Annotated in this window: 38 protein-coding genes (2 of these 38 running past the window's edge); 31 read left to right on the top strand and 7 right to left on the bottom strand. The window is 59.7% G+C overall.

The genetic code is table 11. The features are described from left to right. The 14 genes from WG78_RS01715 to WG78_RS01780 all read left to right on the top strand — a co-directional run. On the top strand, positions 1–389 hold the end of the coding sequence (locus tag WG78_RS01715; RefSeq protein ID WP_083458695.1) for a chitinase N-terminal domain-containing protein. The gene continues 874 nt to the left of window position 1, outside the view; only the last 389 of its 1,263 coding nucleotides appear in the window; its start codon lies off the left edge, out of view; its stop codon occupies positions 387–389. A gap of 264 nt (positions 390–653) precedes the next feature. Further along, entirely contained in the window at positions 654–1,319 is a 666-nt protein-coding gene (locus WG78_RS01720; RefSeq protein ID WP_161805049.1) for a GspMb/PilO family protein, read from the top strand. 2 nt (positions 1,320–1,321) lie between these two features. Beyond that, a complete protein-coding gene (locus tag WG78_RS01725; RefSeq protein ID WP_053936048.1) occupies positions 1,322–1,855 on the top strand; it encodes a hypothetical protein in 534 nt (177 codons plus the stop codon). A gap of 43 nt (positions 1,856–1,898) precedes the next feature. Then, a complete protein-coding gene (locus tag WG78_RS01730) occupies positions 1,899–4,187 on the top strand; it encodes a secretin GspD/PilQ domain-containing protein (RefSeq protein WP_161805050.1) in 2,289 nt (762 codons plus the stop codon). Beyond that, the gene (locus WG78_RS01735; RefSeq protein ID WP_053936050.1) at positions 4,184–4,663 is read left to right on the top strand and encodes a type II secretion system protein; all 480 of its coding nucleotides are present in this window, start codon (positions 4,184–4,186) and stop codon (positions 4,661–4,663) included. Before WG78_RS01730 ends, WG78_RS01735 begins: the two co-directional genes overlap by 4 nt. Then, positions 4,657–5,043, top strand: coding sequence for a type IV pilin protein (locus WG78_RS01740; RefSeq protein WP_053936051.1), 387 nt, complete (start codon positions 4,657–4,659; stop codon positions 5,041–5,043). The genes WG78_RS01735 and WG78_RS01740 overlap by 7 nt, the downstream gene beginning before the upstream one ends. Further along, on the top strand, positions 5,030–5,500 hold the full coding sequence (locus tag WG78_RS01745) for a type II secretion system protein (RefSeq protein WP_053936052.1): 471 nt from the start codon (positions 5,030–5,032) through the stop codon (positions 5,498–5,500). The genes WG78_RS01740 and WG78_RS01745 overlap by 14 nt, the downstream gene beginning before the upstream one ends. Next, positions 5,497–6,708 (top strand): type II secretion system F family protein, encoded by a 1,212-nt coding sequence (locus WG78_RS01750; RefSeq protein WP_053936053.1) that lies wholly within the window; start codon positions 5,497–5,499, stop codon positions 6,706–6,708. The genes WG78_RS01745 and WG78_RS01750 overlap by 4 nt, the downstream gene beginning before the upstream one ends. 102 nt (positions 6,709–6,810) lie before the next feature. After that, a complete protein-coding gene (locus WG78_RS01755) occupies positions 6,811–8,373 on the top strand; it encodes a GspE/PulE family protein (RefSeq protein WP_161805051.1) in 1,563 nt (520 codons plus the stop codon). Beyond that, positions 8,354–9,157, top strand: a complete 804-nt coding sequence (locus WG78_RS01760) for a hypothetical protein (protein WP_053936055.1) — start codon at positions 8,354–8,356, stop codon at positions 9,155–9,157. The genes WG78_RS01755 and WG78_RS01760 overlap by 20 nt, the downstream gene beginning before the upstream one ends. Position 9,158: 1 nt before the next feature. After that, positions 9,159–9,662: a hypothetical protein gene (locus tag WG78_RS01765; protein ID WP_053936056.1), complete on the top strand. Its 504-nt coding sequence runs from the start codon at positions 9,159–9,161 to the stop codon at positions 9,660–9,662. Positions 9,663–9,947: 285 nt separating this feature from the next. After that, positions 9,948–14,843, top strand: a complete 4,896-nt coding sequence (locus tag WG78_RS01770; protein WP_083458698.1) for an Ig-like domain repeat protein — start codon at positions 9,948–9,950, stop codon at positions 14,841–14,843. Positions 14,844–14,980: 137 nt separating this feature from the next. After that, complete coding sequence (locus WG78_RS01775; protein ID WP_053936058.1) at positions 14,981–18,829, top strand: RHS repeat-associated core domain-containing protein; 3,849 nt, start codon at positions 14,981–14,983, stop codon at positions 18,827–18,829. Continuing rightward, positions 18,826–19,212, top strand: a complete 387-nt coding sequence (locus WG78_RS01780) for a UCP019853 family protein (protein ID WP_053936059.1) — start codon at positions 18,826–18,828, stop codon at positions 19,210–19,212. Before WG78_RS01775 ends, WG78_RS01780 begins: the two co-directional genes overlap by 4 nt. 812 nt (positions 19,213–20,024) lie before the next feature. Here the strand turns inward: WG78_RS01780 and WG78_RS01785 are convergent. Both WG78_RS01785 and WG78_RS01790 read right to left on the bottom strand, forming a co-directional pair. Beyond that, positions 20,025–20,564 (bottom strand): metal-dependent hydrolase, encoded by a 540-nt coding sequence (locus WG78_RS01785; protein WP_053936184.1) that lies wholly within the window; start codon positions 20,562–20,564, stop codon positions 20,025–20,027. A 183-nt stretch (positions 20,565–20,747) separates the two neighbouring features. Continuing rightward, on the bottom strand, positions 20,748–22,106 hold the full coding sequence (locus WG78_RS01790; RefSeq protein WP_053936060.1) for a DUF2252 domain-containing protein: 1,359 nt from the start codon (positions 22,104–22,106) through the stop codon (positions 20,748–20,750). A 197-nt stretch (positions 22,107–22,303) separates the two neighbouring features. Here WG78_RS01790 and WG78_RS01795 point away from each other — a divergent pair, with 197 nt between their 5' ends. The 10 genes from WG78_RS01795 to WG78_RS01840 all read left to right on the top strand — a co-directional run bounded on the left by WG78_RS01795 (position 22,304) and on the right by WG78_RS01840 (position 36,673). Further along, on the top strand, positions 22,304–24,709 hold the full coding sequence (locus tag WG78_RS01795) for a multiheme c-type cytochrome (RefSeq protein WP_201782322.1): 2,406 nt from the start codon (positions 22,304–22,306) through the stop codon (positions 24,707–24,709). A gap of 65 nt (positions 24,710–24,774) precedes the next feature. Then, the gene (locus WG78_RS01800; protein WP_053936061.1) at positions 24,775–25,779 is read left to right on the top strand and encodes an HAD family hydrolase; all 1,005 of its coding nucleotides are present in this window, start codon (positions 24,775–24,777) and stop codon (positions 25,777–25,779) included. 35 nt (positions 25,780–25,814) lie between these two features. Further along, entirely contained in the window at positions 25,815–28,361 is a 2,547-nt protein-coding gene (locus WG78_RS01805) for a fused MFS/spermidine synthase (protein ID WP_053936062.1), read from the top strand. A gap of 169 nt (positions 28,362–28,530) precedes the next feature. Beyond that, complete coding sequence (locus WG78_RS01810; RefSeq protein WP_053936063.1) at positions 28,531–30,144, top strand: arylsulfatase; 1,614 nt, start codon at positions 28,531–28,533, stop codon at positions 30,142–30,144. A gap of 86 nt (positions 30,145–30,230) precedes the next feature. After that, positions 30,231–31,208, top strand: coding sequence for an AAA family ATPase (locus WG78_RS01815; protein ID WP_053936186.1), 978 nt, complete (start codon positions 30,231–30,233; stop codon positions 31,206–31,208). Positions 31,209–31,215: 7 nt separating this feature from the next. Next, positions 31,216–32,196 carry a DUF58 domain-containing protein gene (locus WG78_RS01820; protein WP_053936064.1) on the top strand — a complete coding sequence of 327 codons (981 nt, stop codon included), beginning with the start codon at positions 31,216–31,218 and terminating at the stop codon, positions 32,194–32,196. Continuing rightward, on the top strand, positions 32,193–32,723 hold the full coding sequence (locus WG78_RS01825; RefSeq protein ID WP_053936065.1) for a DUF4381 domain-containing protein: 531 nt from the start codon (positions 32,193–32,195) through the stop codon (positions 32,721–32,723). The genes WG78_RS01820 and WG78_RS01825 overlap by 4 nt, the downstream gene beginning before the upstream one ends. Then, entirely contained in the window at positions 32,710–33,744 is a 1,035-nt protein-coding gene (locus tag WG78_RS01830) for a vWA domain-containing protein (RefSeq protein ID WP_053936066.1), read from the top strand. The genes WG78_RS01825 and WG78_RS01830 overlap by 14 nt, the downstream gene beginning before the upstream one ends. Continuing rightward, positions 33,744–35,381: a VWA domain-containing protein gene (locus WG78_RS01835; RefSeq protein ID WP_053936187.1), complete on the top strand. Its 1,638-nt coding sequence runs from the start codon at positions 33,744–33,746 to the stop codon at positions 35,379–35,381. Before WG78_RS01830 ends, WG78_RS01835 begins: the two co-directional genes overlap by 1 nt. Further along, entirely contained in the window at positions 35,378–36,673 is a 1,296-nt protein-coding gene (locus WG78_RS01840) for a BatD family protein (RefSeq protein WP_053936067.1), read from the top strand. The genes WG78_RS01835 and WG78_RS01840 overlap by 4 nt, the downstream gene beginning before the upstream one ends. Positions 36,674–36,769: 96 nt before the next feature. Here WG78_RS01840 and WG78_RS01845 read toward each other — a convergent pair whose 3' ends face one another. Next, positions 36,770–37,171, bottom strand: a complete 402-nt coding sequence (locus tag WG78_RS01845) for a winged helix-turn-helix transcriptional regulator (protein WP_053936068.1) — start codon at positions 37,169–37,171, stop codon at positions 36,770–36,772. A gap of 99 nt (positions 37,172–37,270) precedes the next feature. Between WG78_RS01845 and WG78_RS01850 the strand changes: the two genes are divergently transcribed. Further along, positions 37,271–38,197 carry an NmrA/HSCARG family protein gene (locus tag WG78_RS01850; protein WP_053936069.1) on the top strand — a complete coding sequence of 309 codons (927 nt, stop codon included), beginning with the start codon at positions 37,271–37,273 and terminating at the stop codon, positions 38,195–38,197. 254 nt (positions 38,198–38,451) lie between these two features. Here the strand turns inward: WG78_RS01850 and WG78_RS01855 are convergent, their stop codons facing one another. Beyond that, positions 38,452–43,185, bottom strand: coding sequence for an NAD-glutamate dehydrogenase (locus WG78_RS01855; RefSeq protein ID WP_161805052.1), 4,734 nt, complete (start codon positions 43,183–43,185; stop codon positions 38,452–38,454). 353 nt (positions 43,186–43,538) lie between these two features. On the opposite strand from WG78_RS01855, the gene WG78_RS01860 reads away from it, so the two are divergent. The 3 genes from WG78_RS01860 (at position 43,539) to WG78_RS01870 (ending at position 50,395) form a co-directional block, all read left to right on the top strand. Continuing rightward, positions 43,539–45,908, top strand: coding sequence for a DUF1631 family protein (locus WG78_RS01860; protein WP_053936071.1), 2,370 nt, complete (start codon positions 43,539–43,541; stop codon positions 45,906–45,908). A 147-nt stretch (positions 45,909–46,055) separates the two neighbouring features. Next, positions 46,056–47,972, top strand: a complete 1,917-nt coding sequence (locus tag WG78_RS01865) for an ATP-binding cassette domain-containing protein (RefSeq protein ID WP_053936188.1) — start codon at positions 46,056–46,058, stop codon at positions 47,970–47,972. A gap of 323 nt (positions 47,973–48,295) precedes the next feature. Beyond that, positions 48,296–50,395 (top strand): DUF6600 domain-containing protein, encoded by a 2,100-nt coding sequence (locus tag WG78_RS01870; protein ID WP_152969018.1) that lies wholly within the window; start codon positions 48,296–48,298, stop codon positions 50,393–50,395. Between the two features lie 38 nt (positions 50,396–50,433). Here WG78_RS01870 and WG78_RS01875 read toward each other — a convergent pair whose 3' ends face one another. Together WG78_RS01875 and adhE are read right to left on the bottom strand one after the other, a co-directional pair. After that, on the bottom strand, positions 50,434–51,375 hold the full coding sequence (locus WG78_RS01875; protein WP_201782324.1) for a DMT family transporter: 942 nt from the start codon (positions 51,373–51,375) through the stop codon (positions 50,434–50,436). A 59-nt stretch (positions 51,376–51,434) separates the two neighbouring features. Next, positions 51,435–54,101: a bifunctional acetaldehyde-CoA/alcohol dehydrogenase gene (adhE, locus tag WG78_RS01880; RefSeq protein WP_053936073.1), complete on the bottom strand. Its 2,667-nt coding sequence runs from the start codon at positions 54,099–54,101 to the stop codon at positions 51,435–51,437. Between the two features lie 312 nt (positions 54,102–54,413). On the opposite strand from adhE, the gene WG78_RS01885 reads away from it, so the two are divergent. Further along, the gene (locus WG78_RS01885; RefSeq protein WP_053936190.1) at positions 54,414–54,899 is read left to right on the top strand and encodes a GNAT family N-acetyltransferase; all 486 of its coding nucleotides are present in this window, start codon (positions 54,414–54,416) and stop codon (positions 54,897–54,899) included. Positions 54,900–54,947: 48 nt separating this feature from the next. On the opposite strand, the gene WG78_RS01890 is transcribed toward WG78_RS01885, so the two are convergent. Further along, on the bottom strand, positions 54,948–56,606 hold the full coding sequence (locus tag WG78_RS01890; protein WP_053936074.1) for a hypothetical protein: 1,659 nt from the start codon (positions 56,604–56,606) through the stop codon (positions 54,948–54,950). Positions 56,607–56,850: 244 nt separating this feature from the next. Between WG78_RS01890 and WG78_RS01895 the strand changes: the two genes are divergently transcribed. Together WG78_RS01895 and WG78_RS21960 are read left to right on the top strand one after the other, a co-directional pair. Then, positions 56,851–57,438 carry a TMEM175 family protein gene (locus WG78_RS01895; protein ID WP_053936075.1) on the top strand — a complete coding sequence of 196 codons (588 nt, stop codon included), beginning with the start codon at positions 56,851–56,853 and terminating at the stop codon, positions 57,436–57,438. A gap of 147 nt (positions 57,439–57,585) precedes the next feature. After that, positions 57,586–57,671 carry the beginning of a DUF3761 domain-containing protein gene (locus tag WG78_RS21960; RefSeq protein WP_083458701.1) on the top strand. It continues 211 nt past the right edge of the window, so the window shows 86 of its 297 coding nt (coding positions 1–86); its start codon is at positions 57,586–57,588; its stop codon lies off the right edge, out of view.

The following is a 57,671-nucleotide window of genomic DNA, read 5'->3' on the forward strand; positions in this document are numbered from 1 at the left end:
AGGCCTATCCGCTGGAAGTGATGCTGGCCGGCGTCGATGCCGCCGCGCTGCCCAAGCTGGCGCTGCTGGGCAAAGTGGCCGATTCGTGGGTGGTGATGTGGTCCGTGCCCATGCTGGCCGCCGCCAAACAACCGCTGCGCTGGCGCTGGATCGACGCCGACAGCGGCCAGGCTATTGGCGCCGACCAGACCAAAGCGCGCGAATGCGAATCCGGCGCGGACGAACTGGTGCAAAAAACCTCGCAGACACGCAGCTATTGCGGACAAACCCGCCTACTGGCGGCGCAAGCGCCGGTGCGGCTGGGCGTGGAGGTGTGCTGGGCGACGGAACGGGCTTGCCGACGGAGTGAGCCGCTGGAGCTGGTGGGGGCGGCGCGGGCGGGGCGCTAATCGAGCAGCCACTCAATTTCGGCCTGCTGCAAAGGGCGAAAAGTTTTCTTACTGTATCTCCCTGTTACTTTCACACAACGCTAAAGGCTTCCACGTCTCGTAATGTTTGTCGCAAAACGCCCGTTTAGGCAATATCCGAGCGCGGCTTGTCTGACAAAACATGACATTGATGGGCGACGCAGCTTCAGGGATGCCTTAGCGGCAAATAATAATCAGTAGTGGGCTATGCCTTGCGCAGCTTGCTATCCAGTCATTGGCGACGCAGTGCAGTCTTTTGTTTTTAAAGGGGTGGTCTTAAACGCTGAGTGGCTTGCTCAGCGTTTTGGCACATATCGGCGCATTGCAGGCATGCATCCGCTTTACCTGATCTGGATGGCCAGCCTCGTTATTGCCTTGGTCACCAGCTTGGCCGGTGTATGGCTGGCCCGCACCAAATGGTTGGAGCTGCAGCACGACCGACAGCTGTATGCGCGGCTATTGCAAATCCCCCATGTCAAACCCTCCCCGTTATATGCGTCGGCCACGCCAACTTTTCTGAATGAATTGCCCACTCGTTTCGGCGAAGAAAAATTTATCGCCAGCCTTAACGAAGTAGCCCTCAAGCAAAAAGCACAGCTTATTGAAGTCTCCGTCCAGCGGACGCCAGCATCGGAAAATCGTTTGCCCCGTGTAGAACTGGATGCGCGATTGCGGGGGACCTATCCCGCGATCAAAGCGGTACTGGCGACCGCGCTGCAGGCCTATCCCGGCCTGGCGATTGAACACCTCTCCATGCGCAACGCCGGGCTGGCGTCATCAGCCGGCACCATGGCCGTTGGCGCTACCGGGCCAGCGGCAACAACCGGCCTGGCGGGCACATTGCAACAAGAAGCTTCAGTGCATCTGTCGCAATGGTTGCGCCCGACTGATGCCGCGTCCGGGGTGCAGTAGGCATGCGCAAGAGCCTGCTTTGGAGCCTCATCCTGACGATCGGTGCGAGCGTCTGGACGCTATGGTCGGCCGACCGCGCTTCCGAAGGCCTGGTTGCTCCGGTTCGGCGGACGCTAAAGGCGACGGAACCGCAAGTACTGTTTGCCCACGAAGCGCCGCAAGCATCGGCCGTCGCACTGGCTTGGCCCGCACATTGGGCCGCGCCCGAGATCGCCAGCGCGGTGCGTAATCCATTTGATCCGGTGGCGGAGCCAACACCAAAGCCAACCCGCGCTCCGATCGTGACCGTAACGGGAGCGCCGCCCCCACCTCCGGCGATTCCTGCGGTGGCTTATCGCCTGGTAGGCAAGATGATGGGCGCAGACGGTCGGCCGGTGCTGTATCTGCAGCGTGACAATCAAATGGTTGAAGCGCGCATGGGCGACACCCTTTCGGATGGATACACCGTGGAGTCGGTGGGCGCATCGTCAGTGACGTTAATCCACACCCCTTCTGGCACGCATGCCACGCTTGATTTACCCGAGGTTCGGGATTAGCGCCATGAACTCATACAAAAAAAGGCTAGCACCGCAGATGGCGATGCAATTTTCCCAGCGATGGGTTTCCTGGCTGGTGCTACTGGCGTCCGCATTTGCGCTAGGCGCATGCTCGATTCAGCACTACCGTGACAAGTCGTCAGATCTGATTCTGGCTGGCCATTACGAAGAAGCGAACAAGGTGATGCAGGATGCGGTTGCCGATCACCCCGAGAGCGGTGAGCTGAAAGGCGCGCTTCTGCAGAATCGGCAGAAGTCGCTCGATCAGTTGGTGGCCAATGCACAAATGGCGCAAGCACAGGGCAACTTCGACGAAGCCGCGACGTATTTGCAGCGCGCAGAGGCGTTTGACCCGCAAACGGGTCGCGTCATGGCGTTGGAGCATGATCTGGCGGTGGCCAAACGCCAAGGCGCCGCGCTCAAACTGGCACAAGAGGCGGCTGAAAAACACCGCTATCCGGCAGCGCTCGATATCGTGAACGATGCGCTGAAAGAGAACGCGCATAACGCGCCATTGCTTGCATTGCAGCAACAGCTACAGGCTAGCCAGCGCGCGGCGCAACGTGCCGCGGGGCGCGCCGGGCTGGGCGATGGTAAGCCGATTTCGCTCGATTTTCGTGATGCGAGTTTGCGCAGCGTGCTGGATGTGATGGCGCATTTCAGCGGCATCAACTTCATCCTCGATAAAGACATTCGCCCCGATACGCACGTGAGCGTTTATCTGAAGAATGCCCGTTTTGAAGACGCACTTGATTTGATCACCAGTTCCAATCAACTGGCGAAAAAAGTGCTGGACGAGAAAACCGTCGTCATCTATCCCAACACGCCAGACAAACAGCGCGAGAATCAGGAGCAGGTAGTGCGCGTGTTCTACCTCGCCAGTGGTGACGCCAAGGGCGCGGCTGCCTTGATCAAATCGATGCTGAAGGTCAAAGACCCGTATGTGGACGAGCGTCGCAATATGCTTTCATTGCGCGATTCGCCCGAGAACATCGAGCTGGCGGCGCGGTTGATCTCGCTGTATGACCAGCCCGATGCAGAAGTGCTGCTTGAGGCAGAAGTTATTGAAGTGAGCGCTACGCGCCTTACTCAATTGGGCATTACCTATCCGAGCAGCGTAACGCTGAGTCCGCTCACACCAGGTGGTGCGTCCCAACTTACGCTGGGCAATATCGGCAGCATGGGTAAATCGGATATTGGCGTGTCACTGCCCAATCTACTGATCAGCCTTAAGCGTCAGGTGGGCGACGTCAATATCCTGGCTTCGCCCAGGATACGCGCCCGCAGCGGCGAGAAGGGCAAGATCATGATCGGCGACAAGGTGCCGGTGATTACCACGACCACGGGCAGCAACGGTTTTGCTTCAGAGTCGGTCAACTATCAGGACGTTGGTTTGAGCCTGAACGTCGAGCCGACCGTCTATGCCGACGATGATGTCGCCATCAAGGTGGAGATGGAAGTCAGCACACTGGGCCAGCAAGTCACCACCTCATCGGGGAGCGTGGCTTATCAGATCAGCACTCGCAATGCGTCGACGCTATTGCGGCTGCGAGATGGGGAGACCCAATTGCTGGGTGGCTTGATCAGTAATCAGGATTCGTCGAGTTCCGATCGCGTTCCAGGTTTGGGTGATTTGCCAATGCTGGGCCGACTGTTTCGTAATCAGACGGATAACGGCACCAAAACCGAGCTGGTGCTGGCGATTACACCGCATATCTTGCGTAATATCCGCCGTCCCGATGCGGCCGAATCTGAGCTCTGGGTGGGTACTGAAGCCAACCAGCGGCCACGCGCATACGGTGGCCGGGTGATGCCAGCTGATGACGCCACGCCTCCTGCCCCGGCAAAGCCAGGCCCTTCGACCACTCCCGCCGCCGGCGCACCCGATCCGGCACAAGTACCTGCAGCAGCTGCTGTTGCACCCGTGTTTACCTGGCAGGTTCCAGCTTCGGTTAAAGCGGGCGAAGAATTCCAGGCCACGCTGATGCTGGAGAACAAAACACCAGTGCGTGGCGTGCCGCTACGCATCGTTCTGCCCAAGGACAAAGTGGCTTTCGTTGATGTCAGTGAGGGTGATTACTTCAAGATTGGTGGCACCAAAACGGCGTTTACCAACAAATACGATAAAGACCAGTCCGTTCTGAGTATCGGGGTGCTGCGTATGCCAGCTGACGGCGTGACTGGTAAGGGCGGGGTCGTAACTTTGCGTTTGAAAGCATTGGCGGCGGGCCCGGCGGAAGTGTCCATGGTCGGGGCAGAGCCGGTGGGCAGCGATGGTCCAATCGCACCCGTAACAACGCCTGCGACATTCAAGCTGGACGTGCAGTCATGATAGCTGCGGCGCGCCGTACAAATGGTGGCGGGTATACCTTGATCGAGATGCTGGTGGTGCTAGCCATTCTCGGGATCCTCGCCGCCGCAAGCTGGCCGCTGGCCGAGCTGAATGGCCAGCGCGTGAGAGAACAGCAGCTGGATCGCGCGCTTTGGCAGATTCGTGGTGCGCTGGATCAATACAAGCATCTGGTTGACTTGGGTGAAATCAAAGCGCCCACCGAAAGCGGCTATCCGCCCGATCTGGCCGCGCTCGCCAACGGCATCACGGGTCTTAAAAGTGGCACTACCATTTTTTTGCTGCGACGAGTTCCCCGTGATCCGTTTGCCGATGGTGCGCTGCCCGCAGACCAGACTTGGGGTTTGCGCGCCTATAACTCGCCTGGCGATAAGCCCGAAGCAGGTAAGGACGTTTACGACGTGTATTCGCAGTCTTCAGGCACCGGGCTCAACGGCGTGCCGTTGCGGCAATGGTGAAGCAAGCGATGCGTCGAAATACGGGCTTTACCTTAATCGAGTTGCTGGTGGTGTTGGCAATCATGGGGATGCTGCTGTCGATTGTCGCGCCCAATTACATCCGGCACATCGATCAGGCCCGTGAGACCGCGTTACGTGAAGATCTGTTTGCGGTTCGCGAGGGCATCGACAAGTTTTACAGCGACCAGGCACGCTACCCCAAAACGCTGGACGAATTGATCAGCGCGCGTTACATCCGCGGTTATCCGGTCGACCCGGTCACAGGGCGTTCGGACAGCTGGGTTTTGGTACCTGCTAAAACTCAAAGCGGCGGCATTCTGGATATCAAAAGTGGCGCAGAGGGTACTGCTGCGGATGGAACGCGCTATGCCGACTGGTAAACGCACGACGGCTACGGGTTTCACCTATATCTGGGCGCTGATGGTGCTGGTTTTGCTGTCGGTGGCACTGTCTGTCGTCGGCCCGATCTGGTCGGCACAGGTGCGGCGTGAGCGCGAACAGGCGCTGATTAGAACCGGGTTTTTATATGCGGCCGCGATCGAAAACTATTACAACCAATCGCCGGGTTCACTTAAGCAGTACCCGAGTGATTTAACTCAGCTGCTACGAGACGGGCGCTACGTCAGCACCATGCGTTATCTGCGCGCGCTATACGCTGACCCGGTGAGTGGTCGGGCATTTGTCCCGATCAAAAATGCCCAAGGCGCCGTCGTCGGCGTCGCGAGCGCAAGTCCGGCTGCACCGCTGGCCGCTGCGGGTTGGACTGATGGCCAGCATGCTTTGCCCCCCGCAGCCCACTATGCCGACTGGCAATTTCTGGCGCAGGTGAAGCCATGAGTGAGAACAGCTTGATGCGCTTTAAAGTGCGCTGGATTAGCACGCTGACCGCATCGATCGAAGAGCGCGAACGCGAGGCTGTGTCGGCCCAGTCCTTGCGCGAGCAGATTGTGAACGAAGGCGGGCAAGTGCTGTCGTTGGCGGTGCTCAAGCAACCGCGGGCGTCGGCTGCGTCACCCGGCAAGCGGTTTGATGTTGGTGCATGGTGCCGCGAAATGGCAACGTTGGTGCGCGCGGGCATGACGGTAGTGGAGGCGATCGAAACATTGCAACTGCAAGCCGGTGCTGGTGGCTTGGGCCAGGTCCAGCAAGCGGTGTTGAATCGCCTGCAACAGGGTCGATCCCTGTCGCAAGCCATGGACGACAGTAAGGCGTTTCCGCAGGTTTTGATCGCCAGCGTGATTGCGAGCGAACGCACGGGCCGGCTGGTTGAAGCGCTCGATGATTTTATCCAGTACGAGCAGCAGCTGCGGCAACTGCGCAAACAGACGCTGTCTGCCGCAATTTACCCGCTGATGGTAATCGGCATTGGCGGCGGGATCGTGCTGTTTCTGCTGTTTTACGTGCTTCCACGTTTTGCAGGCGTCTATGACACCTTTCAGGGGGATGTCAGCGCCATGACCCGCCTTATGCTGGGCTTAAGCAAGCTGGTTACGACTCATCTGCCCATGGTGATCCTCGGGCTGGTGGGTTTGACCATGGCTGTGGCGTACGCGGCCAGTAGCGGCCGCTGGCAAACTGCGGCGCTGGCCTTGGCTCGCGCTGTGCCGATCTCGCGCCGTGCACTGGATGATTTCAATAAGTCAAAGTTGTACCAGGCTTTGGCGCTGACCCTGAAGGGCGGTTACCCATTGATGGACGCATTGACGGTCTGCGAAACCTTGGGCTTTGGTGCGGCAATGACCGCAGACCTGACCCAAGCCAAGGCCGCGATCGCCCGTGGGCAGAGCGCGTCGGTCGCTTTTGGCGATAGCAAGCTGGCTGATCCGGTTGGCGTGCGCTTGTTGCGGGTGGGTGAGCGCACCGGCCAGTTTGTATTGGTACTACAAGCCTTGGCGGACCGGCATGCCGACGCGTTTAGCACTTTTATCCAGCGCGCCACTTTATTGATTGAACCGATTTTGCTGCTGCTGGTGGCACTGATCGTCGGCAGCATCGTGGTGATGATGTATATGCCGATTTTTGATATTGCCAGCGGTATTCATTGAGATGCTGATTTAGCCATGACAGCCAAAGTTTCTGATTCAGCCATAACCTGGTCGCAACGCATTGCTGCAGCGCGTGCGGAGAGTCGTTCGGGCGGTGGCACAGTGCTTGACGCTTTGCTTCGCCACTGGCCCGACCGGCCCGAAGCCTTGAGCGCAGCGCTGCAAACGCACGCTGGTGTGCTCTGCGTTGACGAGGCCCAGCCATGGTCGCTGCATCCGCAACTGCGTGATCTGGCTGTGGCGCGTACGTCGCGTGCGGTGCCCGTGATCGGCCTGGACAGCAGTGTGGTAATCGTGGCGGCTGACCCTTGGGATGACCGCGCGATCAAAGCGGTGCAACGTCACATCGGCGCGGCTGCACCCGCGTTGGCGGTGACGGAGGAGTTGCTACAGCGCTTGCTTGAAATGAGCGCTTCCAGCTCCGTGTCGGGTACAGGCGCCAGCCTACGTGCCGACGCCGCTGGGCGCCCCGCTGACCACTCTGTCGGCGGGCCAGTAGTGTCGTTTGTCGAGGCCGCAATTGCACGGGCAGTTCAGGCAGGTGCCAGCGATATCCATTTCGAATGCGATCGCAATGGACTCACTGTCAAGCATCGTCTGGACGGGGTCATGCAACGTTTTGCGCGCATGGACGGCCATGGCGCCGCGCAGGAAGTCATCTCGCGCATCAAAGTGCTGGGCCAGCTCGACATTACCGAGCGCCGACTGCCGCAAGACGGGCGCTTTCGCTATGAAAGCAAAGATACCGCGATGGATTTGCGGGTCTCCATCATGCCCAGTATTCATGGCGAAGACGCCGTGTTGCGCCTGCTGGATAAAGCCCAGTTCAAAGCAGCCGCTACGGGCATTTCTATGGAGTCGCTAGGGTTTGATGCGGGGCGTTCTCGCTTGATACGCACCATGGCGCGCGAGCCCAACGGCATGATGCTGGTGACGGGCCCCACTGGCAGCGGCAAGACCACCACGCTGTATGCCGTGCTCTCCGAAATCAACACTGGTCTGGAAAAGATCATCACGATTGAAGACCCGGTCGAGTACGAGCTGGAAGGCGTGCTGCAGATTCCAGTTAACGAGCGCAAAGGCCTGACGTTTGCCAAAGGCCTGCGTTCTATTTTGCGGCACGACCCGGATCAGATTCTGGTAGGTGAGATCCGTGATGCGGAAACCGCCGAGATCGCAGTGCAGGCCTCGCTAACAGGTCACCAGGTGTTTACCACGGTGCACGCTAACAACGTCGCCGACATCATGGGGCGCTTCAAGCATTTTGGTATCGATATGTTTGGTTTTACCTCGGCGCTGAATGGTGTGATCGTCCAGCGCCTGGTGCGCCACCTGTGCCCGCTTTGCGCGCGACAAGAGCCCATTGATGAAGCGCAGCGGGCGATCTTCGAGCGCGCTGAAATCAATCCACCCGATACCGTACCTGTCGCGGTGGGCTGCGATGCCTGCCACGGCTATGGCTATACGGGGCGTTTTGTGCTGACCGAAGTGCATCAGATTAATGACGATTTTCGTGATCTGGTGATGAGCAACGCTTCGCTGTCTGCTTTAAAACAGCATTTTCGGGCTCAGCAGGTCATGCCCTTGGCGGTGGCGGGTTTGTATCGCGTATTGGCTGGCGAAACCACTCTGGAGGAACTGCAACGTGTGGTTGGCGCGCTCTAAACAGCTGGAAATTTATCTGGGCCAGACGCTGGTCGGCATACGCTGCCCCGAAGCGAGCGAGGCGCAATGGTGGCCGCTGGCGCTTGCAGCGGATGGTTTGACGGAACTGATCGCGCGCGCTGCCATCCTGCGGCCCGCAGGCGCACAAGCGCGTATCTGGCTAAGCGCTGCACTGGCGCGCCCCTTCGTGCTGCCTGCGGATCGAGGGGCAAGCAACGCGATGGAATTGCAAGCGCTGGCGAATCTGATAGGGGGTGATCTAATGTCGCCGCCTGCGGTCCCCAAGGTCTGGAGCTCGGGGCGGACGGGGAGGGCAGATCAGCTGGCGGCGGTGATGGATCGGCATTTATTTGATGCGCTGATCGCGCGCTTTGCTGAGGTGGGCGTAACACTTGGCGCCATCAGTCCTTGGTGGGAGGCCGCGCTGCAAGCCGACCCCGAAACGCCTCAGAGAGCAAAGAAACGCGAGTGGCTAAGGCCGGCCCCAGGGGCGATTGAAAACGCGACGCCCAAAATCTGGGCGTTGCACGAACCGGACGGGTTTACCTTGCTGGCCTATCGGAGCGGGCAGCCTTGTTTTGCCCAAACTGAAGAAGTATTACCGCACGATCCCGATTGGCAACTTTATCAGCGACGCGTGCTGATGGCCGAAGGCTGGTCCTCGGCGCAATTGCGCTCTGTACGGTTATCGCCAGCATTGGATGCCCCGTTTGATTCGGAATCACAAATAGTATCGATGATGATTGGCGCCATTAGTTTGGCGCCGATTGTGGAAAACGTTTGACATGGCAATTAATTTCATCGCTGCCAAAACGCCAAAGCCGGTTTCCTGGTATTTGCTTGCCGCAATAATTTTACTCGCTGCTCTATTGTGGTGCGCCATTTACGTATTTGCACTGAAGGTGCAAAAGATACGCGCTGATTTTCAATATGTTCAAACGGTCCAGAAGACAGGCTCGCGCGCTATGCCTGCACCAGCGCTGTCTGCTTCGATGGTGGCGTTAGCGCCCGATGCTTTGCAGGCGTGGCAGGTGGGGCGTTTCTTCACTGCATCCGCGCTGACCCAGTTGGAAAAAGTGGCAAAGCTGGGCGTTCAGGTACAAACGCTGGACGTCAGCGAAGACCAGCATCGCGTGGATATCTCTTTGACGGCGAAGGACTATTCGGCGCTGGCAGATTTTGTTGGTGCTTTAAATCACCAAGACAAAATGCAGGGGTGGCGTCTGTTAAAAGCGACCGGTACCGGGCAAAGCGATGGCATGATTCACGCGACGATACAGCATGAATAACGGAGTGCCTCGTCGACTAATCTCTCGGAGGATGCACGCCGAATAACTGAACTTGATGTTTTTTTGCAACGCAGTGTGTCGATGACAAATGTCTGTTTTGTCAGGAATTTATTGTAATTAGTGCAATTTATTTTGCGTATGTATTGCCCATCCTTTAACGCCCTGTAATCCTGATGCCCAAATAAAACATTGCCGACCTTGCGCTGCTGTTAGTCAGTGGCTTGCGCCCGATTCAAATAAAACAGGGCGTGTGGTTTAGCAAGGCCGGCATTCAAGGGGCTAATCTTGGGCGTTCTATCTGGCAAGGCTGCGTTGCGTATTGTTTGCGCGGCGGCGGTAATCTTTTTTGCGTTCGACAGCGCTGGCGTTATTGCGGCGGATTCAGGTTTCGCAGTGGCCAGTAATGGCTTTCCGACTTATTCGTTTCCGGTTTCCGTGCCGCCCGGCGTAAAAGGGCAGGCACCCAGCCTGGCCATCAAATACACGGGCAGCCCGACCCCGAACAGCGCTTTGGGTAGCGGCTGGACGTTGTCTGGCGTGTCCGCAATTTCGCGCTGCCAGATGGTGTACGACACTGATCACAAGCGGGGTGATTACCACTACCAGCCCACCGACAAGCTCTGCCTTGATGGGCAACGATTAATTCAGGTCTATTACAACGGGGTCATTGTTGGTGACTCTGCGCCTGCGCAATCTAATGATGCATTAGGAGGCAGCGGGCTAGTGCGAGAGTTTCGCACCGAAAACCATTCGTATGCACGGATCCGCGCCTATGGCTCTGCGGGCGGAAACTCGGCATTTGGCCCCGATTATTTCAAGGTCTGGACCAAAGACGGGCGGGTGCTGGAGTACGGCAACAACAATGCCGCTACCAGTTCACAAATCGCTGTGGCTCCCGGTAGCAAGCCCATCATGGCGTGGGCCTTGAACCGAAGTTCGGATCTGCATGGTAACTACATCGATTACAAATACCAGATTCTTGATACCGCGTGGGGCACTGTAGGTGCCGCCACCGGCCGTGAATGGAATCTGGTTGAAATCGACTATACAGGCAACAGCGTGAACGGCCAGGCACCGACCAGCAAGGTGCTGTTGAGTTACGTTACCAAGCCGGATTACGGAAGTAATAAGCTGCAGGATCGCTCCGAGGCGTATCACGAAGGCTACAAGACGGTCAGCACCCAGCTGCTGACGGGCATCCGGACCTATGTCAACGCACAGGCCACACCGGTTGAAGTGCGCGCGATCAAGCTGGGGTATGACAATGGTCCGGTGACTAACCGCTCGCGACTGACCAGTATTACCGAATGCGTTGGTGCATCAGAGAGCACCTGCTTGTCTCCCGTCAAATTCGCCTATACGGCCGGTGGTGATGAGACCTATGTGGCGCATCAGTTGCGGTCCGGGTCGTCCGCTAACCCTCCGGTTCCGGAAGGACCTCACGATTTCTATCAGTCAGGGATGTCGGGATATACCTATCAGGCCGTCGTCTCCGGGCAGGCACAAAATGCCTACTATCGAAGTAATGGGGATGGTACGTTTTCTGCAATCTCTGTCGATCCCGGATATGGGATTATCCCTGCGGGCGTCGATTTCAATGGCGATGGTCTGCAGGACGGCTACGTTTCAAACGCGGACGGCACGCTCACCATTTATTTTGCCAAACTTGATGGCACTTATGACGTTGGGCCGAAAACCTCTTTTGTTGCCAGAAATGTACCTTTGACATGGAAGGTAACCAGCGACACTTCGGGATGCAGGGGGGCACAAAATTCGGTGACCTACGCCTACGGTGTTTGCTACAACTGGACTGCAGCGAGCCAATTCTTTTTTATCGACTTTAACGGCGACGGGATCGGCGACATCATCGTTACCTCCATTTCGTCAAACGATAACATGCCCGCAACCTATAACCGTCCGGCCAAGGGTAGCTACGCGGCGACGGGCAATCTTGGAGAATTTGAACCTCAATGCATGCAATCGGGCTGGAGCTGCTCTACTCAGGTTTATAAGGGTGATGGTCAAGGCGGCTTTATCCAGGTGCAAACCAATATGGCGTCCTGGAGTATGTATCGCACTTCAGTTTCGGCCCTGATCAGCATGACTGGCAACGGCCTTATGGACCCCGTCGGTTACGACTTCGATTTTCCGCTGACTCAGACTTTCAAGGGTGCAAATACGGTCAAACATCCGGTCGCATGGCTGTCACAAGGCGACGGCAATTTTTTGCCAGCCATGATGCCTGATTCTTCCAGTACGACAACTAACGGGTGCTTCTCCATCAATGGCTCGCTGTGTTTTGATCCCGATGGTGGTGGCCTTAAAAGCAATCTGCTTTATGGTGCGGCCAATGGCGGCGGCTCCGCACAGGTCGGTTATCAGCTTAATAACGGGTTGTACAGTTACACCGCCTATGGCCAGGCCAGCGTAATCCAGATGACGAATCTGATTCTTGATGATGTCAACAAATGGCCGCCAACATCTGTCATGCCTAACAATACCATCCGTAACAACACTTTCCATCTGGCTTCGGCAGACGTGAACGGCGACGGCAGAGACGACATAATTCGCGTGAGTGACAATCCGTCGGAGAACGCGGTTTTTTTAAGCCGTGGCGACGGCACTTATCTGAAGTCGACCAGCTTCAATCTTGCTGGCTATCAGTTGTGGCGCAGCGATGGTACTGCGGGGTTTGGTATCGCGGATTTCACGGGCCGCGGCAACGTCGAGTTTCTGGCATCCAACAGCGCTGCACGGGTACCCGACGGGGACGTGGGACCGTACACGCCCTATTCGGGGCCAGGTAGCACAAACTATGGCGCATGGAGTTTCACCAAAGCCGATGGCACACCCCCTGATCTGTTGACGACCATTACAGGTCAGACCGGTTTGGTGACCCGGATTACTCATACACCACTGAACAACTCGAACGGCCGTTACAACCGCCAGCCTGGCACCTATCCCAAAGCCATGGCGACGCTGCCGTGGTGGGTGATCACCACCGTGGTGCAAGACACGGGCGTTTCTGGCGGAACGATCCAGACGGACTACATCTACAAAGGCCTGAAGGGCAACATCAAGGGTCGCGGCGTATTGGGTTTTAGCGAGGTCATCAAGGGTATGCCCGGCCCTGACGGGTCGCCGGTTACTCAGGACACCATTTACTCGCAGGATTATCCATACATCGGCAGGATCTCCACCGATAAAATTTTGACGGGTTCGTTGTATCAGCCCGCGCTGTGGAAGCTTGTACACCAGACCGACAACATCTATTGCGAGCTGGGTTCCAGCGGCGCTGTAGTCGGCAACATTTGCCCCACCACCTCGAGCATTGTGCGTCCTTATTTAAAACAGTCCACAGAAACCAGTTTTGATCTTGATGGTTCGGTACTGCCCACCCGGACCACGACTTACACAGTCAATTCCCACGCAGACCCCTTAACCGAAACGTTGGTTGTGACGGGCGCTGATGTGGCTGGCGTGCAGCAAAGTGCGACCTCGATAACCACCAATACTTACTGGCCTGAAAACTTTAACGATGACAACTGGTTGCTGGCACGCAAAGCCACTACGACGGTGCAGAACACGGTATCCAGCACTGCTGCTCTGGCAACCAGCGCGGGCACGGCGGCGCATGCCTCGGATTTTGCGGGCACCCCACCGACTTTAGCGGTGAGCGCCAGCCCTGCTAGCGTCAATCTTAGCCAGCCCACTCCGGGTAGCTACACCCAAACCATAACCATTGCCGCTAGCGGCACCTCCTTGGTTGCGCCGCTGAGCTACACGCTGACGACTGATAAAGCTACCGCAATCGCGGCTTCGATTAGCGGCAATACCGTGACGTTCACCTTTACCCCGACTCAATACGGCCAGACCGAGCAAGCCAATTTCAAGATTGCAGTGACGGACTATAAGGGGCAATGGGGCAGTGTGACAGTGCCCGTAGCTATGGGGATCGGCAGGCGTGCCACCACCAGTACGGTAACGCCTTCGGTAACATCTGTGGCGCCCACGGTCGGCATGAGTTTTGCAGTGGCTGTTGCGGGGATTAATCCGACCGGATCAGCGACGTTCGCCGACAGCTTGGGCAATCCGATGGGCACGGTCAACCTCGTTAACGGAGCAGCGGCCTTCTCCTTCACAGGTTTCACATCGGAAGGCAACCATACTGTAACGGCAACGTACGGCGGGGACAGTGTCAACGCTCCGAGCACTAATGTAGCGCAGGTCACTGTTGCAAAGCTGGCCACCAGCACGAGCGTTTCTGCTTCCTCTACCAGCTTTCAGGTGGGCAATACCATCTCGTATACAGCCAACGTTGCCGGGGGCGCAGCGCCAGGCGGGCAGGTTGCTTTCTACGATAACGGTAGTGCGTTTGCCACCGTGGGGATGAATGGCGGAAGCGCGGTTGCGTCACGGTTGATGGGCGCGGCAGGAAGGCATGACATCACAGCTCAATATCTGGGCGATGTTAAAAACGCGATCAGTACATCCTCTGCAGCGACGGTGACGCCTTACCCCGCGACGCCAGGGACCAATTTCACGTCGATTCCGACCAATGTCGTTGTGGGCCGAACCTACTCGATGGCGGCCGCCGTAATCCTCGGGTACGGCCCCACCGGATCGGTCGATTTTCGCGATGCAACTACCGGAACAGATTTTGGTGCAGTGGCCCTCAATGGGGGTTCCGCAGCAATAAACTGGTCTGTCGGCAGCGCGCAAGCGCATCAGATACAAGCCATTTATAGCGGCGATGCCAATAACTACAGCACTAGCGCGGCTACTAATATCAACGCTTATAACGTTTTGGGGATTGGTGTTGCCGGTACAAGGAAAACGCTCTCAGGTACTCAGTCTAGTTACAACTCGGGGTATTGGAATTTGACCAGTTCCAAAGGGTCAACGGTCTGCTACGGAACGATCTATCTCACTGCGGCTGCGGGTGGCGGGTCGGGCAATTACACCTATTACTGGACGAATTCTACGGCCGCGAGTGGCGTCAGTGGTTCAGGTTCCGGTAACACTTTTACGGTCAATATCGCTGTACGCACCGGCCAATATGCTTCGGCTGTTTATACCGTGGCGGTAACTGACGGCATCCTCGATGGCAACAATAACTGGCTGCAAAATCCGTCGGTTACAGCGCCGATTAATATCCAGTGCAGTAGTGGCAGTGCTTGATCATGCGCAAACAACAATTAAAAAATCCGGTTCAAACCGAGGCCAATGACGTGGCAAATAAAATCAAAAGCAAGCAGTTCTGGGTGGGGCGTGGAATCGCTGCGGGGATGTTGGGCGTTGCCCTTGCTGTCATAGGAATGGGCAGCGCGATAGCAACGGTGCCGACTGACCCGTCCAACTACACGCGAACAACCAGCTATGCCTATGACACCACCTATGGCGAGCTGGTTACGCAAACGGAGGAGCCCTCGGTGGCCGACCATTGCGTTGCTGCGACCATCACCGGCTGGGACGCCTATGGCAATCGTCCATCTCAACAGCAGGCCAACTGCGCCAGTGCGCCGACGGCCGCGACGTTCGCCACGCATCTGACCACCGCCACTTACACGGGTGGCGCAGCGGTTACGATCAATGGTGTGTCGGTGGTTGCAGTGCCGGGCGCGTTTGCCTACACGGTGACGAAAACGCTGCCGCGCGCTACGGTCGCCAATCAGCCGCTTTCACAAACGGTGACCACCAGCTACGATCCGCGCTTTGGCGTGCTACTGAAGCAGACCGACACCAACGGCATCACCAGCAGTTGGGCAGTGGATGACTTTGGCCGCACCACGCTCGAGATCCGTCCCGACGGCACGCGCCTCGCGCATTACTACTGCACGTTGGCGACGGCGGGTCTGGACACCAGTGGCAACACCGCAGGCTGCCCGACGCCCGCAGCGGGCGAAGCACCCGCTGACGCAATCAGCATGGAACATCGTGAGCTGCGCAGCGCCGCGGGCGCAAAGATCGGCGCCTATACGCGGGTGTTTTATGATCGCAACGGGCGCGAATTGCGCACCAGCACCGAAGCATTTGATGGCGCCAGCCAGCCCGGCACGGCCAGCCTGATTGCCACCGATACGATCTATACCAACTACGGCCCTAAATACATTCAGAGCCGGCCGTACTTCCTCGGCAACAAGTCGTCCACCACTGGCGGCAGCAACGACGTCGGCCTGGTGTTGTTTGGCTATGACGCGTTAGGGCGTGTGATCACGGTCGTCAACGCCGACAACAGCGCTCCGGCGCAAGCGGGCTTCGGCCCCAACTTTGGGGCGCGCAACGCGGCATACACGTCCACGGTGTACTCGGGTCTCAAAGTGACGACTTACGATGACCAGGGCCACATCAAGATTGAAGAAAAAGACATCACCGGCCGCACCGCCCGCATTACCGATGATTACGGCGCGCAGATGTCTTATGGCTATGACGCGTTCGGCAACGTGTTGCTGGTGCAAGATGCCTTGCATAACCAGATCACGGCGAAGTTCGATATCCGCGGCCAGCGGGTCAGCCTGAATGATCCTGATGCCGGTACGTGGACCTATTGCCATGACGCGCTGGGCCAACTGACCGCGCAACAGAACAGCACGATGCGGGCAACATCTGGCGCCAGCAGCACGTGCCCGTCGCAAACCGCGGACGCCACCAATGTAGCGGCAACCAAAGTGACAGGCTGGAGCACATTCGCCTATGACGGGCTGGGCCGGCTAACGCAACGTTACGATCCCGAATCACTGGCCAGCTGGAGTTATGACGTCCACCAAGATGGCAGCGCCTGCGCAGGCGGCATCGGCCAGTTGTGCAGCAGCACCAGCAATACCGGCAGTGCAAAGAACTTTGCCTTTGATGGTCTGGGCCGCGTGGTGGCCGAACGCGATGACACCGGCACCGGGCAAGACGCATTCATACTGGGCTATGGCTATGACGCCACCACCGGGTACCTAAGCACCAAAACGTATCCTACCGGCTTGCAAGTCAAATACGCCTATACCCCGAGGGGCTATACCGAAAAGCTGTTGTTGAATACCGCCGCCACGTTGACGCCATTGCCGAATGCGCAAGGCACGACGGCCAGCAGCGCATCGTTGCCCGCCGGTTCGGTGCTGTGGCAGGGCGCCGTGCGCAATGCGTGGGGCGACTTCGAAAAGCAGACGCTGGGTAACGGCACCATCGCGTCCACCGCATTTACGCCCAGCCGTGGCCAGGTCAAGTCGATTGCCGTCGCGCTCGGCGCGGCTGCCCCCACAATCATGAACCAGAGCTACAGCTGGGATTCCGTCCGCAACCTGACCGGCCGTACCGATGCGCTGGGCGACGGCAAGAACGGTGCGGTTACCGAAGCGCTGCTCTACGACCACCTTAACCGTCTGGTGGACTACAAGGTCTCCGCCGTCAACGTACCCAACCAGAACCGCGAAGTATTGCTGAACTACAACGCGGTGGGCGATTTGCTCTACAAGAGCGACGTGGGCGCGTTTACCTATGGCAATGGCAATGGCCCCGGCGTAATCCGGCCGCATGCCGTCACCGACCTGTTTGATTCGACCAATATCGATCACAAGTTTGGCTACGACAATAACGGCAACCTGGTAACCACCTCGGCGGAAAAATACGCCTCGGTGGCCTACACCAGCTTTAACCTACCCGATGGCAGTGCCGGTATCAAAAGCAAAGACACCGGTCTGCAATACACGTACGCCTATGACGTCGACCACGCACGCATTTTCGAAACCCGCATTTCACCGCAGGGCACCCGCACCACGCGTTACGTAAACCCCGACAACGCGGGCGGGCTTGGCTTTGAACGAGAAGTAGACACGGTCTCCGGCGCCACTATCCAGACCAACCGACATTATCTAAGCGTGAATGGCGAAGCCATCGGCATGCTGGCCAGCACGGGTGCGGTGCCCGCTTTGGTCGCAGGATCGCTGTCGGTACCTTCGATCAGCAGCATTGCGCTGAACAAAGTGGAGTACTGGCACAAAGACTTCCAGGGCTCGATCGCCGCGGCCACCGACCAGGCTGGCACTCTGACCGCCGCCTATGCGTATGACCCGTTTGGCAAGCGCCGTTACACCGACGGCAACTACGATGCCGCCGGCAAAATCGTGGTGGACTGGAGCGATACCACCAATGCTGGCACGGGTCGTGGCTACACCGGCCACGAGCAGATGGACGACATCGGTCTGGTGCACATGAATGGGCGGATCTATGACCCGAATGTGTCACGGATGCTGCAGGCTGATCCGGATATCACGGATATCACCAACCTGCAGAATACGAACCGGTATAGCTATGTGTTGAACAACCCGATGCGGTGGGTTGACCCGACTGGATATTCAGCACAGCCGGAAATTATTTATAACAGCGGGGTAGCCGGCAGCGACGATCTAGAGGGAAAACCAAGCGGCTCTGCAAATGGACGGATTGATTTCCAGATTCAAGCCGCTATAACGGCAGCTTCTACGCCATACAGCAGTAACAGCTACAATAATTACGGATGGTCATCGCTGGCATATTCCGGCCAGACAAGCGTCGGTGGTGGAGCGGGTGTTCCTTCAAGCTTTACCATGCTTGCGGGTGATTATGGCATCACGGATGCAGTTCGCACGGCATGGCGGGCGGCGCTGGCAGGAGAGGAGTTCTTCGACGGTGGGTTTGGAGCGCGGGCCGCCGCCGCATATGCCCGCGGCGAGTACACGGCCACCGCAGTGTATGAGTTGGCGGGAACCGTTTCAGTGGCTCAAACGATGCTGACTGATGGTTTGACCGGTGTTGAACGAGCCGTGGCGGCGATAGGTGTAGAGGCTGCCGCAGCGAAAGTCGCGGCAAAGACAGCAGAAGCAGGTTTTGCCAGTGAGGCAAAACTATTAAGCCACTTTGAAAAGCACGGAGCGGAATTTGGTGCAAAGAATGCGAATGATTATTTGCAGATTGGGAAAGACATAATGCAGTACGGCGATGAGATTCAATATGTATACAAAGGCGAAACTCGCACTGGATTTGCGCAATTTATGGGAAATAGGGCAAATGGCGCGTCCAAATTTGGGTTCGTTGGAACGAACGCAGATGGTGCGATAACGACGATTCATACCGAGAGCGGTAATAGCTTTTGGAAGATGCTTAATGGCAGTCTCGACAAGACGATATATCCCGTACCATGAATTATTTGGCGAAAATAAAGCGACTGAGCAGCGACGTAGAAGAAGAAGTGGTTCTTTGTATTAACGACATTGAAATCACATGCTTTGCAAACGTCTGCCCTTACACACTAGAGGATGGTGAGGCGTATCGCGTTGAGCTGACTCCGCAAGTTTTTAATGACTATGTGGTAAGTGAGACCAACGAAGGCGTTACCTCCGCGATTAACCGAGTAGGCAATGGCTTTTCGTATATCCTTAAAGGAAGGCTGGCGGGAAATAAATTGGATGCAGGCGGAATTGTGTTTGAAGACGAGATGCTGCTGAGCCAGTTTGGTTATCTTGACGGAAAATTTATCTCATGGAATGTTGACCGGATAGATGTCGAGTTTCTCTCAAATGATTAGGTCTTTGTATTTGTAAGCAATTATCTTTCATGGAAGAGCTGGTGCTAAGAGATTCGCGCCGGCTTTTTGTTGCCGAGATACTAAAGGCACTGACATTTATCCAGGAATTTTGGCAACTGCACTGTGCAAATATCGTCAAGGTGTGTGGCCTTTGATTGAAGAATTCGTTAGGGACATTGATCGTCTCGATGTGCCGGAAGCGCGCGTCCGGCTTTACGAAAAGGCACAAAAAAATCAGGGCGGCTTGGTCCGGATTTTATTGGTATGAACACCCAGTACCTTGGGCTATCTAGCAAAATTAACGTATTTGGACGATGACACCACAGAAGTGGTTTTGCTTGCCAATGACATTGAGAGCACCTGCTTTACCGATATATATCCGGGATGGAAGAGGTGTGTGGCGGCTATCTGGCACGTTCATACGACAGATTTCAGCGATGATGCGGTTAGTGAGGTAAATGGCAACCGATTTTTCAATTACCAAGTTTGGTGATGAATTTTCGTATGTGCTTAAGCGAGGCTCTCCGGGAACCGAATCGATGTCGGAGGTGTGTATTCTGAAGACGATTTTTTGTTAAGTGGATTCGGCGGTCTTAAAGGTAAGTTTGTTTCTTGGGCTGTGGACCAGACCAATGTCGGGGTCTTATCGAGCCAGTAAGCCTGGTCACGGGTCATCCGTTTGCCTTACTGCCTCCGTGCCCGTTGACGACGTCCGACGGTTTTCTTGGTCGGGGCGGGTGCCGGACCAAAAGGACCAAAAGGAACAAAGGCCGAGGCGCGGGCCAGATCCAAGCGCATTCGTTCGGATGAAATTAGATTTTTGCTAACGTGAGGCGCCGCCGCACCGCCCACCCCACCAACCCCAAAACCAGCGCCGGCCCCCAAACCCAAACCGCCTCCGACCCCAGCACATGCGCGAAGCGCTCGGTAAACACCCGGCTAACGCCAATCGGTGACACCGCGATCACCTGCCACGGAAAAAACACCCGTTCATTCGACAGGGGCCAGAACAGCGCGACGCCGCTGCCGCCGTCGGTGCACATATCCAACAGTGGGTGCGATACCGTGGCGATAAACACGAACAGCGCAGCGCGCAGGCGCGTGGTGTGCAGTTTGCGGGCGGCCCAGAGCGCCAGCAGCGCGATCACCAGTGCAAAGCAGATCGAATGCGTAAAGCCGCGGTGGCTGTAGGGGGTGCCGAACGGGATGCCGAACAGCAGGCCCGCGGTGTCGGCGTCGGGCAGCATCGAGGCGGCGATGCCGGTCAGCAAAAGTCTGCGCGAGATAATGCGGCGGCCGAGCGCGATGCCGGTGGTGAGCGGGACGGCGGCGTGGGAGATGATGGTGGGCATGCGGCGGCGCGGACCTTGGGTGGCGTTGGCGCAACATACCATGCGTCATAGAAAACGCCACGCGGCTGGCGTGGCGTTCTCGCGGGCGGGCGGACAAATCAGAACAGTCGCACCCCGATTTTTGCGGGTTTGCTGCGATCCGTTCATTTTGACTAATAGGGCATCCCCGCCTGCCTCATCAGATCAATACAGCGGCGTGCCCGCCGCGTAGGCCTTCTTGAACGAAGCCCAATCCAGGTTCACCTGGTCCGCATACCCAAACGCAAAGTTCACCAGTTCCGTCTTCAAGCCCGCCTGGCTGGTCACCGCGTTCAGAATCTCGGTTTCGATGGCGTACGGCACCACGCTGCTGTCGTAATCCTGGTCGGCGAGGGCATGCGCGCTGGCCAGGGCCTGGCCGATATAGGTCATGGCGGTGTTCAGTTTGCTGGCGCTAGACAAATCGGTGTAGTCGAAGTCTTCAGCAAACGGCGATTTCTCGTGCACATAGTACGGCACGCCATTGATGCTGGTGTAGCCGATCAGTACATCGGCGTTCAGCACGAGCGCTTTGGCGGTGCGGGCTACTCGGTCGCCTTCATTGTTGGCGTAGTCGCCGGTGCTCAAGCCGGCCGGGTTGGCGATGGCGACGTCGCTGGTGGCTTCCTGTTTCAGTTCGATAATCACGTCGTCCGAGGTCGATGTCGACGGGCCTTCCAGCAGAGCGTAGTAACGCAAGCGGCCCAGACTGCCGGTGCCAGAGCCCAGTTTTTGCCGTACATCTTTCACCGTGTAAAAGCTGGCGGCGTATTGCTTGCCGCTGGAGATCGTCGACACATAGGTCGCCACGGCCGCGACCACCGCGTTGTAAGTGGCGGTGCCTGGTTTCACCAGCGTGGACGAGGTCAGAAAAGTGCGTTTGCTGCTGCTCACCGTGCTGTATTTAGCCAGCAGATCGCTGCGTTTATCTTCCGCCGCGGCGCTGATGACGTCTTTAACCACGCTGCTGGTATTGCTGGTGGTCAGCTGGAATGTCTTCTCGGTACTGCTGCCGTTAAACGCGCCCAGTTGCGTCAGGTAGGCCGTCACCAGCGTATTGATGGCGGTGGTGATATCAGCGTCCTTGATGCCGTTTTCGCGGCCGGCCAGTACTACGCTGGTGGCGGCGCGGCGCAGGTCCCACACGTATTGGCCCAGATAGCCGGTGTCGTAATCATTAACGCCAAATACGGCTTTGCCCGCGCTGTCTTGCCATGCGCCAAAGTTGCCGATGTGGGTATCGCCGCCGATCCACGTATGCGCCGTGGCGCTGTTGGCATAGGCCGAGGCGGGCAGGGTGGTCATGTCGTGAAAGAAGATGTCCGCGGTGCCGCGATAAAACGAATAGGCGCTGCTGTTCATGGTCGACATTTTGGTGGCCAGGTCGGCGCTGTCGGTGGTCGCGTAAATGTGGTTGTAGTTATAAACGTCATTCACCACCCATGTGTCGCGCGTGGTGGCGGCGTGGCTGGCGGCCGCCAGGGTCAGCGCCAGCAGCGCGCTCAATGTTTTGATTTTGTTCATGCAGGTCATCTCCATCGTGTTCTTGTTGAGTTGGGCACCCGTTGCTGGGCGGCGCTATTACGCCCTGGGCAGATGACAGGCTGAAGACGTCCGGATGGTCAGTTGTACATTTGTATTTGCGCACACAGGCTGACGCGATGCTGGTTTTGCATTACGCTGGATTTCACTCGCTATAACTACAAACAGAATCTGCTTACATGGGCAAATCTTCGCGTCGCAAGGCGCAACGGGCCGACGCCCCCGTTGCGAACGCACCGCTGGAGTCAACCGACACGTCCGCCACGCCCGCGCCACCGGCCGCGGCGGGCAAGGCGCGTTGGTGGTTATGGCTATTGGCGGCGTTGGTGCTTGCAGCGCTGGCGGGCTTCTGGGTGCATCAGTTCCGCAGCCAGGACAGCGGCCCCGCTGCGGCTATGCCCACGTCCGCCCTGCACGCGCAGTTTGTGGACGAGCAAAAATGCGTGGCCTGTCATAGCGCGCAATTTGGCCAGTGGAAAGATTCGCACCACGCCCAGGCCATGAAAGTGGCCAGCGCGCAAACCGTGCTGGGCAATTTCGATAACGCCACCTTTGATTACAACGGCGTCACCACGCGCTTTTATAAAAAAGGCGCTGAATTTCGCGTGCAAACCGATGGCCCGGATGGCAAGCCGGGTGACTTCAAAGTCATCCACACTTTTGGCCTCGCGCCGCTGCAGCAATATCTGATCGAAATGCCCGGTGGCCGTATGCAGGCGCTGGGGATTGCCTGGAATGTCGATAAAAAACAATGGTTTCACCTCTATCCGCACGACAAGCTGACCGCCGCGGATGAGCTGCACTGGACGCGCCCGGCGCAAAACGCCAACTTTATGTGCGTCGAATGCCACGTCACCAATATGAAGCGCAATTACAGCGCGGTGGATGACAGTTTCAAATCCACCTGGAATTCACTGGGCGTAGGCTGCCAGGCCTGCCACGGGCCGGCCTCCAATCATCTGGCCTGGGCTGCCAAAACGCCGCACGAAACGGTTAAAGGCGCGGGTTTTGATGTGCCGCTGAAAAACGCGCCGCAAACCACCGTGCTGGAAACCTGCGCCCGCTGCCACGCCCGCCGTGCGCCGCTGGATGATGGCTTTAACCATAAAAACCGGCTGGCCGATGATTATTCGATGAGCTTGCTGACCGCGCAGTTGTATGAGGTGGACGGGCACTTTAAGGCCGAGGATTTCGAGTCCGGCTCGTTTGCGCAAAGCAAGATGTTTATGAAGGGCGTGACTTGCGTCGATTGCCATAATCCGCATACCGGCGAATTACGCGCCCAAGGCAATGCGGTGTGCCTGCAATGCCATAACGCCAGCGGCCCCATCCAGCGGCCGGGTCTCGATACCAGCACATTGCAGCGCAAGGATTACGACACGCCCGAGCACACGCATCATCCCAAAGGCAGTCCCGGCGCGACCTGCGTGGCGTGTCATATGCCCGGCAAGTTCTATATGGAAATCGATTTCCGCCACGACCACGCGCTGACCATTCCGCGCCCCGATCTTAGCCGCGAGCTGGGCACGCCCAACGCGTGTAACGAATGCCATAAAGACAAGACGCCGGAATGGGCCGCCAAACAAATCGAAAGCTGGTTTGGCAAGCAAACACATCCGCCCAGCTTTGGCGAAATGATGTCCAGTCTGCGCCACGGCAAAATCGGTGCGGCCGATGTACTGAATACGCTGGTGCTGGACCCGACCATTCCGCCGCTGCGCCGCGCCACCGCGTTGGAAGAAGCGGCGCGCTATCCCGGCAACGCTACGACGCGCGTGGTAACGCTGGCGTTGAAAGATGCGGACCCACTGGTGCGCAGCGCCGCCGTGGACGCCAGCGGCATGTGGCCACCCGAAGCGCGCCAGCCCTTGCTGACGCCCTTGCTCACCGATCCGGTGCGCCAGGTCCGGATCAGCGTGGCGCGGCAGTTGGTGGACGTGCGCGATCAACTGGGCGCGGCGCGGCCGCAGTGGGACAAAGCCATCGCCGAATATCGCGCCGTGCAGAATGCGCTGGCTGAGCGCGCCGAAGCGCAGACCAATCTGGCCAGCCTGGACCGCGACCTGGGCCAGCACGATGCCGCGCAGCAGGCGCTGGCGCGTGCGCTCAAGCTCAACCCCGACTTTTTGCCGGCGATTACGCTGCAGGCCGATTATTTGTCGGCGGCGGGGCAGGATCAGCAAAGCGTGGCGGTACTGCAAAGCGCGCTGGCCAAACATACCGATTCGGGCTTGCTGTATCACGCGCTGGGGCTGGCGCAAATCCGCGCCGGGGATCGCGTTGGCGCACTCGTTTCGCTCAAGACGGCGTGGCAGAAATCGCCTGATGACGCGTTGTACGGCTTTGTCTACGCGGTGGCTTTGCACGATACCGGCGACGTGAAAGGCGCAATCCGCCAGCTCGACGCCGTGATGCAAAAACATCCCGAACATCGGGACAGCGCCATGACGGCCGTGCGCTATCGCATCGAAGCCAACGACACCGTCGGCGCGCAGGCAATTGCGCAGCATTGGCTGGAAATCAACCCGGGCGAACCGTCGCTGGCGCGCACCGGCAAAGCCAGCGCCCCGGCGCAGGGCGGTTAAAACACATTGAAATTGGCGCTGCATCAGCCAGGATAAGGCACACCCTTTACGCGAGGAAACGCACCATGCAACGCATATCCGGTTCTCTCTGGCGCTGGTGGTCTGGCCTGTTGTTGTGCCTGACATTAAGCGCGGTGGCGCAGGCCGACAGCGTGTTGCCGTCGTGGCGCGATCGCACTGCACGTACCGCGATCATTGCGTTTGTGCAGGCCACCACCACGCAAGGTTCGCCCGATTTTGTGCCCCCCGCCGAGCGCATTGCCGTGTTCGATAACGACGGCACCTTGTGGAGCGAACAGCCGTTGTATTTTCAGGGCGCGTTTGCGTTTGACCGCATCAAGGCCATGGCGCCCGACCATCCGGAATGGGCCAGCAAAGAGCTGTTTGCTTCGGTGCTGAAAGGCGATTACAAAACCGCGCTGGCCGGTGGCGAAAAGGCGCTGGGCCAGATCATCCTGACCACGCATGCGGGCATGACGTCGGACCAGTTCAATGCCATCGTGGCCGACTGGCTGCGCACGGCAAAACATCCGCGCTTTAAACGGCCGTACAACGAGCTGGTGTATCAACCGATGCTGGAAGTGCTGGGCTACCTGCGCGCCAATGGTTACAAAACCTTTATCGTTTCGGGTGGCGGCGCGGAATTCATGCGCGTGTTTGCCGAGCAAACCTACGGCGTGCCGCCCGAACAAGTGATTGGCAGCACCATCAAAACCCATTTTGAATTGCGCGATGGCAAGGCGGTGATCGTGCGCGATCCGGATATCGACAGCATCGACGATGGCCCGGGCAAGCCGGTGGGCATTGCGCGCTATATCGGTCGCGCGCCGATCATTGCGTTTGGTAATTCGGATGGCGATTTGCAGATGCTGCAATACACCACGCAAAGCAGCAGCAAAAAGCGGCTGGGCGTGATCATCCACCACACCGATGCCGATCGCGAATTTGCCTACGACCGCAAATCCATCAACGGCAAGCTGGATAAAGCGCTCGATCTGGCGCAAAGCAGCGGCTGGATCGTGGTGGATATGAAAAACGACTGGTCGCGCATTTATCCGTTCGAGCAATAAACCCAGCGCATTCCCAACCTGCACCCGGAAACCCGATGGCCCGACGTTCTGCCCGCACCGCCCCACGCCAGGTTGAGATTGCGCTTGAAGCTGGCGTTAACGCCACGCCACGTTCGCCCAGCACCGCGCTGCCGCTGGAATGGCTGCTGGCCGCGCTGTTGCTGGTCTCCGGCCTCAGCGCGCTGGTGTACCAGGTGGTGTGGATCAAGCAACTGGCCCTGGTGGTGGGGGTGGATGTGTATGCGGTCACCACTGGCGTCAGCGCGTTCTTTATGGGCCTGGCCTTGGGCGGCGCGCTGTGGGGGCGTTGGGCGGACCGCAGCGCGCGGCCGTTGTGGCTGTACGCGGCGCTGGAGCTGGCGGTGGGCGTCACGGGCATGGCCGCCACGGGGTTGCTCGGCCAGGCCGCGCCGTGGTTTGTGGCGCTGCAAAGCCATGTCGGCCCGCTGGCGTGGGCCTTGCCATTTGTGTTGATTGGCGTGCCCGCGCTGTTAATGGGCGGCACCTTGCCCGCCTTGATCAGCGCCGCCGCGCCGCTGGCCGGGCGGCTGGCGCATGCGGGTGGACGTCTGTATGCGGCCAATACGCTCGGTGCGGTGTTCGGCGCGCTGGCCTGTACCTTTGTGCTGATTCCGGCTTTGGGCGTGCAGGGCACCGCGCTGGCGGCGGCGACACTGAATGTGCTGCTGGCATTCGCCGCCTATGCGCTGACTTCGCAGGTGCCAGTCCGTACGCAGCAAGCCAGCGCCATCCCGACGCCCACCCCAGTCAGCGCGCAACAACACCTGGCCGTCGGCCTCTACGCTGTGGCGGGCGGCGTGGCGCTGGGCTACGAAATCATCTGGTCGCAAACCATCGTGCAATTTATGAGCACGCGCAGCTTTGCCTTCAGCATCGTGCTGGCCACGTATCTCACCGGCCTGATGCTGGGCAGCGCCCTTTACGCGCGCCATGCCGACCGCGTGCGTAATCCGTGGCTGTGGTTTGGTTTGCTGATTGCCGCCGCAGGCTTGCTGGCCTTGCTGCAAGTGGCCGGATTGGGCGGCTGGTTGCTGGCCGCGCAATCGTCGGTGGCGGCATGGGTGCGCGACAGCGGCGGCACGGATCTGCAAGTAATGTGCGCGCGTTTTTTACTGGCGGCGGTGTGCGTGGTGTTGCTGCCGACCATTCTGCTGGGCGCGGCGTTTCCGGCGGCCTTGCGCTTGTGCGTGCAGCCGGGACAGGTCGGGCGCGATGTTGGGCGGGTATTGGCGCTGAATACGGCGGGCGGCATCGTCGGCACCTTTGTCACCGGCTTTGTGCTGGTCCCCGGATTGGGTCTGGTGCACACGCTGGCGGTGCTGGCCGGCGTGGCCGTCGCGATCGCCTTGCTGGCGGTGTGGCAGCAACCGGCGCGCGGCCCACGCCTGGCTGTGGGGACGCTGGCGCTGCTGGTCATCGGCCTGGGCGTGCTCACACCGGCAGATAGTCTGGCGCGGCTGCTGACGGTGGCGCGCGGTGGCAAGCTGGTGTCGTTTGAAGAAAGCCCGGGCGGCACGGTGGCCGTGCTGGAGCAGGGCGGTTTTCGGCGTCTGTATATCGCGGGCGTATCCAATTCGGGCGATGTGATGGCGTCGCGGCGCTATATGCGGCTGCAGGCCCTGCTGCCGCTGCTGGTACACCACGGCGAGCCGAAATCTACCCTGGTGATTGCGCTGGGCACCGGCATTACCGCGGGCGCGATGACGCAATATCCAGGGTTGCAACATCGCGTCACCGCCGAGCTATTGCCCGCTGTGGCGCGCGCGGTGCCGCTGTTTAAGGGCAACTACAACGTCACGCACGATCCGGGCAGCGAAATCCGCATTCACGATGGCCGCCACGAACTGCTGCGCAATCCGCAGCGCTATGACGTCATCACGCTGGAGCCCCCGCCGCCGTCGGCTGCAGGCGTGGTCAATCTGTATTCGCGTGATTTTTACGCGCTGGCACGCAGCCGCATGCAGCCCGACGGCGTGTTTGCGCAATGGTTGCCGATTGCCACGCAAAACGACGAAGACACCCGCTCGCTGGTGCGCAGTTTTATCGACGTGTTTCCCAACGCGTCGCTGTGGACCACCGAGCTGCACGAGATGTTGCTGGTGGGCTCGGCCGAGCCGATGCCGTTAAACGCCGCGCAGATCAGCGCGCGCTTTAACCAGCCCACGGTGCGCCAGGCGCTCGGCGAGGTCGGCATCGACTCACCCGCCGCGTTGTTATCCACCTGGGTCACCGATGCGGATGGACTTCGCCGCTACGTCGACAATGCCCCCGCGGTGACCGACGACCGACCGTTGATCGAATACGCCACGTGGGTGCGCCCGCGTGAAATCAGCCGGGTTTTGCCCGCCTTGCTGGCGTTGCATGTGGAGGTGCCACTGCCCGACGCCACCCCCGCACTGCGTAGCGAGATTGAGCAGCGCAGGCTGGCCTTGATGGATTTCTACGCTGCCGGGCTGGCGGCCTATGCCGGTGACCGCGAAAGCTGGGCCAACGCGCTGCAGCGCGCGCTGGCAGCCGATCCGGACAACCGATATTTCGTACAATTTGAAGGCGGCAAGTAGATATCCGTGTGCTATAGACATCTGACAGTCAGTATTTGTCAGACTAAAAACCACGCCCGAGTTCGAGGTCTCTGACAGCAACTGGCGACGACAACCGCCCGGCGCATTTAGCCGAAACAACCGCCTTGCTGGGCGGTAGATGCTGTTAATCCACACTCGGGAGAACCTGATGCATAGCACTGCGTGGTTCAAGCAAGGACTGGCCGTTCTGGCCATGGCGACGGCGGGCTTGTTAGCCGCATCGCCCGCTGCGCAAGCGGCGCAAACCGCCAAGCCCAATATTCTGGTCATTTTTGGTGACGACATCGGGCAGACCAATATCAGCGCCTATTCGCACGGCGTGGTCGGCTACAAAACGCCCAATATCGATCGCATGGCCAAAGAAGGCATGATGTTTACCGACTATTACGCCGAGAACAGCTGCACGGCCGGGCGCTCGTCATTTATTACCGGGCAAACGCCATTGCGTACCGGCATGTCGAAAGTGGGGGCGCCAGGCGTGGATGTGGGCCTGCAGAAGACCGACATCACCATCGCCCAGGCGCTCAAGCCGCTGGGTTATGCCACCGGCCAGTTCGGCAAAAACCATTTGGGCGACAAAGACCAGTACCTGCCCACCGCGCATGGTTTTGATGAATTCTTTGGCAACCTGTACCACCTTAACGCCGAAGAAGAACCCGAGCGTCCGTACTGGCCCAAAGATCCGGCCTTCAACAAGCAGTTTGCCCCGCGTGGCGTGATCCACTCGTACGCTGACGGCAAGATTGAAGACACCGGCCCGCTGACCGCCAAGCGCATGGAAACCATCGACGACGAAACCACCGCCGCCGCCATCGCGTTTATGGACAAGCAGGTCAAAGCCAACACGCCGTTCTTTGTGTGGATGAACACCACGCGCATGCACGTGTTTACCCATGTGCGCCCCGAGTTCAAGGGCAAGAGCGGCATGCCGGGCAATGAGTACGCCGACGGCATGTACGAACACGATCAGGATGTGGGTAAGTTGCTGAAGGCGGTGGATGACCTGGGCATCGCCAACAACACCATCGTGGTGTACACGACGGACAACGGCCCCAACCAGTTTAGCTGGCCTGATGCCGCCACCACGCCGTTTCGCAGCGAGAAAGACACCAACTGGGAAGGCGCTTTCCGTGTACCGGCGTTTGTACGCTGGCCGGGGCATATCCAGCCGGGCCAGGTCTCTACCGAAATGTTCTCGGGCCTGGACTGGTTTCCCACCTTGCTGGCCGCTGCGGGCGACACCGGGGTTAAAGACCGTCTGCTGAAGGGTTGGGCGCCCAAATCGGGTGGCCCGAGCTTCAAGAACCATCTGGATGGCTATAACCAGCTGCCGTACCTGGAAGGCAAACAGCCCAAAGGCGCGCGTGACGAGTTCTATTACTTTGACGATGACGGCGTGCTGGTGGCCATGCGCTATCAGGACTGGAAGTTTGTGTTCTGCGAACAGCGCGAACCCGGCGGCATGCAGGTCTGGGCCAATCCGTTTGTTTGCCTGCGCCTGCCCAAGATATTCAACTTGCGCATGGACCCGTACGAACGCGCCGATATCGTCTCGGACCAGTATTACGACTGGCAAACCAAAAACGTTTATCTGAACGAGGTTGCCATTGCCAAGACGGCCACCTTCCTGCAGACCTTTGTGGCGTACCCGCCCAGCCAGAAACCGGCCAGCTTTAGCGTGGACCAGATCCGTGCCGGGGTGGATGCCGAAATCGAACGTAACCGTAATCGCGCCAGAGCCGTCTCTGGTGGCAAAGACTAGGCTGTAGTGGCTGTAAACGCGGTGCGTTGCCTGAGCAGGTAACGCACCGTTTTTTCTGGCAGAGCGCCGCGAGCGCCGGAGCGATGATGAGTGCACGTGATGTGGTGTTGCAGTTGCAAACGCAGATGGCGCAATCAATCAAGGGGCAGCCGCTGCTTATCCGCCAGATTCTGATTGTCTTGCTGGCCAATGGGCATGTGCTGCTGGAAAGCCTGCCCGGCCTGGCCAAAACCCGCACCGTTAAAACGCTGGCCGCGAGCCTGGATGCCAGCATGAGCCGCATCCAGTTCACCCCCGATTTATTGCCCGCCGATATCACCGGCTCGGACATGCTGTATCAGGACAACGGCCAGAACAGCTTCCGCTTTCAGGCGGGGCCGATTTTTGGCAATTTGATATTGGCCGATGAAATCAACCGTGCGCCGGCCAAAGTGCAATCGGCCTTGCTGGAAGCGATGGAAGAACGCCAGGTGTCCGTGGGCGGCAATACCCACGCCATGCCGGAATTGTTTATGGTGCTGGCCACGCAAAACCCGATTGAACAGGAAGGCACGTATCCGCTGCCCGAAGCGCAGATGGACCGCTTTCTGTTCAAGATACTGGTCACTTATCCCGATGCCGCGGCCGAACTGGAGGTGCTGCGGCTGGTGCGCGCCGAAGAAGCCGGCGTTGCCGTCGCCGGTGCGCCCGCCATCGAGGCGTTGCCGCAAGCGGCGATCTTTACCGCGCGCAGCGAAGTGCACGCCATCCATGTCGCGCCCGCCATCGAACAATACATCCTTGATTTGCTGAAAGTGAGCCGCGCCCCCGCGCAACTGGATGCCGATCTGGGCCGCTGGCTGGCCGTGGGCGCCAGTCCGCGCGGTGGCATTGCGCTGGACCGTGCCGCGCGAGCGCATGCCTGGCTGGAAGGGCGCGACCATGTCACGCCCGATGATGTGCGCGCCATCGTGGCGCCCGCCTTGCGGCACCGGCTGATCTTGTCGTACGACGCGCATGCCGATGGCGTCAGCGCCGACGCGGTGCTCGACAAGCTGGTGCAGGTTGTGGCGATTCCGGCCTGAGGCGGCCATGCGTCACGCCTCCACCTCCGCCGCCGTCTTGCAAGCCGCCGATATCGGCAGCAGCTGGGTGGATTTGCCGTGGCTGTTGCGCCAGGAACAACGCGCGGCTGGCCTGGCCTTGCACGCCTATCGACCGCGCTCGTCCATCCTGGCTGGTCGCCAGGCTTCGCGCGTGCGCGGACGCGGGCTTAACTTTGAAGAATTACGCGGCTATCTGCCGGGTGACGATGTACGTCATATCGACTGGAAAGCCACGCAGCGCAGCGGCAAGCCGCTGGTGCGCACCTATACCGAAGAACGTGACCGCCCCGCGCTGATCGTGCTGGACCAACGCATCAATATGTTTTTTGGCTCGCAACGCGCGCTGAAGTCGGTGGCGGCGGCCGAACTGGCGGCGCTGGCCGCCTGGTTGTCGCTGCAGTCCCATGATCGTGTCGGTGGCATCGTGTTTGAAGATGTGGCCATCCATACCATCGCGCCCTTGCGCAGTCGCCAGCGTGTGCAGGCCTTGCTGGCGCAAATTGTGCGCAGCAACCAGGCGCTGAATGCCGCCAGCAGCGCGCGCCCGCAAGACGGCCAGCTGGATAAAGCATTGGAGGCGGCCTTGCGTGTGGCGCATCACGATCATCTGGTGTGCGTAATCAGCGATTTTGCCGACGCCAGCGGCCGCACGCGCCAGCTCTTGCGCGCGCTGGCCGAACATAACGATGTCGTCGCCGTGCTGGTGTCCGATCCGCTATTGCAAAACCTGCCCGCACGCGCCGGGCAAATGGTGCTGACTGAGGGCGAGTTGCAGATCGAACTGGATATGCGTCGCTTGCGCCAACCGGTGGAGCAGTACTTTGCGCAACGCCAGGCCGATGTCGCTGCCTTGCTGCAACGTAGCGGCGTGCCGTTGCTGCCGCTGAGCACGCATCTGGACGTGCTGGAACAACTGCGCGGCTTTATCGCCCGCAACGCCGCGCCCGCGCGCAGTGTGCCGTTATGAGTGCCCTGGTCCACAGCGTAGCGGCGGACCCGACGCCGGTGCCGGTGAATGCCTCGGCGGTGTTGGCGCAGTTGCAGAACGCGGCGATGCCCGCGCCGGTGCCGTATACGCCGCAGACCTGGGGCTGGGCGGTGCTGGCGGCGTTGCTCGTCATCGTGTTGGCATGGCTGGTGTGGCGCTGCATCCGCCGTTATCGCGCCTTGGCATGGCGGCGCGCGGCGCTGGCCGAACTCAGGCAAATCGAAACCGAATGGCAGCACTCGCAACCCGAAGCGTTGCGGCGGTTGCCCGCCTTGGTTAAACGCGTGGCATTGCAGACTGCGCCACGAGCGCAAGTGGCCAGCTTGTCCGGCACGGCGTGGTTGGCATGGCTGGACGGGCATGATCGGCGCAAGCGCTTTAGCACCGGGCCGGGGCAATGGTTGCTGACGCTGACGTACTCCGCCGAGACCCCGCCGCAGGCCGAAGTCAGCGCGCTATTGCGCCAGCTGCGCCATTGGATAGGACGGCAACATGCTGGTGTTTGATCACATCTGGCTGTTTGCCGCGCTGCCCTTGCCGCTGCTGATGTGGCTGCTGCCCGCTTGGCGCGAAACCATGCCTGCCGTACGCATGCCGTTTTTTGCGCAACTGGTGCGCCTATCGGGCCAGACACCCACAGCGGGGGCGGTGATCATGCGCGCCAACTGGTTGCAGTTTGTGCTGGCACCCCTGTGCTGGGCGCTGCTGGTGACGGCGCTGGCCAAGCCAGTGTGGGTGGACCCGCCCATCGAACGCATCGAAGCCGCGCGCGATTTATTGCTGGCGATTGATTTGTCGCAATCGATGGAAGCCAAAGACTTTGTCGATGCGCAAGGACGGCGGCTCAACCGTTTGCAAGCGGTTAAACAAGTGGTGCGCGGCTTTATTGATCGGCGCAAGGACGACCGTCTGGGCCTGATCGTGTTTGGCGCTACCGCGTTTCCGCAGGCGCCGCTGACGCTGGACCATGACAGCGTGAAGGCCTTGCTGGATGAGCTGCAGATCGGCATGGCCGGGCCGCAGACCTCGATTGGCGATGCGATTGGCGTGGGCATCCGCATGACCGAGAAATCCAGGGCCAAAGAAAAAGTGTTGATCTTGCTGACTGATGGCAATGACACCGCCAGCAAATTGCCGCCCGAGCGCGCGGCCGATATCGCCAAAGATAACGGGCTGATCATCCATACCATCGGCATTGGCGATATCCGCGCCAGTGGCGAAGACAAAGTCGATCTGGGCGCGTTGCAGAAAATTTCCGCGGCCACCGGCGGCCATAGTTTCAGAGCGGAGAACCTGGCTGGGCTGGAAAACATCTATGCCACGCTCGATCACATCACGCCGGACAAGGTAAAGCGCCAGTCGCATCGGCCACGCCGTGATTTGTTCTGGCTGCCTTTGCTGGCGTGTGGCGCGCTGGTGTTGGGCTATCACGTCTTGATGTTGCTGATTACGCTGGCGCGGCGACCGTGGCGCAAGCCGCTGGTGTTGGCCGACAAAGCCACGCTGACGGCAAAGGCGGCGCGCTGATGGATATCAATCTCGACGCCTTCCATTTTTTGCGGCCGTATTGCCTGTATCTGATTCCGGCAGCCTGGTTGCTGGTGATCTTGTGGCATTTGCTGTCCGACCCGCGCCGGCGTTGGCGCGGCGTGATTGCGCCGACCTTGCTGAATAACTTGCTGGTGGACCGGCATCACCCGTGGCGCTTGCGCCCGATGCATGTGACGGCACTGGCGCTGAGCGTGCTGGCGCTGGCGACGGCCGGGCCGACATGGGAACAGGAACCACCGCCGTTTTCGCAAGACACCGCGCCGCTGGTGGTGTTGCTGGATCTGTCGCGCAGCATGGATGCGGTGGATATTCCGCCGACCCGGCTGGAGCGCGCCAAGCAAAAAATCCGCGAACTGATGCAGGCGCGCGCCGGTTCGCGCACGGGGCTGGTGGTGTATGCAGGCAGTGCGCATCTGGTGGTGCCGCCGACGGATGATCCCGAATTCATGAATACCTATCTGGATGCGCTGGACACCAGCCTGATGCCCAGACAAGGCAAGGCGGCGTGGAGTGCGTGGCAGATTGCCGGGCGCTTGCTGGCCAAAGAAAGCGCCGCGGGCACAGCGCTGATCTTGAGCGATGGCTTTGAGACCAAACAGATCGAGGATTTTGCCAAGCGCGATACGCGTACCCAGTTGCTGGTGCTGGCGGTCGGCACCGAGCAAGGCGGGCCATTGCGCAGCGCCGGCGGGCGCGTAGCACTGGATAGCGGCGGTCGGCCCATTCAGGGGCGCTTTGATCTGGCCGCCTTGCAGCAATTGAGTAGCAAAGCCGATATCCTGCTGGCCAGCCTGACGCTGGACGACGCCGACATCAAATGGGTACAGCGTCGCGCCTTGAGCCATATGCAGGCGGCCGAAGAACGCAAGGCGCAAGTGCGTTGGAAAGAGGCCGGTTATTACCTGATTTATCCGTTGCTGGCGCTGGCTTTGTGGTGGTTTCGCAGGGGTTGGGTGGTGCGCTGGTTGCCGGTATTGCTGGCGCTGGGTTTGGGCATGGCCACGCCACCGCGCGCTTATGCGCTGGAGTTGCCGCTGCTGGATGGCCATCGCCTGAAAACCTGGCTGGCCGATGCCTTTTTGACGCCGGATCAGCAGGGCCGCTGGCATTACGAGCACGGCGAATACGCGCTGGCGGCCACGCATTTTAGCGACCCGACGTGGCAAGGCTGGGCGTGGTATCAGGCCGGCGATAACGCAGCGGCGCTGACCGCGTTTGCGCATCTGCAAACGCCAGAGGCGTACCTGATGATGGGCAATTGCTATGCGCGTTTGCGTGACTATCCGCATGCAATCGGTGCGTACGACAACGCGCTGAAACTGCAACCGGATTTTGCCGCCGCCAAGGCCAATCGCGCGCTGGTGCAAGCGCTGATCCCCAAACCCAAAAAAAGCAAAGACGAGCCGCAAACCGACCAACCCGATCTGCCGCCCGACGATATCAAGTTTGATAACAAAGGCGACAAGGGCAAGGTGGTGAAGCTGGATGCGCGCCAGATGAAAGCGCTGAATGCCGAGCTGTGGATGCGCAATCTGCAAACCACGCCTGCCGACTTTTTGCGGCAGAAGTTTTTGATTGAGGCGCAGCAACCGGCCGCAGGAGGCAAGCCATGATGCGGCTGCTGCGAGTGTTACTGGTGTTGCTGTGGCTAGGGCTTGCGGGCAGCGCGGGCGCGGCCGGGCAGGCGATGGCGCGGGCGCATCTGGAACCGGCGGGCCCGGTGATGCCGGGGCAACCGGTCAAACTGGTGGTCGACGCCATGACCAGCAACTGGTTTACCGCTGCGCCGGTGTATCCGCCGCTGGATATTCCGGGCGTGATTGCCAGCCCACCCGGCGACGACGCCACCAATTTCAACGTCGAGATTGGCGGAGTGAAATGGTTTGGCATTTCACGCACCTATCAGCTGACGCCGCAAAGCGGCGGCACGATTACGATTCCGCCGGTGGTGCTGCAACTGCAGGTGGGCCAGGTGGGCGCGGTCAAGGCGCAGACGCCCATACTGCATCTGAGCGTCAAGGTGGTGGCGCGGCCACCGGGCGCGGAGAACGCGCTGGGCACCACGCGGCTGGACATCAAACAGACGCTGGACCGGCAACTGGTGGGGCTGAAGCAGGGCGACGCGTTTACCCGCACAGTGACGATCAGCGCCGACGGCGTGCAGGCCATGCTGCTGCCGCCGACCGTGTTTGGCGCCGTCAAGGGGCTGTCGGTTTATCCCAAGCCACCCAAGCTGCAGGACATCACCAAAGAACGCGTGGGTTTTCTGGGTAGCCAACGCACCGATGCCGCAACCTATGTGCTGCAACAGGCGGGCGATTACACGCTGCCGGGGGTCGAGATTGCGTGGTGGGATACGCGCGGCAACCAGCTGCGTAAAGCCACGCTGCCAGCACTGCACTTCAGTGTGGCGGCGGTGGCGGCGTACAAGCCGCTATTGGCGCTGCCGCAGGAGGCCTCGGCGCCCAAACCTGATCGCATCAAGCACATTGATGTGTGGACGCTGGCGCGCCAAGTGGCTTATGCGCTGATCGGCGTGTTGATTGCAGCGTGGTTGCTGCCGCGAATATGGCGACTTCTACGCAGGCTATGGCGCGCCGGGCACAGTCAGCGTCATCGTCACACCCTCTCCGAAGCCGCCGCTTGGCGACGTCTGCAGCGCGCATTGCGCGGACGCGATCGCGGCGCGATGGTGACGGCGCTTTACACATGGCTGGCGCTGGCCGCGCCGGGGCAAACTGCAGCGCAAGCGGGCATCAACCTCGACCCGGCCTTCACCGCATGGTACGGCGCCACCGCCGGCAACGCCGACATCGCCGCCCTGCGCCAGGCCACCCGCAGCGCCCGCAAACGCTTGCTGCACCCGGCCACAACCGCAACGTATTTACCCGCGCTGAACCCATAGGGTGGGTCAAGACCCACCATCCCAAGCCGTTGAGAGATTTGCCATCGCATACTTCTCGGCGGCTTTGAATGGTGGGTCTTGACCCACCCTATGCACTTACTGTTCGGCGTCGTAGTTACGACGGCATTGTTCTATGCGCGGCCAGTTATCGCGGATCCATGAAGTAAACCCTTCCAGCGCCGGCAGCATGCTCGCGCCCATCTCGGTCAGCTCGTATTCCACGCGCGGTGGTACTTCCGGGTAGTAGTGGCGCAGCAACAAGCCGTCGCGTTCCAGATTGCGCACCGTTAGCGTCAGCATGCGTTGGGTAATGCCCTCGATACCGTGTTTGAGCTCGGAAAAGCGCAGCCGGTAACCGGGCGCAATGGCCAGGTGCGACAACACCAGGATGGTCCACTTATCGCCCAGCCGCGCCAGCACGCCGTTGGGCGCACACGGTTTAAAGCGCGGGCCGTCCTCGGTTTCGGTGTACGGCCGCCCGTTAATCATCTTCTGCATACGTATCATCCTTGTGCCTGAGGCTAAGAAATGTGCCGTCTTCCGGCCGGTTTTTCGTGAGTATATATTCGTAACCCTTATTCAGCGCAGGGGTGTGACATGACGGAAAACAAGCAGCCGATTCTGGTTTTTGGGGCAACGGGGCAACAGGGTGGTTCGGTGGCGGTGGCGTTGTTGCGGGCCGGTCGGCCGGTGCGCGCGCTGGTGCGCGATCCGGCGGCGGACAAGGCCAGCGCCTTACGCGCCGCCGGTGCGGAAATCGTGCTAGGTGACTTTGCCGATACGGCCTCGCTGCGTGCGGCAATGACCGGCGCGTATGGCGTATTCAGCGTGCAGCCGAGTTCGGGCATGGGGCCGTTGCTGGGCATTAGCGACGAAGAGGAAGAGCGCTACGGCTGCGCCATCGCCGATCTGGCGCTGGAAGCGGGCGTGCAGCATCTGGTGTATAGCTCGACTGACGCAGTCGGCGATACGCCCACCGGCATGGGCCATTTCGACAGCAAGGCGCGCATCGAGGCGCATATCCGCACGTTGCCGATCACCGCCACCATCGTGCGGCCCGCTGCATTTATGGAAATGCTGGTGATGCCGGGTTTTGGGCTGGACCAGGGGCAGTTCAACTTCTTTGTGCAGCCGGACCAGGCGATGCAATTGCTGGCGGTGGCCGATATCGGCAAATACGTGACGGCGATCTTTGCCGACCGCGGACGCTGGGCCGGCCAGACGCTGGAGATCGCCAGCGACATGTTAACCGGCCGCGATCTGGAAGCCGCGTTCACCGCCGCAGCCGGCCATCCGATCCGCTATGCGCGCTTCAGCGAGGAGGTGTTGGCGGGGAATGCGTTTCTGGCGAAATTGACGGCGCTGGTGGATAACGGGCGTCTGGTGGGGCGCGCTGATCTGGCAGCGTTGCGGGCGTTGAACCCGCAGCAACAGTCGTTTGCGACGTGGCTGGCCGGGGATGGCAAGGCAGCGTTCCACGCAGCGTTGGGGCAGGCCGGGCGGTGGGGCTACGGGCACGGCTAGGCTGGAGCATAACGGGCCGCCGTAGGGTGCATTACCCCGCAAGGGGCAACGCACATTCTGGTTATGCCCGGGCCGCTGGATGCCCGAACGGGCCAGGGCGGGCCGCCCCAAGCGGAGGTTGCCCGCGCATTCGCGGACTGGAGCGACGGCTAACGCGCTATACCAAAGTTTTTTATCGGGGCGCATCAATCACGTTTCGGCCCCCAAAAAAATGCCCGGGGGTGAGCCCGGGCATGGTTGGCGTCCTGCCGCGATTACATCGCAAACCGCGTTCTGGCCTCGCGCAGCGCCGCGGAGATCATCGCCAGGTCCGGGGCGCTATCGCGCAGTTCCTGCAGCATCTTCTGCCATGCCGCCAGCGATGCGCCTTGCTGCGCAATCCAGGTTTCCAGCCGCGCTTCAGTTTCGCCGCTGCCTTTACTCCACACCGCGTCGACCAGCCCCGCATGCAGCCGCTGTAGATCATCGCGTGCGGCCAGGCGGGCCAGTGCTTGCCAACGGTTGTCGCGCGGCAATTGTTCGATGGCTTGCGCCACCCAACTCAGGCCCAGCGCGTCGCCCGATTGCAGGAACAACTGCAGCCGCTCGGCCAGTGCGCCACGCAGTTCGGCATCGCGCGCCAGTTCCAGCACCGGCCCGGCGTAGGCCAACGCCAGCACTTGCGCGGCCAGACCAATCGGCACGCCCGCGCTAAGCCATTCATCACGCAGTTCGTGATTGTGCTCAGGATGGCGCAGCCAGTCGGCCAGGCCTTGCAAGGCGTGCGTGACGGCCTCGATAAACGCGGCGTCTTGCTCGCCCGCTTGCAGCACCCAGCGCGTGGCGCGTTCGGTTTGCCGGCGCAGCAATTGCAGCATGGCGTATTGCACGCGCGTCGGTACCGCAGGCGGCAATTGCTCCACCGCGCGCGCCAGACGTTCGCTATCGAGCAGCGCCTGCGCCTGGCTAAAGGCGTCGATGACGGCGGCCGGATGGCGTTCGGTTTCTTCGCTGAGGCGGAACACAAAGCTGATGCCCTGGCGATTGACCACGTGGTTGGTCAGCACCGTGGCGATGATTTCGCGGCGCAGCGGATGTTCACGCAGGCGTCCGCTAAAGCGTTCGCGCAGCAAGGCGGGGAAATAATCCGCCAGCAGTGCATCCCAGCGCGCGTTGTCGGGCAGGTCGCTGGCCAGCAGATCGTTATTGAGCACGATCTTGGCGTAGGCCAGCAGTACGGCCAGCTCGGGGCGCGTCAGGCCTTGTTGCGTTTGCTGGCGCTCCAGGCACTGGCTGTCGGTGGGCAGATATTCCAGACGCCGCGACAATTTGCCCGCGGCTTCCATGCGCTGCATAAAGCGTTGATGCACGGGCAACAGCGAGCGCGCCTGATCGTGCTCCAGCGACAAGGTCAGCGTTTGCAGTTCGTTGTCGCGCAACACCAGGCGGCCGACGTCTTCGGTCATATCCGCCAGCACGCTATTGCGTTGCTTTTGCGTCAGATCGCCGCCCGCCACAATGCGGTTGAGTAGAATCTTGATATTGACCTCGTGATCGGAGCAATCCACGCCCGCCGAGTTGTCAATCGCATCGGTATGGATGCGGCCGCCGTGCAGCGCGTATTCGATGCGACCCGATTGCGTCATGCCCAGGTTGCCGCCTTCGGCAAAGACCTTGCAGCGCAGCTCGCGGCCATCGATGCGCACCGGATCATTGGCGCGGTCGCTGGCGTCGGCGTGGCTCTGGCTGCTGGCTTTGACGTAGGTGCCGATGCCGCCGTTGTAGAGCAGATCAACCGGTGCTTTCAGGATGGCCTGGATCAGCAGGTTGGGTTCCAGCGCGTTATCTTCGACTTGCAGCAACGCCTTCATCTGCGGCGACAGTGGAATGCTTTTGGCCGTGCGCGGCCACACGCCACCGCCTTCGGAAATCAGCGCGGCGTTGTAATCGGCCCAGGACGAACGCGGCAGCGCAAACATGCGTTCACGTTCTTTAAATGAAAGCGCGGCATCGGGGTTGGGGTCGATAAAGATGTGGCGGTGGTCAAACGCGGCGACCAGTTTGGTGGCGGTGCTGCGCAACAAGCCGTTGCCGAACACGTCACCTGACATATCGCCGACACCGGCTACGGTAAACGCGTCGCGCGAGACATCCACGCCCATCTCGCGGAAATGCCGCTCCACCGACACCCATGCGCCGCGCGCGGTAATGCCCATCTTTTTGTGGTCATAACCCACCGAGCCACCGCTGGCGAACGCGTCATCCAGCCAGAAGCCATATTCGGCGGCCAGGCCATTGGCGATATCGGAGAAGGTGGCGGTGCCTTTATCGGCCGCGACCACCAGGTAGGGATCGTCTTCATCGCGACGGCGCACCAGCGCGGGCGGCACGACTTTGCCTTCCACCAGGTTGTCAGTCAGATCAAGCAGGCCGCGGATAAAGGTCTTGTAGCATTCCACGCCTTTGACCATTAGCGCATCGCGCTCGGCCGGGGCGTTCTTGACCACGAAGCCGCCTTTGGAACCGACCGGCACAATCACCGTGTTCTTGACCATCTGCGCCTTGACCAGGCCCAGCACTTCGGTGCGGAAATCCTCGCGCCGATCGCTCCAGCGCAAGCCACCGCGCGCCACTTTGCCGCCGCGCAAATGCACGCCTTCGACTTCGGTGCCGTAGACAAAGATTTCATACAGCGGCACCGGTTGCGGCATGCCGGGCACGCGCGCCGATTCCACCTTGAACGACAGCCATGCTTTAGGCTGGCCGTGCGCATCGCGCTGGAAGTGGTTGGTGCGCAAGGTGGCGTCGATGGCGGCGACAAAGCCGGTCAGGATTTTTTCTTCGTCCACGCTGGGCAGCGCGCTGATGGCGGATTGCAAGCGCGCCTTGATCGCTTCGGCGGCCACGTCATCGGCGGTTTCGGGGTTCAGGCGCGCATGGAACAGCGCGCTGAGATCCCGTGCGATATCGGCGTGATGCAGCAGGCAATCGGCCAGTGTTTCAATCGCATAGCGCAAATTGATCTGCTTGAGATAACGCGCGTAGGCGCGCAGTACGACCACGTCGCGCCAGCTGAGGTCGGCCTGCAGCACCAGTTTGTTGAACGGATCGTTTTCGCAGGCATTGGCAAACGCGGCGCGGAAGGCGTGCAACACGCGATCGCGCGCGGCGGCGTCTTCCAGCGCACCGGCGGCGGGCAACTGGATGCCAATATCGATAATCCACGCTTTGCGGTCTTGCTCCAGTCGCAAAACATAGGGGCGCTCGTCCAGCACGCGCACGCCCATGTTTTCCAGCAGCGGGGTGTAATCGGAAATGGCGATATCGCTGTTATTAAATAGCTTGAGCCGCCACATGCGCGTGTCGCTGCTGCTGGCCGGGGCCAGCGAGGCCTGCATCGCGCCATGGCGTTCAGCGTTTTCCAGCATATCGATGTCGTACACCGCGACGCGCGCGGCGAAGTCGGCCATATAGCCCGCCGGGAAAGCGCGTTGATAGCGTTGGTACAAGGTCGAGCCGCGTTCCTCGCCGCTGTGTTGCAGTAATTGCGCGCGCAGCTCGTCGGGCCAGCGCTGTGCGATGACGGCGACTTCGGCTTCGATTTCAGCCGGGTTGTAGTCGGCCGGGCCGGCGTGGCCCAAGCGCACGATAAAGTGGATGCGCGCCAACGGGCTATCGTTGAGCAGCACATTGAATTCGCAGCTTTCGCCACCGATTTTGTCCAGCAGCAATTGCTGCACGCGCATGCGCACTTCGGTGGTGTAGTTGTCACGCGGCACATACAGCATCGCAGACACATAACGGCGATAGATGTCTTCGCGGAAGAACAGGCGCACGCGAGCGCGTTCGTGCAGGCCGACCACGGCAATGGCCATGCGCAGCAGATCGGGCTCGCTGGTTTCCATCAGCTCGTCACGCGGATAGGTGTCGAGCACATTCAATAACGCTTTGCCACGATGGCCGGCCAGATCGGCGCCACTGTCTTGCAATACGGCATCGATTTTGCGGCGCAATACCGGCACATCGCGTGGCGGCTGGGTGTAAGCGCTGGCGGTGTACAGGCCGATGATGCGCAATTCGCCCACCACACCTGACGCGTCGATCTGCTTGATGCAGACCATATCGAGGTAAACCGGCCGATGCACGATCGAGCGGGTGTCGGCTTTGGTCAGGATCAGTTGCGACTGTGCGGTATAGGCCACCTGGCGCAGTTCGGGCGTGAGCGCGGCATAGGTGCGCGACGGGCCGCCGACGCCTTCATCGCGCAACAGGCCGAGGCCGGAGCCGGGTTCGATTTCCAGCGTCTGGCGGTCATCGCTAAAGCGGTAGTCGCGGCAGCCCAGGATGACGAAATGATCGTCCAGCAGCCAGTCGATAAAGGCGAGGGTTTCGCCCGCGTCGGCGCTGGGTAGCGGCGGTGGGGTGTGCTGCAGTTGCTGGCGGCATTGGGCAATGCGCGCCGTCATGGCGGGCCAGTCGCCCACCGCGGTGGTCAGCGCTTCGAGCGCCATGCGGATTTCTTGTTCGATCTGCCGTAAAGCGGAGGCATCGCTCTCGCGGTCAATCTCAAAATGCATCCAGGATTCGGGTTGTCCGGCCTGCGTGTCGACTACATCACCTTGTGCGTTGCGTGTTAGATGCAACACAGGATGTAGCACCAGATGCACGGTATAACCCAGCCGGGCTAATGCCATGCCAACGGTATCTACCAGGAACGGCATATCGGGCGTAATCAGCTCCACCACCGTGTGGCTGGACTGCCAGCCGTGGTCGGGCGGGGTGGGGTTGTAGACGCGCAGCAGCGTTTCTTGCGGCTGGCGTTGTTGCCCCAGTCTGATATGCGCCTGGAATGCCCCCGTCCAGTCGACGGGCTGACGAGAAGAGTAATCTTCATAGGGCAAATCAGCGTAATATGCGAACAGCAATTCTCGCAGTTCACTCGGCACCAATGCGCCGAGGCTCTCCGGGGTGGCGATGTGTTGCGCCGGGAGAGGTGTATTCGTGGTCATTTCAGCCTTCCTTGATCGAAGCAGAGCTGTCGTGTAACGAGGTATTTTTGTGATGTGCCGTGATGCCAGGCCGACTCTATACCCGCCTTTTAAAGCGCGCCAACAGGTGGAATCCCCATTAGGGAACATCCTGAACGGCTGTACTTTGCCGGGCGTGCTAGGGCATGGCGACGGCCGTATGACCAGGTGGTACCCAAGGCGGCAAAACCAGGTGACGACCTGGTTGCGCCCGGGGCCGCAATCGGACACCGATGAAAACACCATTCGGCGCGCCAGGCGGTATGGCTTTCCAATATCACTAGCCGCTAATATGTGGCGTAACCTGCCTATAGAACGTCCAAACGGAGAGTTGCATGACCCCCGCCCGTAACTACAAGACTACTGCGCCGCCAGGCGACACGCTGGTAGCGTGCCGCGACCTGGCGCTACAGCTGCTTACCCAGTCACTGGAAGGGTTCTTTACGCAACTTGAAGCCACCTTTTTTGATCTGGCCGAAGACACGCATGACATGCAGTTGCGTGATACCTACTTTGCCGCCCGCGCTGAAGCGCAATCGAAAAAGAACGCCATCCTGGGCGCTTTCCGGCAGCAGTTTCTGGAAACGTTTAACCAGCGCTTGCAGGGTAATCACAGTAAGGCGGGTTTCTATCCGGTGAACAAGGCGCTGGGCGAACTGAGCCTGGTGGCCAATGACGATTACGAAGAAAGCCTGACCGCCAGCCACGTGGCGGATTCGCTGAAGAACAAGGGCGGCGATACGCTGCACCAGCTGGAACAACGTCTGGCGCGTTTGATGCCGGACAGCCGCGACGCATCGGCCAGCAACCCGCTGAGCCCCGATGCGATTGCGGAGGCCGTGATGGCCGCCTGCCGCATGTTTGAAAGCGGCATCGGCGCGCGTCTGGCCGCCATGCGTGCCTTTGAGACCGAATTGTCGGATCAGGTAACGCAGGTTTATCAGCACCTCAATCAATTCCTGATCCAGGAAAACGTACAACCCGTCAGCCACCGTGCGGTGCTGAACCGCGGCCGTGCGCCGGGCCAGGCGCCGTACGATCCGAATGCGCAACAAGCGAATGCCGATGCGGGTATGGCGGCCGGGCAGGGCAACGATCAATTCCAGGGTTATGCGCCCAATCAATATCCGGGCCAGTACGGCGCCAGCAGCCAGCAAGGCCAGCAGGGCTACATGATGACGCCCGAGCTGGCGGCGCATTTGCAGCAGCTGGCCGCGGGCAATATGCAAGCGCAAGCGCGCTCGTCGTTGCGACCCGAGTGGTTTTCGTTTCTGGATAACCTGCAGCGTGATCCGCCGGGCGCGGCGCAACAAGGTACCGGCCTGCCCGAAAACCTGTTGTCGGTACTGCGGAGCACACGCTGGGTAAATGAACTGAACCGCGTCGACACCATGACGTTTGATCTGGTGTCGATGCTGTTTGACCGGCTGTTTGAAGACGAACGTCTGCCCAACGCCATCAAGGGCTTGCTGGCGCGTTTGCAGATTCCGGTACTGAAGGTCTCGTTGCTGGACGGCAGCTTCTTTGCGCGTAAATCGCATCCGGCGCGGCAACTGATTGACTTGCTGGAAGATTCGTTCCGCGACTGGCAGGGCGAGCCGGACGATACCGATCCGACCTTTGCCAAGTTCAACGATGTGGTCAGCTGGATCAACACGCACTTTGAAGACGAAGTGGGCGTGTTTGATACCGCGCTGGCCGATATCAAACGTTTTCTGGCCGATGCCGACGAGCTGGCGCAATTGCGCGCCAACCAGGCGGCCGAAGATCTGCTGCGCCACGAAGTCTCCGAGCTGGCCACGGCCACCGCTGAAAGCTTGGTGCAGGCGCGACTGGCACGTGCGGCGGAAGTACCGCTGCTGGTGTCCGATTTTCTGGGCACGTGGTGGTCTGCGGCGCTGGCCAATGCCTGGGGCCCGCATGGCGAAGCGGAAGCAGAATTCGTGCTGCGCCAGAAAGCCATGGACGATCTGATCTGGAGCCTGGCGCCCAAGCGCGGCCCGGAAGAACGGCTGCAACTGGTCAATCTGCTGCCCAGCATGCTGAAAGTGCTGGAGCATGGCGCGACGTCGGCAGGGATGCCGTCGGATGCGTCGAAAGCGTTTTTCTCCGAGCTGGTGAACTGCCACGCCGCGGCCATCCGCAACGGTTTGCGTCAGGCCGCGCTGGACCCGCTGGCGCCGGCTAATCCCGCGCCGGGTTCGGCCGCTGCGGCAGCGCTGGCTCCGGCTGCAGCGCCACCGGCACAAATTTCGCCGGTGGCGGCCGTGGCGGCGCAACCTGCTGCTCCGCTCAATGCGGCGGTGCCTGGCCAGACGCTGGCTGGCGCCCCGGTCACCACCCCGGCCTCGCCGATTGTGGCGGCAGTGGTGACGCCGGTGTCGGTGGCGGCGCATGACGTCGTGGCGTCGGGTACGGTGGAATATGAAGAGCCTGCCGAAGACCTCGATAGCCATATTCCGGCGCGCGGCGAGTGGGTGAACTGGCTGGATAACGATGGCCACGAACGCCGTCTGCGTCTGTCCTGGATCAGCCCGCTGGGTACGCGTTATCTGTTTACCAATCGCCAGGGTGAAAACGGCCTGGCGCTGACGCGCCCCGAAGTGGAAGCCCATCTGGCCAGCGGCCGTTTGCAACGTCTGAATACCGACGAATCGGCCACCGAGCGCGCACTGAACCAGCTGAAAGAACAACTGGTGCAATAAGCCAATCGCAATTCAACGGCCCTAGCGTTAAAAACGGCGTCCTGCCTGGGGCGCCGTTTTTGTTTGCGCCGCGCAGGCCGCGTTTTTATCGGCAAAACGGCCTTCGCGTCGGCCTGGCCGCGGCGGCCTTCCTGTATCATGCGGCCCATGATTCGACTTAAATCCCTCACGCTGCGCCGTGGCACCAAAGTTTTGCTCGATCGCGTTGATCTGACGCTTTATCCCGGCAGCAAAGTTGGCGTCGTTGGCGCCAATGGCGCTGGTAAATCCAGCTTTTTTGCGCTGCTACGCGGCGAATTGCATCCCGATGCGGGCGACGTGGAATTGCCGCCGCGCTTGCGCATCGGCCACGTGGCCCAGGAAACCCCATCCTTGCCCGTCAGCGCGTTGGAATACGTGCTGGATGGCGATACCGAATTACGCGAAATCCAGCGTCAACTGGACCTGCATGGTGCGGAAGACGGCGACGGCATGCTGCACGGCGAATGGCTGGCCAAGCTCGACGCCATCGACGGTTACACCGCTCAGGCGCGTGGTTCGCGTTTGCTGTCGGGGCTGGGTTTCTCGCAAGCCGAAATGCAAAAGCCGGTCTCGGATTTCTCGGGTGGCTGGCGCATGCGGCTGAACCTGGCGCAAGCGCTGATGTGTCGTTCTGACTTGCTGCTGCTGGATGAGCCGACCAACCATTTGGACCTGGAAACGGTGGTCTGGCTGGAAGACTGGTTGCGCACTTATCCCGGCATGCTGCTGGTGATTTCGCATGATCGTGATTTTCTGGATTCGACCATCAACGGCATTCTGCACGTCGAAAACGCACAAGCCACGCTGTACACCGGCACTTATGCCGACTTTGAAAACCAGCGCGCGCAGAAGCTATCGCAACAACAACAGGCTTACGAGAAACAGCAACGCGAAATCGCCCATCTGCAATCGTTTGTGGATCGCTTTAAGGCTAAGGCTTCCAAAGCGCGCCAGGCACAAAGCCGCGTCAAGACGCTGGAGCGCATGGAAGTGATTGCAGCGGCGCATATTGATTCGCCGTTTCACTTTACCTTTCGCGAGCCCGTCTCGACGCCTAACCCCTTGTTACGCATCGAAAATGCCGCTGCCGGTTACGCGATTGAATCGCCGATTCTGCAGGGCCTGAATCTGAGCCTGGAAAAATCCGCACGGATTGGTTTGCTCGGCGTGAACGGTGCGGGTAAATCCACGCTGATCAAAATGCTGGCGGCCGAAAACGCCCCGCTGGCGGGTGAACGGGTGGAAGGCAAGGGTCTGAAAATTGGTTACTTTGCCCAGCACCAGGTGGATGCGCTGCGGCTGGATGAATCGCCGCTGTGGCATATGCAAAAGCTGGACCCGATGACGCGTGAGCAGGAATTCCGCAACTTTCTGGGTGGCTTTGATTTTCACGGCGATATGGCCTCGGCCCCAGTGGCGCCGTTTTCAGGTGGCGAAAAAGCACGCCTGGCACTGGCCTTGCTGATCTGGCAAAAGCCCAACTTGCTGTTGCTGGATGAGCCGACCAATCACCTGGATATCGAGATGCGCCAGGCGCTGACGCAAGCGCTGCAGGATTTTGAAGGCGCAATCATTCTGGTATCGCATGATCGGCATTTGCTGCGCGCCAGCGTGGATGATTTCTGGTTGATCGAAAACGGCAATGTGCGGCCGTTTGATGGCGATCTGGACGATTACACGCGTTACAGCCAGGAAAAACGCAGCGAGCAGGCAAGCGCCTTGCGCGAATCGGAAGGCTTTGTCGACCGCAAAGCGCAAAAACGCGCGCAGGCAGAAGCGCGGCAGAAACTGGCCTCGGCACGCAAGCCGCTGGAGCAGAAACTGGCCAAGCTGGAAAAACAGATGGCGCCGCTGCAGGCCGAGCACGCAAAGCTGGCGGCCACGCTGGCCGAAGAGACCATCTATTTGCCCGAGCGCAAAAATGATCTGCAAAGCGCGCTGAAACGCGAAACCGAAGTGAAAGCACAGATGGATGCGCTGGAACTGGAGTGGCTGGAGATCACCGACGAGATCGAAGCGCTGGAAGCGGCCGCCAACGGCTGACGCCGCATGGGGTGGGCCTGACGTCCCCGTCACGACCCACCCTCCAAAGCCGTTTGCCCGTTTTGCAGTACGTGGAAATCAGCGCTTTGAGGGGTGGCTTGATCGCGCCAGATAAAGCCGTGGAGAAATGTCCGGCTGTGTGCTTCTCCTTGGCTTTGAGGGGTGGGTCTTGACGGGGACGCCAAGTCCCACCCTATGTGTGTCTGGCGACACGGCGTCGCACATTTTGTCACATTGCGGTGACATCGCTTACGCTTTTGTCATCTACCGCACGACAGAAGCGGGCGTTTAATAGGCATAGCATCCACTGCATGAGGTGCCTTATGCCGAAAACTACATCTACAAAGTCCGGACCTTTTTTACGTCGCCTGCTGCTGGTCAGCAGCGTGCTGCTTGCGCTTGCCCAACCCGCAATCGCCGATGACCCGCCCGCCGAAGTGGCGCGGCTGAATGAAGTGCAAGGGTCTGTCACCTTTGCGCCGGCGGGCAGCAATGATTGGGCCTACGCGCCATTGAATCGACCCATGACCGCCGGCGACCAGCTGTGGGTGGATCAAAACGCGCGGGCCGAATTACATGTCGGCTCCACGGCCATCCGCTTGGGCGCCGACACCAGCGCCGCCTTTCTCGCATTAAACGATCAGGCATTACAACTACGGCTGAACCAGGGCAGCGCGCAGTTTCGCGTGCGTGCCATTTACGAAGGCCAGCATGTCGAAATCGCCACGCCCGACCTGGCGTTTGTGATTGAAGAGCCGGGCAGCTATCGCGTCGACGTCGACCCCGCGCATCTGACCACGCGTATTACGGTGTGGCAGGGCAGCGGCACGGCGGTGGGGGCGGCCAGCAATAGTTATCAGCTGCGCGCCGGTGAACGCGTGATTTATGCGGGGCAGGATCTGGCGCAGCAGGCCGTGGAAACGCGCCCGCCGCTGGATGGTTTTGACCAATGGGCTGCGCAAAGCGACCAGCGCGAAGAGGCTTCGACCTCGGCGCGTTATGTATCGCGTGAACTGACGGGCTATGAAGCGCTCGATAGCAATGGCACATGGCAAGACACGCCCGATTATGGGTCGGTGTGGGTGCCGACCACGGTGGTGGCAGGCTGGGCGCCGTATCGTTATGGCCGCTGGATGTGGGTGAACCCGTGGGGCTGGACCTGGGTGGACGATGCGCCCTGGGGTTTTGCGCCATTCCATTATGGCCGCTGGGCTTACTGGCATAGCCGCTGGTGTTGGGTGCCGGGTCCGCGCGTGGTGCGGCCGGTGTATGCGCCCGCATTGGTGGCGTTTAGTGGACATTCGCCGGTGCACGGGCGTGATCCGCACGGTGGCCCGGGCGTGGCGTGGATTCCATTGGCACCGGGCGAGCAATGGCGTCCGGCTTATGCCGCTAGCCCGCGCTATATCGCCAATGCCAATCGCAACGTGGTGTACAACCACACCGTGCTGAACCAGAACATCAATCAGCCGGTGTATATCAACAGCAATATTCCAAACGCGATTTCAACCGCAACGGCCGCTAATTTTGCGCAAGGACGGCCCGTGCAGGGCGGCTATCGCCCAGTGCCTTTGCATGATCTGGGCGGTGCGCGCTTTGGCAATGCGCCACAAATCCGGCCGGGCAACGACGCCATGCGCGGTGGTCGGCCGGCGCCGATGCCCGTGGTGGCACATAATCCGCCGCCCGTAGTGGTGTCGCGCCCCGCACCGCAGGCGCCGCGCACCGTGCAAGCGCCGCCACCGGGGCAGGTGCAGCAGGGCGGGCAGCCGCAGCGCGGGTTCGAAGGGCGGGCGCCGCAACGTGGGCAAGATGAGCGTGGGCAGGGGCGCGGTCAGGAACGTGGCCAGCTCGAACCGCCGCCGAATCAACCCAACCAGACCACGCGCACTCAACCGGCGGGCTGGGTGAATCCGCGCGTGCTGCAGCCGCAACAGCAGCAACCGCAACAGGTGCAGCAACCGCAGCAAGTGATACGCGAACAACCGCAGTCGCAGCAAGCCGCACCGCAGGCCGTGCCGCATCCGCCGCAACAATCGGGCTTCCAGCCGGGGCAGCCCGTGCGTCAGGGCCAGCCGCAGCAAGTGGGTGAACCGCAGCAGCAGCCCATTCGCGTGCACCAGGGCGGGCCGCATCCGCATGTTCAAGAAGCGCCGCGGCAGCCGGCCAATGTGCAGCAGCCGCAGCAACAACCACAGCAACAACCACAGCAACAACCGGCCGCGCGCCAGCCAGAGGCGCGTCAGCCAGAGCGCATGCAGCGCCCGCCTGAGCCGGTGCGGCAAGCCCCCGCTGCACAACCGCAGCGCTCACAAGCGCAACCGGTGCAGCAACGTATGCCTGCGGAAACGCGCCCGCATAACGAGCCGCCGCATCCGCATGTTGAACGTCAGCAACATGAGGAAAGACGCCAGTCACAATGAACTCGCTGAGCGGAAATCCAGGCGTAGACGGCGCGCGCTCAGCTGCGAGCGGGCGCCGTTTTTACCGCCAGCCACACGCCAATCACGGCTAGCGCGGTACCGCCCAACATGGGCAGAGTGAGTGGCTCGGCAAACATCAGCCATGCCATCAAGGTGGTCGCTGGCGGCACCAGGAAGAACAGACTGGCCACTTTGCCCGCTTCGCCATGGCGTAACAGCCACAGCAAAATGCCAATCGCGCCGATCGACACCACCAGCACCAACCACGCCAATGCCAGCCAGAACGCGGGATGCGGATCGAAGCGCGCGGCTTCGGTGGCCCATGCCAACGGCGCAATCACGGCCAGCGACACCGCGCACTGAATCGCCGACGCCGCCAACAAATCCACCGAGGCGCAAAAGCGCTTCTGATAGACCGTGCCCGCGCTGATCGAACACAACGCCGTCACCGCCGCCAAGACGCCACCCAGCGTGAGTACGCCGCTGCCCAGCTTGTTACCCACCACCAGAAGCACGCCCAGCAAAGCCAGCAGCAATCCAGCCCATTGCCGCGTGCTGCGGCGCTCCGGCAGCCAGAACGTAGCCAGCACACTAACGACGATCGGCTGCAATCCGGCAATCAGCGCCATGGTGCCCGCCGACATGCCGACGCCCAAGGCGGTAAACACGCCGACAAAGTACAGCGTTTGCGTTAACAACCCGGCGATGCCGGCATGCATCAGCAAACGGCCACGCGGCCAGCGTACGTTCAGTAGCGGTGCCAGTGGTAGCAAAATCAGCAGCACCAAGGCAAACCGCAGTGCCAGGAAATGAAACGGCGCGATATAGCGCAGACCCAGCTTGGCGGCGATAAAGCCGCTGCTCCATAGCAAAACAAACAGCATGGGGGCGACGGGCGCGAAGCGGGACAGGATCATGGCGGTGGCGGCGTGGCTAAAGCGCAGCATGCTACCGGCATCGTCCGGGGTGCGGCCAGCCATAAAAAACGCCCCGAATAGATCGGGGCGTTTGTGTTGCCAGTTTTGCTACACCTTGCTGCTTATTTGGCGGCAGCCTTGGCAGCGGCCTGGGCCTTGGCCACCACGGCTTCAACCTGCTCGCGTTCGTAGCTTTCTACATAAGTGCGGCCGTAGTAGCTATCCAGCAGCAGTTGCTTCAGCTCGGAGATCAGCGGGTAGCGCGGGTTAGCGCCGGTACACTGGTCATCAAAGGCTTCTTCTGCCACTTCATCCAGCTTGGACAGGAACAACGCTTCCGGCACACCAGCGGCCTGGATCGAAGCGGGGATGCCCAATACGTTTTTCAGCTCGTTCACCCATGCGATCAGCGCTTCCACCTTCTCGTCGTCATCCTTGCCACCCAGGCCCAGATGCTCGGCGATATCGGCATAACGGCACTTGGCTTGCGGACGATCGTACTGGCTGAATGCGGTTTGCTTGGTCGGGATATCCACGGCGTTATAGCGGATTACGTTGGTAATCAGCAGCGCATTGGCCAGACCGTGCGCCAGATGGAACTCGGCGCCCAGCTTGTGCGCCATCGAGTGGCACACACCCAGGAAGGCATTGGCAAACGCCACGCCAGCGATGGTGGCTGCATTGTGCACTTGCTCACGAGCACGCGGATCGTTGGCGCCATTGGCATACGACGACGGCAGGTACGCCTTCAACAAGGTCAGTGCTTGCAGCGCTTGCGGGTCGGAATACTCATTGGCCATGACGGACACATAAGCTTCCAAGGCGTGAGTCACCGCATCGATACCGCCAAAGGCTGTCAGCGACTTGGGCATATCCATCACCAGATCGGCGTCGATAATGGCCATGTTCGGGGTCAGCTCGTAATCCGCGATCGGATATTTGGTACCGGTTTTTTCATCGGTAACCACGGCGAATGGGGTGACTTCGGAACCCGTGCCGGACGTGGTGGGGATGGCCACCAGTTCTGCCTTGATGCCCATTTTCGGGAACTTGTAGATGCGTTTACGGATATCCATAAAGCGCAACGCCAGATCTTCAAAATGGACTTCCGGGTGTTCGTACATCACCCACATGATCTTGGCCGCATCCATCGGGCTGCCACCGCCCAGCGCGATAATCACATCGGGCTTGAACACATTCAGCGCATGCACGCCTTTACGCACCACTTCCAGCGTCGGGTCAGCTTCCACTTCGAAGAAGACTTCCACTTCCATACCCATTTGCTTGAGGATGCGGATGGTTTCGTCGCAATAACCGTTATTAAACAGAAAGCTACCGGTTACGATGGAAGCGCGCTTTTTGCCTTCCAGATCACGCAGCGCAAAGGGCAGACACCCGCGACGGAAGTAAATGTTCTTCGGCAGTTTGTGCCACAGCATGTTTTCGGCGCGTTTGGCCACGGTTTTCTTGTTGATCAAGTGCTTGGGCCCCACGTTTTCCGAAATCGAGTTACCACCCCACGAACCGCAGCCCAGTGTCAGCGACGGCGCCAGCTTGAAGTTGTACAAGTCGCCAATCCCGCCTTGCGACGACGGCGTGTTGATCAGAATGCGCGCGGTTTTCATCTTGTCGCCAAAGTAGGCGATGCGTTCATCCTGCATGTCCTGATTGGTATACAGCGCCGAGGTGTGGCCGATGCCGCCCAGGGCCACCAACGCGACGGCCTTTTCGACCGCATCGTAGAAATCCTTGGCGCGATACATTGCCAGCGTCGGTGACAGTTTTTCGTGCGCAAACGCTTCTTCATCGCCCACGCTAGCCACTTCGCCGATCAACACTTTGGTGTATGACGGCACGGTGATGCCGGCCATTTCGGCAATGCGTGCAGCGGACTGGCCGACGATATTGGCGTTGAGCCCACCGTTAACCAGAATGACCTTGCGCACGGCTTCGGTTTCTTTTTTGTTGAGTACATAACCGCCAGCGCGCACAAAGCGGTCTTTGGCCTGTTCGTACACTTCGTCAACGATGATCACCGACTGTTCGGACGCGCAAACCACGCCATTGTCGAAGGTCTTGGACATCAGAATCGAGGCCACCATGCGCTTGATGTCGGCGGTTTCGTCGACCACAACCGGCGTATTGCCTGCGCCCACGCCAATGGCGGGCTTGCCCGACGAATAGGCCGCTTTAACCATGCCGGGGCCGCCAGTGGCGAGGATCAGGTTGGTGTCTTTGTGATGCATCAGCGCGTTGGACAGCTCCACCGACGGCGCGTCGATCCAGCCGATGATGTCTTTGGGCGCGCCTGCAGCCACAGCAGCTTCCAGCACGATGCGCGCGGCTTCGCAGGTGGATTTGCGGGCGCGGGGGTGCGGGCTGAAGATGATGCCGTTACGGGTTTTAAGCGAAATCAGCGCCTTGAAAATGGCGGTGGAAGTGGGGTTGGTGGTGGGGACGATACCGCAGATAATGCCGATCGGCTCGGCGATGGTCATGGTGCCAAACAGCGCGTCAACTTCAAGCACGCCGCAGGTTTTTTCGTCTTTGTAGGCGTTGTAGATGTATTCAGAGGCGAAGTGGTTTTTGATCACTTTGTCTTCGAGTACGCCCATGCCGGTTTCGGTGACGGCCATGCGGGCCAGCGGAATACGCGCATCAGCGGCAGCCAGCGCCGCGCAACGGAAAATCTCGTCCACCTGTTCTTGCGAAAAAGTGGCGAATTGCTGCTGCGCCTTCTTTACCCGAGCAACCAGTGCATCCAGTTCCTGAACATTCGTTACGGCCATGATGAGCTCCTGAGACTTGAAAAGTGATTGCCTTGAATTATCGAGACTTATGCTGTTGGCATCTGTCAACTAGTGGCGGCGTAAGTTGTTGAATAGTGGCATTCCCATTTACGCGCCAGCGGTGTCCGACAAGCAGAGCGGGATGAATGGCAAGGTAGCTTACGAATTCGGCCTGGATGTTGATCTGGAGCAAGGCCCTTGAGATGTAGCCGCTGTAAGCCCGGCTACATTTTTTGAGCGCATTGCCGCATGGCGGCGTGCTATCGCAAAATCGCGCATCTGTGTTTACAAAACTCGACGGGGACCCACCGCATGATCGATATCCGCGCAATGACCGCACAGGACTGGCCCGCCGTCGAGACCATCTATCGCGAAGGCATCGACGCCGGCACCGCCACCTTCGAAATTGCAACGCCCACGTGGCCCGCATTTGATGCCGCGCATTTGCCGGGCTGTCGGCTTGTCATTTTGCATGACGGGGTACTGCAAGGCTGGGCGGCGCTATCGCCGTACTCGGCACGCCACGTGTATCGCGGTGTGGCTATCGTCAGTATTTATATCGCCGCCGCCGCACGCGGCTTGGGGCTGGGACGAAAACTGCTGGACGCGTTGATCGTCGAATCCGAAAACGCGGGGTTGTGGACATTACAGGCTGGCATTTTCGAATCCAACGCCGCCAGCTTGCGCCTGCACGCCAATGCGGGCTTTCGCATTGTGGGCGTGCGCGAGAGGCTAGGGCAGTTGCACGGACGCTGGATCAATGTGGTGCTGCTGGAACGGCGCAGCTCGGCGATCTGAGCGGCAATCAAAATCAAAGGCCCGTACGGGCCTTTGATTGCTGACGGTTTAAACGTAATCGATATAGAAAACCGAATAAGCCGGAATATTGAAAATCAACGGGCCACCCAAGCGTTGTTGCGTGCTGTCATAGGGGCCTAGCGTGCTGATCGCAACGGCAGGAGAGGCTGCCGGGTTGTCTCGGTATTGATCCAGCCCACTGACCACATGTACGGTAATTGTTTTCGCACTGGAAGTCGGAATGAAGCCCGCAACGCTAAGGTAGGCGGGCTGGTCCATGCGGTTAACGCCCAGGATTGTGCCTTGGGTCAGGTCATCCTTCTGTGTGCCGATCAGGCGGTATTTATATGGATATCCGCCCCCCGTAACGCCAGGCAAATACCAATAGCCGCTTGTTACAGGGGTGCCCCATGTGCCTACCTGGTCGTAACCAGAGGCCCAGCCCGTGGCCTTGATCATCTGGCTGCGCATGCCCTGTCGCAAACACAGCAATGCAACATAAGTCGCCGATGGAACGAACGTGTTATTGGCGCCGAAATGAATCAATTCCCACGGGCCGCCTTTTTCCAGCGCGTGATAAGTGGCGGAACGGAAAATGTTCTTCTCGGGATAAAGATTATTGTTGATCAAATCAAGCAGGAAATCCGCAGTCGCTATGGCACCCATGCCTGCGCTGCTTAGCGGCCAATACGGCACGTCGGAAGAGGCACCATAACCTTGCAGCCCATGCTCAGAAACGGCAAATGGAATGATTGGGTCAGTGGAACCTGCTGGATTCCAGGCGTTAACTGACTTGGCCAGCACATTGTTGACGGCCGGAATCGACAAGCCGGTCCAGTTACTCGAACTGGGCGCGCGGTCGTAATAGGCATGGATTGCCACGCCATCGGGCGTCACCCCGTAGTTGGTTTTTAGCAGGTTTTTTACATCGGCATCCCAAGTGCCGCGCCATGTGATGCCGCTGTTGCCTCCGTCAGTGATGGCTTGTACATACACTTTGGCGGTGGGGCGGATCTGCTTTATTTTCTGGAAAATCGGGCCCGCATAAGCGGCATAATTTTGCGCCGTCCAGAAGCTCTGGCTATACGTGTATTCCAGCTCGTTGCCCAATTCCCAGTAGTCAATCAAATCGCCATGTCCCAGTGAATCCATATAGTCGTACATGGCCTGTACTTGTAATGCGATGTCATCAACACGGTTCTGCACCGTGTCGGGCGTGCTGCCGTAACCGGGCAAATTAAGCGTGTAAATCAGTTTGCCACCCACCTGAATGACAAAATCAATCAATTCGTGAATGCCAAACAAGGCCTGACCATTGCCCACCCCTGGGCAACTTTGGGTAGCGCGCGATGCGCCCCACGCCTGATTCCAATTGAAATTGTTGGAAGGTGTACCACCCGGATAGCGATAATTGGCGCCAGGGAAATGGCTCAACATATCAATAACATCTTGATAAACGCGCTGCTTGCCGGTAGCGGTGTCAGTGTAAGTGAATCCGTTTTGAAATGAGAGCCACGGCATATTAAAACCAAACATGCTGTCGGGAATGGGGCGCAGGTTAGTGCTTGTGTTGACGCCTACGGTCCAGTTGGCCACGGTGCCTGCAGGAATGTCCTGCGGGCCAGTTGCGGCAAAGGCATGTTTGGAAAAAGCGGCGGCTATGGCTGCCGCAGGCAACGCTTTCAATAGGGTACGACGGCTGGTCATGATGAAATTCCGGAAAAGAATGGAGAATCCGCCGTCTGGCAGCGGCGCCCGTCGAGCAGGTTCAATTAGTTGTGCTACGTGTTATCGGAAAACCTGATGCTGAAGTCAAGCTGATGCAGGCATTTTTAATTTTGTAAGTAATTTTGATGCTGCCCGACTGCCCCCGCCTGGTCGCGCGGAGGAGGCATGTCTCGGCCGTCGACGTTATATTGCTGGCTTTGGTGAACGAAGAGAGAAGGTGTAGATGGGTAAAGGCAGACTGGAAGCATTCAGCGATGGCGTCATCGCCATCATCATTACGATTATGGTGCTGGAACTGCACTCGCCACATGGCTTTGATCTGGCAGCGTTGCGCTCGCTGATTCCTGTGTTTCTGGCTTATGTGCTCAGCTTTATGTACGTCGGCATTTACTGGAACAATCATCACCATCTGTTCCACACTGCCAAATCCGTCAATGGCGCGGTGCTTTGGGCCAATCTGCATTTGCTGTTCTGGCTGTCGCTGCTGCCCGCAGTAACGCGCTGGGTGGACGAAAGCGAAATGGCCGCGTGGCCGCTGGCCAGCTATGGTTTTGTACTGGCGATGTGCGCCATTGCGTATTTCATCCTCACGCAAATCCTGATCCGTCTACATGGCCAGGAATCAACACTGGCGCGGGCTGTGCGTTGCGACGTGAAAGGAAAAGTCTCGGTCGGCATCTATATCGCCGGCATTGTGCTGGCCTTTGTCTGGCCGCTGGGGTCGGTACTTTGTTACATCGGCGCGGCAGCTTGGTGGCTGGTGCCGGACCGGCGCATCGAGAAAATTCTGAGCGAACATGGCGCGCTTTGAATGGTGAGAATACTGATGGCGCGTAAGCCAGCGATGCGCCTTCGAATGAATGCATGTTGTATTTGCGGCTGATGCACGGTCTGGCCATTTATGGCAGATGGGGTGCTTTGATAGGCTTTCGATACTCATAACCACAAGAGCCTGTTTATGAAAATATCCGCCGTCCTGCTGGCGCTAGCCCTCGTCCTGCAACCTGCATACGCCAAGGCGCCTCCTAAACATCATGCCGCCTC

The sequence above is a fragment of the Amantichitinum ursilacus genome, from assembly GCF_001294205.1.
GTDB classification, from domain to species: domain Bacteria; phylum Pseudomonadota; class Gammaproteobacteria; order Burkholderiales; family Chitinibacteraceae; genus Amantichitinum; species Amantichitinum ursilacus.

Excerpts from the sequence above, each read along its gene's own strand:
- WG78_RS01725 (WP_053936048.1), top strand. The coding sequence starts at position 1,322 with ATGCGCAAGAGCCTGCTTTGGAGCCTCATCCTGACGATCGGTGCGAGC.
- WG78_RS01840 (WP_053936067.1), top strand. The coding sequence starts at position 35,378 with ATGATGCGGCTGCTGCGAGTGTTACTGGTGTTGCTGTGGCTAGGGCTT.
- WG78_RS01730 (WP_161805050.1), top strand. The coding sequence starts at position 1,899 with ATGCAATTTTCCCAGCGATGGGTTTCCTGGCTGGTGCTACTGGCGTCC.
- WG78_RS01765 (WP_053936056.1), top strand. The coding sequence starts at position 9,159 with ATGGCAATTAATTTCATCGCTGCCAAAACGCCAAAGCCGGTTTCCTGG.
- WG78_RS01865 (WP_053936188.1), top strand. The coding sequence starts at position 46,056 with ATGATTCGACTTAAATCCCTCACGCTGCGCCGTGGCACCAAAGTTTTG.
- WG78_RS01745 (WP_053936052.1), top strand. The coding sequence starts at position 5,030 with ATGCCGACTGGTAAACGCACGACGGCTACGGGTTTCACCTATATCTGG.
- WG78_RS01845 (WP_053936068.1), bottom strand. The coding sequence starts at position 37,171 with ATGCAGAAGATGATTAACGGGCGGCCGTACACCGAAACCGAGGACGGC.
- WG78_RS01820 (WP_053936064.1), top strand. The coding sequence starts at position 31,216 with ATGCGTCACGCCTCCACCTCCGCCGCCGTCTTGCAAGCCGCCGATATC.
- WG78_RS01750 (WP_053936053.1), top strand. The coding sequence starts at position 5,497 with ATGAGTGAGAACAGCTTGATGCGCTTTAAAGTGCGCTGGATTAGCACG.
- WG78_RS01835 (WP_053936187.1), top strand. The coding sequence starts at position 33,744 with ATGGATATCAATCTCGACGCCTTCCATTTTTTGCGGCCGTATTGCCTG.
- WG78_RS01795 (WP_201782322.1), top strand. The coding sequence starts at position 22,304 with ATGGGCAAATCTTCGCGTCGCAAGGCGCAACGGGCCGACGCCCCCGTT.
- WG78_RS01825 (WP_053936065.1), top strand. The coding sequence starts at position 32,193 with ATGAGTGCCCTGGTCCACAGCGTAGCGGCGGACCCGACGCCGGTGCCG.
- WG78_RS01815 (WP_053936186.1), top strand. The coding sequence starts at position 30,231 with ATGAGTGCACGTGATGTGGTGTTGCAGTTGCAAACGCAGATGGCGCAA.
- WG78_RS01890 (WP_053936074.1), bottom strand. The coding sequence starts at position 56,606 with ATGACCAGCCGTCGTACCCTATTGAAAGCGTTGCCTGCGGCAGCCATA.
- WG78_RS01790 (WP_053936060.1), bottom strand. The coding sequence starts at position 22,106 with ATGAACAAAATCAAAACATTGAGCGCGCTGCTGGCGCTGACCCTGGCG.
- WG78_RS01805 (WP_053936062.1), top strand. The coding sequence starts at position 25,815 with ATGGCCCGACGTTCTGCCCGCACCGCCCCACGCCAGGTTGAGATTGCG.
- WG78_RS01780 (WP_053936059.1), top strand. The coding sequence starts at position 18,826 with ATGAATTATTTGGCGAAAATAAAGCGACTGAGCAGCGACGTAGAAGAA.
- WG78_RS01855 (WP_161805052.1), bottom strand. The coding sequence starts at position 43,185 with ATGACCACGAATACACCTCTCCCGGCGCAACACATCGCCACCCCGGAG.
- WG78_RS01740 (WP_053936051.1), top strand. The coding sequence starts at position 4,657 with ATGGTGAAGCAAGCGATGCGTCGAAATACGGGCTTTACCTTAATCGAG.
- WG78_RS01885 (WP_053936190.1), top strand. The coding sequence starts at position 54,414 with ATGATCGATATCCGCGCAATGACCGCACAGGACTGGCCCGCCGTCGAG.
- WG78_RS01735 (WP_053936050.1), top strand. The coding sequence starts at position 4,184 with ATGATAGCTGCGGCGCGCCGTACAAATGGTGGCGGGTATACCTTGATC.
- WG78_RS01775 (WP_053936058.1), top strand. The coding sequence starts at position 14,981 with ATGGGCAGCGCGATAGCAACGGTGCCGACTGACCCGTCCAACTACACG.
- WG78_RS01800 (WP_053936061.1), top strand. The coding sequence starts at position 24,775 with ATGCAACGCATATCCGGTTCTCTCTGGCGCTGGTGGTCTGGCCTGTTG.
- adhE (WP_053936073.1), bottom strand. The coding sequence starts at position 54,101 with ATGGCCGTAACGAATGTTCAGGAACTGGATGCACTGGTTGCTCGGGTA.
- WG78_RS01870 (WP_152969018.1), top strand. The coding sequence starts at position 48,296 with ATGCCGAAAACTACATCTACAAAGTCCGGACCTTTTTTACGTCGCCTG.
- WG78_RS01785 (WP_053936184.1), bottom strand. The coding sequence starts at position 20,564 with ATGCCCACCATCATCTCCCACGCCGCCGTCCCGCTCACCACCGGCATC.
- WG78_RS01860 (WP_053936071.1), top strand. The coding sequence starts at position 43,539 with ATGACCCCCGCCCGTAACTACAAGACTACTGCGCCGCCAGGCGACACG.
- WG78_RS01830 (WP_053936066.1), top strand. The coding sequence starts at position 32,710 with ATGCTGGTGTTTGATCACATCTGGCTGTTTGCCGCGCTGCCCTTGCCG.
- WG78_RS01810 (WP_053936063.1), top strand. The coding sequence starts at position 28,531 with ATGCATAGCACTGCGTGGTTCAAGCAAGGACTGGCCGTTCTGGCCATG.
- WG78_RS01850 (WP_053936069.1), top strand. The coding sequence starts at position 37,271 with ATGACGGAAAACAAGCAGCCGATTCTGGTTTTTGGGGCAACGGGGCAA.
- WG78_RS01895 (WP_053936075.1), top strand. The coding sequence starts at position 56,851 with ATGGGTAAAGGCAGACTGGAAGCATTCAGCGATGGCGTCATCGCCATC.
- WG78_RS01875 (WP_201782324.1), bottom strand. The coding sequence starts at position 51,375 with ATGGCTGGCCGCACCCCGGACGATGCCGGTAGCATGCTGCGCTTTAGC.